General features: G+C 50.0%; 50 protein-coding genes and 1 pseudogene (1 of these 51 running past the window's edge). 47 read left to right on the forward strand and 4 right to left on the reverse strand.

The features are described 5' to 3' along the window. Positions 1-1,035 precede the first annotated feature (1,035 nt). The 3 genes and pseudogenes from ACTQ3A_RS00005 (at position 1,036) to ACTQ3A_RS00015 (ending at position 4,458) form a co-directional block, all read left to right on the forward strand. Positions 1,036-2,373: an InlB B-repeat-containing protein gene (locus tag ACTQ3A_RS00005; protein WP_441495222.1), complete on the forward strand. Its 1,338-nt coding sequence runs from the start codon at positions 1,036-1,038 to the stop codon at positions 2,371-2,373. Beyond that, positions 2,343-3,074: pseudogene (locus tag ACTQ3A_RS00010) on the forward strand (site-specific integrase); the annotation flags it as partial. The gene ACTQ3A_RS00005 and the pseudogene ACTQ3A_RS00010, both read left to right, overlap by 31 nt. 151 nt (positions 3,075-3,225) lie before the next feature. Continuing rightward, the gene (locus tag ACTQ3A_RS00015; RefSeq protein ID WP_441495178.1) at positions 3,226-4,458 is read left to right on the forward strand and encodes a tyrosine-type recombinase/integrase; all 1,233 of its coding nucleotides are present in this window, start codon (positions 3,226-3,228) and stop codon (positions 4,456-4,458) included. A 606-nt stretch (positions 4,459-5,064) separates the two neighbouring features. Here ACTQ3A_RS00015 and ACTQ3A_RS00020 read toward each other — a convergent pair. Beyond that, on the reverse strand, positions 5,065-5,505 hold the full coding sequence (locus ACTQ3A_RS00020; RefSeq protein WP_441494257.1) for a MerR family transcriptional regulator: 441 nt from the start codon (positions 5,503-5,505) through the stop codon (positions 5,065-5,067). A 106-nt stretch (positions 5,506-5,611) separates the two neighbouring features. Between ACTQ3A_RS00020 and ACTQ3A_RS00025 the strand changes: the two genes are divergently transcribed. The 24 genes from ACTQ3A_RS00025 to ACTQ3A_RS00140 all read left to right on the forward strand — a co-directional run bounded on the left by ACTQ3A_RS00025 (position 5,612) and on the right by ACTQ3A_RS00140 (position 32,134). Continuing rightward, positions 5,612-6,151: a flavodoxin family protein gene (locus ACTQ3A_RS00025; protein ID WP_441494256.1), complete on the forward strand. Its 540-nt coding sequence runs from the start codon at positions 5,612-5,614 to the stop codon at positions 6,149-6,151. A gap of 3 nt (positions 6,152-6,154) precedes the next feature. Next, on the forward strand, positions 6,155-6,919 hold the full coding sequence (locus ACTQ3A_RS00030; protein WP_441494255.1) for a carboxymuconolactone decarboxylase family protein: 765 nt from the start codon (positions 6,155-6,157) through the stop codon (positions 6,917-6,919). 2 nt (positions 6,920-6,921) lie between these two features. Continuing rightward, positions 6,922-7,893 carry an alpha/beta hydrolase gene (locus ACTQ3A_RS00035; RefSeq protein ID WP_441494254.1) on the forward strand — a complete coding sequence of 324 codons (972 nt, stop codon included), beginning with the start codon at positions 6,922-6,924 and terminating at the stop codon, positions 7,891-7,893. 571 nt (positions 7,894-8,464) lie between these two features. After that, on the forward strand, positions 8,465-9,808 hold the full coding sequence (locus ACTQ3A_RS00040; RefSeq protein WP_441494260.1) for an MATE family efflux transporter: 1,344 nt from the start codon (positions 8,465-8,467) through the stop codon (positions 9,806-9,808). A gap of 407 nt (positions 9,809-10,215) precedes the next feature. Then, a complete protein-coding gene (locus ACTQ3A_RS00045; protein ID WP_441494253.1) occupies positions 10,216-11,886 on the forward strand; it encodes a histidine kinase N-terminal 7TM domain-containing protein in 1,671 nt (556 codons plus the stop codon). A 2-nt stretch (positions 11,887-11,888) separates the two neighbouring features. Then, positions 11,889-12,881 (forward strand): hypothetical protein, encoded by a 993-nt coding sequence (locus ACTQ3A_RS00050; protein WP_441494252.1) that lies wholly within the window; start codon positions 11,889-11,891, stop codon positions 12,879-12,881. 75 nt (positions 12,882-12,956) lie between these two features. Beyond that, positions 12,957-13,586, forward strand: a complete 630-nt coding sequence (locus ACTQ3A_RS00055) for a response regulator transcription factor (RefSeq protein WP_441100724.1) — start codon at positions 12,957-12,959, stop codon at positions 13,584-13,586. 316 nt (positions 13,587-13,902) lie between these two features. Then, positions 13,903-14,226 (forward strand): hypothetical protein, encoded by a 324-nt coding sequence (locus ACTQ3A_RS00060; RefSeq protein WP_441495205.1) that lies wholly within the window; start codon positions 13,903-13,905, stop codon positions 14,224-14,226. Between the two features lie 31 nt (positions 14,227-14,257). Next, positions 14,258-15,712 (forward strand): SPFH domain-containing protein, encoded by a 1,455-nt coding sequence (locus tag ACTQ3A_RS00065; protein ID WP_441494251.1) that lies wholly within the window; start codon positions 14,258-14,260, stop codon positions 15,710-15,712. Positions 15,713-15,736: 24 nt separating this feature from the next. Further along, entirely contained in the window at positions 15,737-16,150 is a 414-nt protein-coding gene (locus ACTQ3A_RS00070; protein ID WP_441494250.1) for a hypothetical protein, read from the forward strand. Between the two features lie 102 nt (positions 16,151-16,252). Further along, positions 16,253-17,347 (forward strand): hypothetical protein, encoded by a 1,095-nt coding sequence (locus tag ACTQ3A_RS00075; RefSeq protein ID WP_441494249.1) that lies wholly within the window; start codon positions 16,253-16,255, stop codon positions 17,345-17,347. Between the two features lie 13 nt (positions 17,348-17,360). Then, complete coding sequence (locus ACTQ3A_RS00080; protein WP_441494248.1) at positions 17,361-18,185, forward strand: TPM domain-containing protein; 825 nt, start codon at positions 17,361-17,363, stop codon at positions 18,183-18,185. A gap of 200 nt (positions 18,186-18,385) precedes the next feature. After that, a complete protein-coding gene (locus tag ACTQ3A_RS00085; RefSeq protein WP_441100718.1) occupies positions 18,386-19,876 on the forward strand; it encodes an amino acid adenylation domain-containing protein in 1,491 nt (496 codons plus the stop codon). A 9-nt stretch (positions 19,877-19,885) separates the two neighbouring features. Beyond that, on the forward strand, positions 19,886-21,124 hold the full coding sequence (locus ACTQ3A_RS00090) for a diaminopimelate decarboxylase family protein (RefSeq protein ID WP_441100717.1): 1,239 nt from the start codon (positions 19,886-19,888) through the stop codon (positions 21,122-21,124). Positions 21,125-21,146: 22 nt separating this feature from the next. Next, positions 21,147-21,383 (forward strand): acyl carrier protein, encoded by a 237-nt coding sequence (locus ACTQ3A_RS00095; RefSeq protein ID WP_441100716.1) that lies wholly within the window; start codon positions 21,147-21,149, stop codon positions 21,381-21,383. A 4-nt stretch (positions 21,384-21,387) separates the two neighbouring features. Beyond that, on the forward strand, positions 21,388-22,917 hold the full coding sequence (locus ACTQ3A_RS00100) for an MBOAT family O-acyltransferase (protein WP_441494247.1): 1,530 nt from the start codon (positions 21,388-21,390) through the stop codon (positions 22,915-22,917). 14 nt (positions 22,918-22,931) lie between these two features. Next, positions 22,932-23,960 carry an SGNH/GDSL hydrolase family protein gene (locus ACTQ3A_RS00105; protein ID WP_441494246.1) on the forward strand — a complete coding sequence of 343 codons (1,029 nt, stop codon included), beginning with the start codon at positions 22,932-22,934 and terminating at the stop codon, positions 23,958-23,960. 88 nt (positions 23,961-24,048) lie between these two features. After that, positions 24,049-24,765: a response regulator transcription factor gene (locus tag ACTQ3A_RS00110; RefSeq protein ID WP_441494245.1), complete on the forward strand. Its 717-nt coding sequence runs from the start codon at positions 24,049-24,051 to the stop codon at positions 24,763-24,765. A 28-nt stretch (positions 24,766-24,793) separates the two neighbouring features. Then, positions 24,794-26,386: a HAMP domain-containing sensor histidine kinase gene (locus ACTQ3A_RS00115; protein ID WP_441495206.1), complete on the forward strand. Its 1,593-nt coding sequence runs from the start codon at positions 24,794-24,796 to the stop codon at positions 26,384-26,386. Next, positions 26,367-26,534 carry a hypothetical protein gene (locus ACTQ3A_RS00120; RefSeq protein WP_441495207.1) on the forward strand — a complete coding sequence of 56 codons (168 nt, stop codon included), beginning with the start codon at positions 26,367-26,369 and terminating at the stop codon, positions 26,532-26,534. The genes ACTQ3A_RS00115 and ACTQ3A_RS00120 overlap by 20 nt, the downstream gene beginning before the upstream one ends. 55 nt (positions 26,535-26,589) lie before the next feature. Continuing rightward, positions 26,590-28,164, forward strand: a complete 1,575-nt coding sequence (locus tag ACTQ3A_RS00125) for a CapA family protein (protein WP_441495208.1) — start codon at positions 26,590-26,592, stop codon at positions 28,162-28,164. 432 nt (positions 28,165-28,596) lie between these two features. Beyond that, positions 28,597-30,006 (forward strand): radical SAM protein, encoded by a 1,410-nt coding sequence (locus ACTQ3A_RS00130; RefSeq protein WP_441100709.1) that lies wholly within the window; start codon positions 28,597-28,599, stop codon positions 30,004-30,006. Positions 30,007-30,140: 134 nt separating this feature from the next. Next, a complete protein-coding gene (locus tag ACTQ3A_RS00135) occupies positions 30,141-31,106 on the forward strand; it encodes a glycoside hydrolase family 25 protein (RefSeq protein ID WP_441494242.1) in 966 nt (321 codons plus the stop codon). A 17-nt stretch (positions 31,107-31,123) separates the two neighbouring features. Further along, the gene (locus ACTQ3A_RS00140) at positions 31,124-32,134 is read left to right on the forward strand and encodes an AraC family transcriptional regulator (RefSeq protein WP_441100707.1); all 1,011 of its coding nucleotides are present in this window, start codon (positions 31,124-31,126) and stop codon (positions 32,132-32,134) included. Between the two features lie 166 nt (positions 32,135-32,300). On the opposite strand, the gene ACTQ3A_RS00145 is transcribed toward ACTQ3A_RS00140, so the two are convergent. The 3 genes from ACTQ3A_RS00145 to ACTQ3A_RS00155 all read right to left on the reverse strand — a co-directional run bounded on the left by ACTQ3A_RS00145 (position 32,301) and on the right by ACTQ3A_RS00155 (position 34,261). After that, complete coding sequence (locus ACTQ3A_RS00145) at positions 32,301-32,732, reverse strand: Hsp20/alpha crystallin family protein (protein WP_441100706.1); 432 nt, start codon at positions 32,730-32,732, stop codon at positions 32,301-32,303. A gap of 324 nt (positions 32,733-33,056) precedes the next feature. Next, a complete protein-coding gene (locus ACTQ3A_RS00150; protein ID WP_441100705.1) occupies positions 33,057-33,314 on the reverse strand; it encodes a TIGR03905 family TSCPD domain-containing protein in 258 nt (85 codons plus the stop codon). A gap of 68 nt (positions 33,315-33,382) precedes the next feature. After that, positions 33,383-34,261 (reverse strand): HAD family hydrolase, encoded by an 879-nt coding sequence (locus ACTQ3A_RS00155; protein WP_441494241.1) that lies wholly within the window; start codon positions 34,259-34,261, stop codon positions 33,383-33,385. A gap of 386 nt (positions 34,262-34,647) precedes the next feature. On the opposite strand from ACTQ3A_RS00155, the gene mutY reads away from it, so the two are divergent. The 20 genes from mutY to ACTQ3A_RS00255 form a co-directional block, all read left to right on the forward strand. Continuing rightward, on the forward strand, positions 34,648-35,877 hold the full coding sequence (gene mutY / locus ACTQ3A_RS00160; protein ID WP_441100703.1) for an A/G-specific adenine glycosylase: 1,230 nt from the start codon (positions 34,648-34,650) through the stop codon (positions 35,875-35,877). 373 nt (positions 35,878-36,250) lie between these two features. Then, on the forward strand, positions 36,251-37,279 hold the full coding sequence (locus tag ACTQ3A_RS00165; RefSeq protein WP_441494240.1) for a glycosyltransferase family 2 protein: 1,029 nt from the start codon (positions 36,251-36,253) through the stop codon (positions 37,277-37,279). A gap of 33 nt (positions 37,280-37,312) precedes the next feature. Then, positions 37,313-37,882 (forward strand): 2-C-methyl-D-erythritol 2,4-cyclodiphosphate synthase, encoded by a 570-nt coding sequence (gene ispF / locus ACTQ3A_RS00170; protein ID WP_441100701.1) that lies wholly within the window; start codon positions 37,313-37,315, stop codon positions 37,880-37,882. 240 nt (positions 37,883-38,122) lie between these two features. After that, positions 38,123-39,607, forward strand: coding sequence for a cysteine--tRNA ligase (gene cysS / locus ACTQ3A_RS00175; protein WP_441100736.1), 1,485 nt, complete (start codon positions 38,123-38,125; stop codon positions 39,605-39,607). Positions 39,608-39,771: 164 nt separating this feature from the next. Next, entirely contained in the window at positions 39,772-40,302 is a 531-nt protein-coding gene (locus ACTQ3A_RS00180; protein WP_441100700.1) for a Mini-ribonuclease 3, read from the forward strand. Positions 40,303-40,818: 516 nt separating this feature from the next. Further along, a complete protein-coding gene (gene rlmB / locus ACTQ3A_RS00185; RefSeq protein WP_441100735.1) occupies positions 40,819-41,535 on the forward strand; it encodes a 23S rRNA (guanosine(2251)-2'-O)-methyltransferase RlmB in 717 nt (238 codons plus the stop codon). Positions 41,536-41,724: 189 nt separating this feature from the next. Then, positions 41,725-42,327: a sigma-70 family RNA polymerase sigma factor gene (locus tag ACTQ3A_RS00190; protein WP_441100699.1), complete on the forward strand. Its 603-nt coding sequence runs from the start codon at positions 41,725-41,727 to the stop codon at positions 42,325-42,327. Between the two features lie 186 nt (positions 42,328-42,513). Beyond that, entirely contained in the window at positions 42,514-43,902 is a 1,389-nt protein-coding gene (locus tag ACTQ3A_RS00195) for an exopolysaccharide biosynthesis polyprenyl glycosylphosphotransferase (RefSeq protein WP_441100698.1), read from the forward strand. A gap of 130 nt (positions 43,903-44,032) precedes the next feature. Continuing rightward, complete coding sequence (locus tag ACTQ3A_RS00200; protein ID WP_441494239.1) at positions 44,033-45,382, forward strand: hypothetical protein; 1,350 nt, start codon at positions 44,033-44,035, stop codon at positions 45,380-45,382. Between the two features lie 177 nt (positions 45,383-45,559). Further along, positions 45,560-46,462, forward strand: a complete 903-nt coding sequence (gene rfbA, locus ACTQ3A_RS00205; protein WP_441100696.1) for a glucose-1-phosphate thymidylyltransferase RfbA — start codon at positions 45,560-45,562, stop codon at positions 46,460-46,462. Positions 46,463-46,489: 27 nt separating this feature from the next. Next, entirely contained in the window at positions 46,490-47,521 is a 1,032-nt protein-coding gene (gene rfbB / locus ACTQ3A_RS00210; protein ID WP_441100695.1) for a dTDP-glucose 4,6-dehydratase, read from the forward strand. Next, the gene (rfbD, locus tag ACTQ3A_RS00215) at positions 47,521-48,441 is read left to right on the forward strand and encodes a dTDP-4-dehydrorhamnose reductase (RefSeq protein ID WP_441100694.1); all 921 of its coding nucleotides are present in this window, start codon (positions 47,521-47,523) and stop codon (positions 48,439-48,441) included. Before rfbB ends, rfbD begins: the two co-directional genes overlap by 1 nt. 257 nt (positions 48,442-48,698) lie before the next feature. Then, positions 48,699-49,619, forward strand: coding sequence for a glycosyltransferase family 2 protein (locus tag ACTQ3A_RS00220; RefSeq protein ID WP_441100693.1), 921 nt, complete (start codon positions 48,699-48,701; stop codon positions 49,617-49,619). Between the two features lie 77 nt (positions 49,620-49,696). After that, positions 49,697-50,794: a DUF6077 domain-containing protein gene (locus ACTQ3A_RS00225; protein WP_441100692.1), complete on the forward strand. Its 1,098-nt coding sequence runs from the start codon at positions 49,697-49,699 to the stop codon at positions 50,792-50,794. Next, positions 50,791-51,597 carry a hypothetical protein gene (locus ACTQ3A_RS00230; protein ID WP_441100691.1) on the forward strand — a complete coding sequence of 269 codons (807 nt, stop codon included), beginning with the start codon at positions 50,791-50,793 and terminating at the stop codon, positions 51,595-51,597. Before ACTQ3A_RS00225 ends, ACTQ3A_RS00230 begins: the two co-directional genes overlap by 4 nt. Before the next feature lie 148 nt (positions 51,598-51,745). After that, positions 51,746-53,845 carry a sugar transferase gene (locus ACTQ3A_RS00235; protein ID WP_441100690.1) on the forward strand — a complete coding sequence of 700 codons (2,100 nt, stop codon included), beginning with the start codon at positions 51,746-51,748 and terminating at the stop codon, positions 53,843-53,845. A 201-nt stretch (positions 53,846-54,046) separates the two neighbouring features. Beyond that, a complete protein-coding gene (locus ACTQ3A_RS00240) occupies positions 54,047-54,871 on the forward strand; it encodes a DUF4422 domain-containing protein (protein WP_441100689.1) in 825 nt (274 codons plus the stop codon). A 116-nt stretch (positions 54,872-54,987) separates the two neighbouring features. Then, positions 54,988-55,569 (forward strand): dTDP-4-dehydrorhamnose 3,5-epimerase, encoded by a 582-nt coding sequence (gene rfbC, locus ACTQ3A_RS00245; protein ID WP_441100688.1) that lies wholly within the window; start codon positions 54,988-54,990, stop codon positions 55,567-55,569. A 49-nt stretch (positions 55,570-55,618) separates the two neighbouring features. Next, positions 55,619-56,455, forward strand: coding sequence for an ABC transporter permease (locus ACTQ3A_RS00250; RefSeq protein ID WP_441100687.1), 837 nt, complete (start codon positions 55,619-55,621; stop codon positions 56,453-56,455). Between the two features lie 183 nt (positions 56,456-56,638). Further along, positions 56,639-57,671 carry the 5' portion of an ABC transporter ATP-binding protein gene (locus ACTQ3A_RS00255; protein WP_441494238.1) on the forward strand. Its footprint extends 386 nt past the window's final position, so the window shows 1,033 of its 1,419 coding nt (coding positions 1-1,033); it begins with the start codon at positions 56,639-56,641; the stop codon falls past the right edge of the window.

Consider the following 57,671-nt stretch of genomic DNA (forward strand, 5'->3'; position numbering starts at 1 on the left):
TCCGTAATTCGCTGGCAAAGGCGGGTTTAGCGGCATAAAGATCCTATCTGATTGCCTGTATTATTGAGTTTTCAAGGTGCGAAGCCCATTTTTGCTATGGGAAGTTTTAGTAAATATGACTTTAATTCCGAAGTCGATGCTCCCTTGACCCTTTATGCTAAATATGTGCCCAAGACAGATACCGGGTATTCAGTTCGTTATTGGATTGAGTATCAGACGGATGCTACCTCCAATGACGGAAGAGGGAGCTGGGGATATAAATTTGTCGGAAGGGAATCACGGACGGGGACAACCGGAAGCAACGCTGAGTATGACGGTGATTATATCTTCAAAGCGCCGGTTAATCTTGTTCAGTATGGATATAGACTGAATCCAGAAAAAACAAAGACGATTCCGATTGCAGCTGATGGAACAACTATATTGGATGTCTATTATGACTGCAAGGCATATAATATTGAATTTCATTTCCCTGGGCCTGATGGCGAACAGCATACAGTTTCAGACGAGAATGTCAAGTTCAGTGCAAGCCTGGCATACCTGTGGAAACAGATATATGACATTATGCCCAAAGATAAATTGTTCGATGGAAATCACAGATTTGCGGGTGGTCCCGATACTAGATTTGTTGATGATGATAGTGAGCTGTCAACTATGTTGGATAGAGGTAACAGCGTATATAACTATCAGGGTATGGGGACCGAAAATTCCTTCTATAATGTATTTTGTGAGACGCTCCATGGGAAGGCGCCTAATGGTCAAACAATTGTACGTAACGTATCGCGCAGAGGATCGGGTGATACCCGCAGCTATTATTTGCATCATTCAGGAGCATTTACTTCAGGTGGAAATGGAGCATTAGACAACGGAGATATTGGCGTAGAGGGCTTCACGCCGGCATTAGATCTATCTGATGGCCATTATTTGGTTTATAAGAATGGAAAAATTGTCGTTTGGTACAGGTATCACCAAGGCTGGGATGATGTTCACCAACTTGTGAATGAGAATGGAAAAGGAGTCAGCTATTGGGGAAAAGACATGCCGCTTAATATATATCTGACACGTAATATCTATACGATTACGTATCATACGGCAGGAGGCCCTTCAATAGATACTGCTTCTGTTCCTTACGAAGATGATGTCAGACAATATGAACCGAAAGAGTACATCGCCGGAAATACACAGATGACTGAGGGTAATCAGAAGCTTGTATTTGCGGGATGGTATAAAGATCCCAGATTAACGGAGCCGTTTGATTTTGACATCACAATGCCGGCATACAATCTGGAACTGTATGCAAAATGGGAGCCAATCAAGTATACTGTTACCTTCGACACAGCAGGCAGCTCAACGATCGCACCCATTAAAAATATTGCATATGGCAGCACAATTGAAAAACCGGCTGATCCGGTTTATGAAGGAAGAATTTTCCTTGGATGGACGCTGAACGGCGAACCTTACAATTTTGCCGACGGGGTCACAGATGACATCACATTAAAGGCTGAATGGAGAAGTATCAAGGCATATCAGGTAACCTATGACTTGAATGGCGGTTCGGGTACGACTCCTGTGGATGATACAGCCTATTATGAAAACGGCAGAGTTGTGGTCGCAGATGCAGGCAGCATCAAGGCACCGGACGGGAAGGTCTTCCTTGGCTGGAAGTGCAGCGGCGATGGAAAAATCTATTATCCGGGCGGCGTAGCACCCATGAAATTCGGTGGAATGACATTTACCGCACAGTGGGGTGATGCCGATACAGCAATTTCCATGAAATATGATTTTAACTTTAAGTCTTATGGAATTGCGGCGGAAGGCAATGAGAGTAAGACCGTTAACGGAATTACGAACAACCGGAGAATAACACTTGCTGATTTTGATACCATGGGGCAGACTCCGAAAGGATGGAGGTTTGACGGCTGGTATCTTGATGCTGATTGCACAGACGGTCCTTACACGGATGTTTTGGTGGATCGGAATGATGAAGAGAAAAATGTTGTATATGCAAAATGGACAAAGATCTCTTCGGATGTCACGCCGAAGCACCATCATCACCATCACCATGGCGACGGTGACAGTCAGAGCGATCGTGTGGAAAACAATGCATTGATTCCCAAGGCAGTTAATGCACAACCAGCCTCGAATCCTCCTGCAGACAGCACCGAGGCGACCGCAGTTGAAAGCGCAGTGAGGCCTGTAGAGACGGTGACCGCTGACAAAGATCAGAAGGTTTTAAGCGCTTCAAGAGGTGCAGGTGCACCTGCAGGACGTTCTGCCGTATCCACAGGTGATAACAGCCAGATAATTATTTTCGGGATTGTATTTCTGATTGCCGGTGCAGGCTTGGCAGTTCTGCTCATGAAAGGATTCCGCTGACCGATGAACAGTGCGAAAAGCTTCTGAGTGCCGTAAAGGATCGAGAGACAACGTATACATTTGTTATGCTGGGCTTATATGCGGGTCTGCGGAGAGAAGAGATTCTGGCGCTTCAATGGGACTGTGTTTTCCTGGATGCGGATGCACCGTATTTGTCCGTGCAGCGTGCATGGCATACGGAAAATAATCATCCGGTGATCACGGATGAATTGAAGACCACTTCTTCACGCAGAAATATTACGCTTCCGGATTGTCTGTTTGAATGTCTTTCGAAAGTGAAGGAGCATTCGACTTCGGACTTTGTGATTGCTAACGATAAAGGTGACCCGCTTACTTATGGGCAGTTTAAATTGCTTTGGAAATATATCGATACAAGAACAGCCGGTGAAAAGCATTACTTCAAGTATGAAAATGGCGTCCGGGTAAAGCATACGTTTGAGGCAAAACTGGGAGAGAAGGCTGGACATAACGGACATGTAGTTTACAGTCTGGATTTCAAGGTGACAGCACATCAGCTGCGTCATACGTATATCACGAATCTCATCCATGCAGGTGTGGATCCGAAGACAGTGCAGTATTTGGCAGGACATTCCCGCAGCAAGATAACGATGGATATCTATGCCAAGGTCAAGTATCACCAGCCGGATCAGGTCATCAATCAGCTTCAGGATGCATTTGACGAGTGGGAAGACGAGGATTGATTCCTACTAATATATTAGAAAGAAGGGCGAGGGGAAAATTGATGCCTTCGCTCTTTCTTTATGCCCTGAATCGACATCCTTAAGCGATCCGGTTTGTTCTGATACAAAGAAATTGTTGGAAAAAGCCAGAGCGAAAGGAGTGTGATCAGCAATGGCAGAGAGAGTTGAGAGAAAAAGGAGTGTTCCTAATTATGGGACGCATGTAATTCATGGACATTCATACTATCGGACAAGAATAAAGGATATCAACGGAAAGGTTCGCCCACTTTATGCAAGTACGCCTGAAGAACTATATAAGAAGGAGAAAGAGCTCCGGGATGAATTGTTCCGAAGAGAAAATCCGACAGTCAGAGAATACAGTGAAAAATGGCTGGAAATGCAGTCGCCCAGGTTGTCTTATGCAACGATGAAAGGCTATCAGAATGCGATTAAAAATTACATAGTCAAACCGCTTGGCGATATGTATATGTCAGATGTCCGGTTGGATGATCTGAGAGTTGCGATGGTGCCAATCTCACAGATGTCATCGAAGACTTATGATCATGTAAATATGCTGATCAAACAAATCTTCAAGTCAGCATTGAGAAGCGGATTCATTGACTATGATTCTTCTGAGGAGCTGCCGGCAAGAGGCGGCGTTCCAGTGAAGCCGAGACAGGCTCTGACAGATGAGCAGGTGAAGACACTACTTGCTTCAATCAAAGAAACGCCGGTCTACCTTTTTATCCTGATTGGTCTGTATGCAGGGCTTCGCCGGGAAGAGATCCTAGGGCTGCAATGGGATTGTGTATTTCTGGATGCAGAAACGCCGTATATTTCTGTGCGGCGGGCGTGGCGCTCAGTCCACAACCGTCCGGAAGTAACAGAAAAGCTGAAATCCAAAGCTGCCAGGAGAGATATCCCGATACCGAAAATATTGCAGAAAGCTCTGCAGAAGGAAAAAGAACTTGGAAAGGGTAATTATGTCATTACACCGAAGGAAGGAGATGGTCCAATATCTTATTCGCAGTACACCCGGATCTGGGATTACGTAAAAGTGAGATCGACCCTGGAAAGAAGATGTTACAAATACGTCAATGGCCAGGCAATCAGGACGACAATCCAGCATAAAAAAGGGGAGCCTGTCCGCAACAATCACAGCATTCACTGCGACATTGATTTTTACGTATCACCGCATATGCTGAGACATACCTACATCACGAATCTCATCTATGCAGGTGTGGATCCGAAGACGGTGCAGTATCTGGCAGGGCATGATAACAGCAAAACAATGATGGATATTTATGCCAAGGTCAAGTATAATGACCCAAGAAAGCTTTCTTCCGTTGTGAAGGAAGCACTTGATAGAAAACCGTCAAATAATACGGACAGCCAGAAAAAATAAAAAATTTAGGCCATTTTCCCAGTTACGTAAGTGGATAATTCCAAGCAGAAATGGCTTAAAATAAGGAAAATTGAGCATTTCATCAATGAGTACGGTCTCAAGAAGGCTCGTCGCGCTCCGCAGTTCTCAAAGAGATAATCAAACAGACTCCCCGCGGAATCTGTTATCAAGGCTCTCTGCTGTCAAGGCGGGGAGTCTTTTTGATTACCGCAGCTGCGCTGCGGCCTGCTCGTCACTGCGGACTCGCAGGTACTCGCGGAAGATGTGCCACAGGCACATCTTCTGATCGCTCGTACAGTTCTCAAAGAGATCATCAAACAGACTCCCCGCGGAATCTGTTATCAAGGCTCTCTGCTGTCAAGGCGGGGAGTCTTTTTGATTACCGCAGCTGCGCTGCGGCCTGCTCGTCACTGCGGACTCGCAGGTACTCGCGGAAGATGTGCCACAGGCACATCTTCTGATCGCTCGTACAGTTCTCAAAGAGATCATCAAACAGACTCCCCGCGGAATCTGTTATCAAGGCTCTCTGCTGTCAAGGCGGGGAGTCTTTTTGATTACCGCAGCTGCGCTGCGGCCTGCTCGTCACTGCGGACTCGCTTTTTTGTTCTAACAGCTATGCGCGTTTTCATATACTTTTTGGATTTCCTCCGGCAAGTGGTCGGGAATCAGTGCCTTTAGTCTGTCCTCACTGCCGTCCTGGATCGCCTGCTCATAATACCAGCACTTGAATTTCAGCATATCCAATACCCGGTTCATGTGCGCAATCTCTGCGTCCATGTGGGCTTTCCGCTCCTCAAACATGGCCTTGCGCTGTGGATAGGTGGACGGCCCTTCTACACACCAATCCATGAATTGCCGGATGTCCTTGATCTCCATGCCGGCCTTTTTCAGACATTCAATGACCCGGAGTGCTTCAATCTCCGTGTCACCGAATTTGCGGATGCCGGATACTCGTTCCATGTTCGGAAAAAGTCCCTGCTTGTCATAATAGCGCAGCGTTGAGATAGGCAATCCGAACATCTCTGCCACCTGTCCAATTGAATACATAAATTTTCCTCCGAAAATTTTCAAAAAATATCTTGACCTAAAGTTAGGTTTAGGCGCTACCATGAGAATACTACAGAGAATATCAAAATGCAAGGAGTGTTCTACGATGAATAAAAAGGTACTAATCATTTCCTCAAGTCCCCGTAAGGGCGGCAACTCCGAAACGCTGGCAGCAGCATTTGCCAAGGGCGCACGGGAGGCAGGTAATCAGGTAGAAACTGTATATCTGCGGGAAAAGCAGGTTGGCTTCTGCAAGGGATGCCTCGCCTGCCTGAAGTTGGGGCACTGCGTCATCCAAGACGATGCCGTGGAAATTGCCGCCAAAATGCACGATGCAAATGTGCTGGTGTTCGCAACGCCTGTCTACTATTACTGCGTCAGCGGTCAGCTCAAGACTATGCTGGATCGTGCCAACCCGCTGTTTGATACGGACTACGCCTTTACGAAAGCCTATCTGCTTGCAGCGGCGGCAGAGGACGCACCGGAAACCTTTGCGGGTACAGAGAAAGCCGTGCAGGGCTGGGTGGACTGTTTCCCCCGCTGTGCGCTGGCGGGCACAGTGTTTGCGGGCGGCGTAAATAGCGCGGGAGAGATCGCAGGTCATGCCGCACTGGAGCAAGCTTATCAGATGGGCAGGGAGGTGTGAGCCATGGCAGTTAAACAAACGGCAGGCAGAGAGGCTTTGGGGGAATTTGCTCCCAAATTTGCGGAATTGAATGATGATGTACTGTTCGGGCAGGTGTGGAGCCGGGAAGACAAGCTTTCCCTGCGAGACCGCAGCATTGTAACAGTGGTGGCGCTGATGGCGCAAGGGCTGACGGATTCGTCTTTTCAGTACCATCTGACAACTGCAAAGAACAACGGCGTGACGAAAACGGAAATTGCGGAGATCCTGACCCACGCGGCATTTTATGCGGGCTGGCCCAAGGCGTGGGCGGCCTTCCGTATGGCAAAGGAGGTATGGGCGGAGGACGATGCTGCCGACGCAAAAGCCAAGCATCAGAATGAAATGGTCTTTCCCATCGGCGCACCCAATGACGCCTTTGCGAAATATTTTATCGGGCAAAGCTATCTCGCACCGCTTTCTACGCAGCAGGTTGGCATTTACAATGTGACCTTTGAACCGGGCTGCCGCAACAACTGGCACATTCATCACGCCAAAAGCGGCGGCGGACAGATTCTTGTCTGCGTAGCCGGGCATGGTTACTATCAGGAATGGGGCAAACCGGCACAGGAGCTGCGCCCCGGCGATGTAGTAAATATCCCTGTGGGCGTCAAGCACTGGCACGGTGCTGCGCCGGATAGCTGGTTCTCTCATCTGGCGGTAGAGGTTCCGGGGGACGAAACATCCAATGAATGGTTGGAAGCCGTGGACAACACAGTATATTTTAAGGCAACAGGCAAGGAGGTCTGAATATGGAAAAACTGAATTTAACACAGGAATGGGATAAGGTGTTCCCGAAAAGTGACAAGGTGGATCACAAGAAAGTAACCTTTCACAACCGCTATGGCATCACACTGGCGGCGGATATGTATACGCCAAAGAGTGTGGTGGACAAGTTGCCCGCTATTGCCGTCAGCGGTCCGTTCGGCGCGGTAAAGGAGCAGTCCTCCGGTCTGTATGCGCAGAAAATGGCAGAGCTTGGCTTCTTGACGATTGCCTTCGATCCGTCCTACACCGGCGAGAGCAGCGGTACACCCCGCTATGTCGCTTCGCCGGACATCAACACCGAGGATTTCTGCGCAGCGGTAGACTTCCTTTCCGTGCAGGAGAATGTTGACCCGGAGCGCATCGGTATCATCGGTATCTGCGGCTGGGGCGGCATGGCGCTCAATGCCGCAGCCATTGACACCCGCATCAAAGCTACTGCGGCTATGACCATGTACGACATGACCCGTGTAACGGCCAACGGATATTTTGATGCTGAGGATTCTGAGCAGGCACGCTTTGAGAAGAAAAAAGCCATGAATGCACAGCGCACCGAGGACTATAAAAACGGCAGCTATGCGCTGACGGGTGGTGTGGTTGATCCGCTGCCGGAGGACGCACCGCAGTTTGTAAAGGACTATTATGCCTACTATAAGACGCCACGTGGCTATCACTCCCGCAGCCTGAACTCCAACGGCGGTTGGAATGTGACCTCCTCGCTGTCGTTCCTGAATATGCCGATCTTGCAATACAGCAACGAAATCCGCTCTGCCGTGCTGCTGGTACACGGGGAAAAGGCGCACTCCCGCTATTTCAGCGAAACAGCGTACAGCAAGCTGACCGGCGATAACAAGGAATTGCTCATTATCCCCGGTGCAAACCACACTGACCTTTACGATCAGATGGATATTATTCCGTTTGAAAAGCTCAACGCATTCTTTACGGAGTATTTGAGATGAAGCGGCATATTATGTGTTTTTGCGTAAGCATCTGAAGGAAGGCGTATATCAAGTTTCTGCTGTTCTGCATCGGATGTACTGAAACGAAATATTTAAGCCATTGAAGAATCGGAATTTGTCTACGATACGTGTAGGTTTGTCAATGATGTGTTACCCATAAAGAAAAGCATTTAGGAAGTAGTCCGGAGATTTCCGGTTAAGTGGCCATGACTTTTTGCTGTACTGAGATCCATTGACATTTGCACACACCAATGCTATGATTTTAAATATTCACTCGGAGGGTGAGCTGTTCGTGGAAACAACAGCCGGATAAGGCGCAGATTGAGATGTCTGTCCCTTGTTCGGCTTTTTTGCGTTCAGAGGCGGATTTTAATGGATTTTCTTTACGAAAATATCAAACAAATTTATTTTGGGTATATTGCTGTGGCCTTTGGCAGTACACGGATCTCATCTGTTTACTCGATTGTGGATATGGCGATGATGGGGCAGTATCCGGGACCGGATGGTACAGCTGCTCTTACTGTGGCCGCGCTTTGGGGTAAATAGCAGGAAGTTGTGGGGGAATATGGTTATGTCAAAAGATGAGTATTTGATTACCGATACGCCGCTGAAAGCGCTGACGGTTTTTGTAATGCCGATGATTCTCGGCAGCTTTTTTCAGCAGGTATACAATATGGCTGATTCCATTATCGTCGGTCAGTTTGTTGGCTCCTCCGCACTGGCGGCGGTTGGTGCCTGTGCAGCCCTGACGAATGTTTTCATTTGTGTGGCACTGGGGGCCGGTGTTGGTGCAGGTGTGCTTGTGAGCCGCTATTTCGGTGCCAAAGAATATGGCAAAATGAAAACCATTGTTTCTACATCATTGATCAGCTTTTTGCTTCTGAGCATCATCCTTGGTGTCTTTGGATTTTGCTTTTCTCATGCGATGATGAGCGGATTACAGACCCCTGCCGATATTCTGAAGGAAGCGGTACTATATTTACGGGTCTATTTTGTGGGTTTCCCGTTTTTGTTCATGTACAATATTCTTTCTACCATGTTCACATCCATCGGTGAATCAAAAATTCCGCTGGGGCTGCTGATCTTTTCATCGATCTTGAATATTGTGATGGATCTTTGGATGGTAGCCGGTCTGGGGCTTGGCGTGTTCGGCGCGGCACTGGCAACCCTGATTGCCCAAGGAATTTCCGCTGTGTTCTCGCTATTGATTTTCCTATATCGGATGCGGCGGTATAAGAGCGCCTTTGTCTGGTTTGACAGGTGGGAGCTGCGCTCGATGCTTCGAATTGCCGTGCCGTCAGTTCTCCAGCAGTCTACCGTGTCTATCGGTATGATGATCGTACAGGCAGTGGTCAATCCCTTCGGCACACAGGCGCTGGCAGGATATGCGGCAACGATGCGGGTGGAGAATGTCTTTTCTCTGATTTTTGTGTCCATCGGCAATGCGGTTTCTCCATATGTTTCCCAGAACCTTGGCGCAAACAAAACGCAGCGTATCAAAAAAGGCTACCACGCAGCATTGGTGCTGGATGTGTGCTTTGCAGCCATTGCCTTCCTTGTCATTGAAACGCTGCACACGCAGATTTCCTCGCTGTTCCTTGGAAAAGACGGAACAGCTCTGGCTTATCAGGTGTCTGGGGATTATATGAGGTGGATCGGTTACTTCTTTATCTTTATGGGAATTAAAATGGCGACCGATGGAGTTCTTCGCGGACTTGGAATCATGCGCCCATTCCTTATTGCCAACATGGTAAACCTTGCGATCCGCCTGTCCGTGGCTTTGATCTGTGCGCCGCGTTTTGGCATTGAATTTGTTTGGCTTGCTGTGCCTGCAGGCTGGCTTGCCAACTTTTTGGTTTCCTATGCGGCACTCAGAAAATCCTGGCCAATGGATAAAGCGGCGAGCGCTCTCTAATACCCGGTGTATAATAAGATTACAAGAAAATAAAAATTTCGCGATTTCGTGGGTTTACCTATGGGCTTACTGAGAGAGAAAAGCCCGAAAAACCGCATGAATACTGGACTTTTTGGATCAAGGTCAGGTGAGTACGGCCTGTTCGTCACTGCGGACTCGCTTTTTTTGTTCGGATATGACAGCTGGAAGCTCGGGAGGTTTTGGTTGAAACAGAAATTAGATTTTGGAACAGAAAAGTATATCCAAAAAAAATCCTGAAGTTCTTGTGGGGATTGCGATAATAGAATAAAATATATACATAGGGTAAACTAACACGAAACAAATATGCAATACATGATAGTATAACTGGTTTATGACACGGCTGGCTCCGTGCCGGGCACTCCCTGAAGGGAAGGAGGAAATGCGCGGTGACAAAATCTTCTCTGAAAAAGCTTCGCGTTTTTCTGTATGTGCTTCTTTCCGTCCTGGCGGCGATGGCGCTGCGGCAGGCTGCTTACCGGACCGATGGCGTATTGTACCGGATCAGCGGCATACTTCGTCCGGGCATTTATCTGGTTTTGTTTCTCGTTTGGGGGATTTCGATCCACATACGGATCATTCAGATTCAGGTGCGCCGTTATCTCATCGTTATTTCTGCTCTCATCATATTCTGGATTGCCGTCAGAACCATCCGGTATTCGCTGGAGAAAGGTGTATGGCTGATCCGGTTCCTGTGGCACCTGTACTATGTTCCCCTGCTGATGATTCCGCTGCTGGCAGTGTTTATCGCGCTGTCGCTGGGAAAAGGAGAAAATTTCCGACTGCCGAAGTGGACAGCATTGTTTTATATACCAACGGTGCTGCTCCTGATGCTGGTTCTGACCAACGATTTGCATCAGATCGTATTCATTTTTCCTGCCGACGCTGTGGTGTGGATGGATGATTATAATTATGGCATTGGTTACTTTCTGATTGTCGTCTGGATGATGTTATGCAGTGTAACTGCTCTTGTGATCATGCTGATTAAATGCCGGATTTCGCACAGCCGCAAAGTCCTGATATTGCCCTTTCTTCCGGTCATCCTTGCAATGATCTACGGCACGCTGTGGGTTTTAGATTCGTTCGGTATTGTTCAGCTGTTATGGCTGAGGATGCTTGCCGGTGATATTACCATTGTATATTGCCTGCTGTTCTCGGCAACGCTTGAAAGCTGTATCCAATGTGGCCTGATCCAGAGCAATACCGGTTACGACGAACTGTTTCCGGTCAGCAGGCTCGGAGCGCAGATAACGGATGCTGAGAATAATGTCTGTCTTGCAAGCCTCAACGCAGTCACGCTGACGGAGGAACAGAGGAGAAAGGCAGGGGACGAGGCCATCCTGGCAGATAAGAATACGCTTGTCAGGAGTCAGCCGATCGGATTCGGTCATGTTCTCTGGCAGGAGGATGTTTCTGAACTGACCGAAGCCATCGATCAGATTGAGGATAACTGCTCGGAGCTTGCGGAACGTAACCGTATCCGGCGGAAGAATCTGGAAATGAAGAAAAGGATTCTTGCCCTTCAGGAGAAAAACAGGGTAAATGATCTGCTCCAGAGCGAAACAGAGCGGCAGATGGATCTGATCGAACGGATTCTGGAAAATTACGAGACAGAAACGGATGGCAGCAGATGCGGCCGGCTTCTGGCGGGCGCGGCGGTAATCGGCGCCTATATCAAACGATACGGCAATCTGCTGCTTATCCGCGAGCGCAGTTCATCCGCGGATATCCAGGACCTGTCCAGGTGCTTTGAGGAATCCTTTATGAATCTGGAGCTTCTCGGTGTGAACTGTCTCTATACACTGCCATCGGGGGTTCCGCTTGCAACCTCGGATATGCTTCGGGTGTATCGGAGCTTCGAGACGATAACGGAGTCCTGTTTGTATGACCTCACCAATGTCTGGATTCATCTGCGGAACGATGCGGGCGGTTATCTGCTGCATATGGAATTTGTCTGCGAGACGGATCTGACGCAGTTTGCGCAGATCGCTGATTTTTTTTCGGCCGAAGACAAGGGAACGTATCGCTTTTCGTTCCGAATGCGGAAAGGCGGGGTGTGATCATGTGGATTGGAAAAGCGGCAGAACGGATCCGGCATCAATATGCACTGCGTACTGCCGTAAAAGAAGCACTCGACACACTTCCGGCAGCAGTTTGCTATTTTAACTCCTCCGGATCAGTGAAATTGTGCAACCCGGTCATGTACAGGCTGTTTCGAAAAATGGCACAGAGTGATCTTCAAAGCTACCAGGAGCTGAAAAGTGCACTGGACGAGTGCGATTCATCGACTGGTATTGTACGGGACGGAAATGTCTTTCTCTTCCCCGATGGAAGCGTATGGAAGTATTCGGAAGCTCCGGTCAAAACGAAATATGGAAAGATCTATATAGAGACGGTGTTCATCGATGTGACTGAATTGTATGAAAGGCGGCAGGAATTAAAACGTCAGTCAAAAGAGCTGAAAAAGATGTATGAGGAATTGAAAAATCTGTCGGATCATATGAAGGAAGCAGCCAGGGAACAGGAAATTTTGAACATGAAATCACGGCTGCATGACCAAATGAACCTCGGAGTCACCGCGATACGGCAGATGTTGCGCAGCGGTACTACTTCTTCGGAAAATTCTGCAGCAGTCGTGCAGTTTCGCCGCGCCATTCAGGTGCTGCAGGAGGAAAACAGCTGCCCGCAGGACGGCCTGACGGAGTTTATCCATGATGCAGCGGTATCCGGTATTCATGTAAAAATAACAGGGCAAATGCCGAAAGAAAGGGAGACACTGGAGCTGTTTTTGAAGATTATGCGGGAAGCATGTGTCAATGCAGCTCGACATGCGGATGCCACAATACTTTTTGTGGAAGTAGAGCGTGGGCAGGGTTGGCACATGCTTCGCGTGACCAATGACGGAAGGCCGCCGGAAGAGGCGGCTGCGCCGCGGGGCGGTCTGGCGGATCTGGAGAGACTCGTTGTGAAAGAGGACGGAAGGATGGAAATCTGTTGGCATCCGTCGTTTGTTCTGACCGTGAGGCTGCCGGATAGTGACGCCGTCGGGTCGTGACAGGGCTGGGCGCTGAGGCTGCCGGACTGTGATGGCGTCAGATTGTGAGATCGGGAGAGAACAGGAGGGGGCAGTATGACGAAGGTTTTGGTCATTGATGACCAGCGGATTGCCAGGGAATATATGGAGAATATCGTGAAAAATGGCGGAGACTACGAACTGGTGGGCAGTCTGTCGAAAGCGGACCTTGCAGAAACCGTCTGCCGCAGGAGCAGGGTCGATCTGGTGCTCATGGATGTCTGTACCCATAGTACGAAAGACGGTATCGACACAGCTTCCGAGCTACGCAGACAGTTTCCGGAATTGAAAATCATTGTTGTCACCTCGATGGTTGAGGAGAGCTTTATCAAGCGTGCGCGAGAAGCAGGGGCGGATAGCTTCTGGTATAAAGACGTCAGTCCGGAGGACCTGCTGACCGTCATGGATGCGACTATGCAGGGCAGACAGATCTGGCCTGCGGAGACACCGGCGGTAAAGATCGGCATTACGACCAGCAATGATTTGACGGAGACTGAAATCAAGGTGCTGCGCCTGGTCTGTGAAGGGCTGGAGTACAGCGAAATCGCAGAACGGCTGCACTACACGAAAGACAATGTAAAGTATCATATTCGAAACATTCTGCAGAAAACAGGCTATGCAAACAAGACACAGCTCGCCATTGCCGTTACAGGAAAACAATATATTATACCGAAGCTGTTTGATTGAAAGGATGTCTGATTTATTAAGTCCCCGGTTTATTTTGATGTGTACCCGGAATTCCGGATACATATCAGAGTAAGCCGGGGATTTTTGTATGTAACTTCAGGCGGTTTCGCTTTTGTAAAAGGTACAGATTCGATAACTTTACCCTTATGGGTAGGGAAGGAAAAATTCGCTGCTCTTATAATGAGGATGTACAGAAAAAACGCATTGTCTCATGTCCGGGGTCGGATATGAATCAGAACATTTGGAGGTAAGGATATTGCGTCGGGTCGTGATTGATATGCAGAATATGCTGTTTGCGGATGCGATAGCGGAAGCATTGCGTAAATTTGATTCTGATTTTGATCCGGTCATGAGTGAAAGTCCGGACAAGACTCTGGAATTATGCAATGCCATACTGGCGAACATTCTGGTTATGGAGGTTACCGCTTATGCGCCATGGATGCTGGAGGGAAGAATGCGAATTCGTGATGCGCTGAAGAACAGCAATCCGGATTGCAAGGTGGTGCTGGTAGTTGATGAGAACACGGAGAAAAAACTGGCGGACCGGGTCAGACAGGCCAAAAAAGATGGTCTGATTGACAACTTTATCTATGGATCGGTTTCTTCCAGTTATCTGTCGGCAGTCATTGACGCACTGTGACAGAACAAAAATCGAGACGGGAGGTAATGGTATGGGACTTATCAAAGCAGGAATCGGGGCGCTTGGATCTACATTGGCAGACCAGTGGAAGGAATTTTTCTATTGTGATGCGCTCCCCAATGATGTTCTAATGAGACGCGGGCAGAAACGGATCACCGGGCGTTCTTCCAATACCAGGGGAAATGACAATGTGATCTCAAGCGGCTCCGGCATCGCCGTGGCGGATGGTCAGTGCATGATCATTGTGGATCAGGGTGAAATTGTCGAGGTCTGTGCCGAGCCGGGAGAGTTTACCTATGATACATCCTCGGAGCCCAGTATCTTCAGCGGGAGGTTCGGGGAGAGCCTGAAGGAAAGCTTCCGCACGCTTGGGAGGCGTTTCACCTACGGCGGCGACACGGGCAGGGATCAGCGTGTCTACTATTTTAATACAAAGGAGATCCTGGACAATAAGTTCGGAACGGCAAATCCGATCATTTTTGAAGTCGTGAATAAGCGGATCGGCATGAGCCGAACGGTTCAGCTGCGGTGCAATGGAGTATATACCTATGTGATCTCTGATCCGCTGGTTTTTTATAAGCGGCTCTGCGGGAATGTCGCGGACGAATATACCCGTGACCAGATTGACGCGCAGCTCAAGACGGAATTCATTGACGCGCTTCAGCCGGCCTTCGGAGCGCTCGCCGAGCAGGAGCTCAGGCCTGCACAGATTCCGGCCAAATCCGGAGAATTGAAAGCCGCGATGAACGAGGCATTGCGGCAGGAATGGATCGACAACCGCGGCATTTCCGTCGGGAAGATTGCACTGAATCCGATTACGCTGACCGAAGCCGATATGAAGAAGATCAACGAGATGGAGGATGCGGCTACGGTGGGAACCAATCCGTTTATGATGGCAGGCCGGGTGACAAATGCGACAGCGGATGCCATGGAGACTGCCGCAGGAAATTCTGCCGGGGCCATGACCGGTTTCCTTGGTATGGGAATGGCCGGCATCGGAAGTCAGGGCGGATTCGGTGCGGCGCAGAACCTGTACAGCATGGGACAGCAGATGCAGGCACAACAGGCGCAGTCTCAGCAGATGCAGTCCGGGCAATCCCGGCAGCCGCAGACCGCAGCGCCTGAACAGAACAGCTGGAAATGCAGCTGCGGAGCAGTGGTGACCGGGAAGTTCTGTCCGGAGTGCGGCGCGAAGAGACCGGAGCCGGTACCGGCAGGGGCATGGAAGTGCAAATGCGGGGCCACGGCGACCGGAAAGTTCTGCCCGGAATGCGGCTCACCGAGGCCGTCGGAGGAGGTTGGCTGGACCTGTTCCTGCGGAACGGTAAATAAAGGCAGGTTCTGCTCAAATTGTGGCGCCCCAAAACCTGCAGGCGCACCGGTGTACCGGTGTGACAAGTGCGGATGGGAGCCGGAGGATCCGGCGCACCCACCGAAGTTTTGCCCGGAATGCGGGGATCCTTTTGACGACAGCGACCGGAAGTAAATCTTGATGAGGGGAGGGAAAGCTATGAAGAACCAGGGACAGACATTTTTGAAGGTCACATCGATTTTAATGGTCATCGGTGGAATTATCGCCTTGCTCGCAGGAGTATTTGCAATTCTGGGAGTCAGCGCACTGGCGGCACTGATGGGGAGTGCGGAAGGAACCGGACTTCTCTATGCCGGCTCCGTTCTTGCAGTGGTCACCTCGGCAGTTGAGATTCTTGCAGGCGCAAAGGGCCTCAAAGCGTGCAGGCTGCCGGAAAAAGCCGGCGAGTGCGTGATCCTTGGTATTGCGATAGTGGCCCTCAGCATGATTTCTATGGTGGTCAGTGTGAAAGGCGGAGGGGAGTTTAAAATCATTAACCTTGTGGTCAATCTTCTGGTACCCGTCTTATATATCCTTGGAGCGGTAAAAACAAAACCGGCTGCAAGGGCGTGACAGGGAGCATAAAAGGACGTTTATAAACAAGAGGACTGCTGTTTCGCGGAAGCCCTCTTGCATGGGCGGCAGATATAGAAAGCATGTAGGGAGGAAGCGCATATGAGTGCTTTACAGGAATATAAATGTCCGTGCTGCGGAGGCGCAATTGTCTTTGACAGCGGGACGCAGAAAATGAAATGTCCGTTTTGCGATACGGAATTTGAAGTAGAAACCCTAGAAGCCTATGCCGGGGAACAGGCCTCCGGCCGGGAAGATGAGATGAACTGGGAAACAGCCGCAGGAGGAGCGTGGCAGGAAGGAGAAGCGGAGGGACTTCGCACTTATGTGTGCCAGTCGTGCGGCGGTGAGATCGTAGGCGATGAGAATACCGCGGCGGCATCCTGTCCGTTCTGCGGGAATCCGGTGGTTATGACGGGGCAGTTTTCCGGCGCGCTGAAGCCGGATTATATCATTCCGTTCAAGATGGACAAGAAGGCTGCGAAGGAAGCGCTTCAAAAGCATTACGGTGGAAAGCGGCTTCTTCCCAAGGTGTTCAAGGATCAGAATCACATTGATGAGATCAAGGGCATATACGTGCCGTTCTGGCTTTTTGACGCGGAGGCGGAGGCGAACATCCGATATAAGGCGACAAGCGTCCGGACCTGGAGCGACAGCAACTATCAATACAAGGAGACCAGCTACTATTTAGTCACCCGGGGCGGGGAGATTGGCTTTGAGAGGGTTCCTGTGGACGGCTCTTCCAAAATGCCGGACGATCTGATGGAGTCGATTGAGCCGTTCCTGTTTTCCGATGCGGTAGATTTCAAAACAGCTTATCTGGCGGGATATCTGGCAGATAAATATGATGTAGATGAAGAACAGAGCATAGAACGGGCCAATGCCAGGATCAAACAGAGCACGGAGAAAGCCTTTGCGGATACGGTCAGGAACTATACGAGTGTGGTTCCGGAAGCAGGCAGCGTAAAGCTTCGGGGCGGAAAGGCAGCCTATGCGCTCTATCCGGTGTGGATGCTCAACACCACCTGGAATGGAAAAAACTACACCTTCGCGATGAACGGTCAGACCGGAAAACTGGTGGGTGATCTCCCGGTAGATAAAGGCGCAGCCCGTAAATGGACATTAGGGCTGACAGCTCTGTGCAGTGCCGCGGCCTACGGGATTATCTGGCTTCTGCATCTGGCGAGAATTTTATAGGGAGGGCAGACTGATGAAAAAGCGTATTTTTTCGATTTTTCTTCTGCTCGCACTTTGTCTTGGCATGGCAGTGCCGGCTTTTGCAGCGGACAGTGGAGAAGAAACAGGCGGATTCGCAGACGCATATCACCGTCTGCAGGATCAGGCCGCTGTTATAACAGAAGAAGAGGACAGCGAGATTCAGCAGCTTCTTGATCAAGACAGCACAGAGCTGAAATTTGATCTGTGCATTGTGATTGTAGAGAGTCTGGAGGGCCGGACCGCCAGAGATTATGCGGATGACTGGTATAATTCCTGCCAGTACGGCTATGGAAGCGATAAGGATGGAGCTCTGCTTCTGATCAGCACAGAGGACAGGGACTGGGCAGTTTCCACGCACGGATATGGAATTACGGCTTTTACAGACGAGGGCATTCAATATCTCGGAGAGCAGATGAAAGGAGATCTGTCTGCCGGGAACTATACGGAAGCCTTTCGTACGTTTGCCCGTCTGGGCAGTTCGTATGTGACGCAGGCAAGAGAGGGCAATCCGTTCGATAAGTCTGATATTCCCCGGAAGCCGTTGTCTGCGGTCTGGTTTTTGGTCTCCGTGGCAATCGGCTTTGTGACAGCTCTGCTTATCGTAGGCTCCATGAAACAGCAGCTGAAGACGGTCCGTGCCCAGGCTGCAGCGGGCAGCTATGTGAAGGAAGGAAGTATGATCGTGACGGAAAGCAAAGATCTGTTCCTGTATCACAAGATTGAACGCACGGAAAAAGCAAAAAATAATGGTTCTGAAAGCAGCACGCACACATCGTCTTCCGGGACAATACACGGGGGAGGCGGTGGAAAATTCTAGGAGGAAACGAAAGGCAAGACGATCCTGTCGGCGTTTTTAGAAGAGCTTATACAGCACACCTTAAGAAATCTTAATGTTTTATAAAGGGCTCCTTTAGGGAGCCCTTTTATAGTGTATGCATAGATTGATACATTTCAAGAGCTTCACATGGCTGTCTGCAGGATAGGCTATGTGTGAAGAACGATGAAAAGGAAAGAAATATGCATACAATTTTGGAAAAATTTGAGGAAACCGTGAATGCGTTTCCGGATCAGATCGCGGTAGAAGATGCCGACAGGCATTACAGCTGGAAGAAGCTGCGGGATGCGGCGCAGAGGGCCGGAACAGTTCTTTCGTCAATCGGATGCCAGCGAAAACCGGTGGTCCTGATGATGGAAAAATCCTGTGAAGCGCTTGCGCTTCTGTACGGTGTGCTGTACAGCGGCGGGTTTTATGTTTTTGTAGATACGGCGCAGCCGGATGAACGGATCCGGAAGATCATAAAGAAGCTGAATGCGCGGGTTGTGGCTGCAGAAGAGGAGCAGAAGCAGCGGCTGCTTGCGATGGGCTATGACGGAGAGGTCCTGGAACCGGAAAGCATGTTCAAAGGAGAGATCAGGAGGCGGGAACTGGATAGGATTCGGGAGGAGGCGAAAGCGGAGGATACGCTTTATGCGGTCTTCACATCCGGATCGACCGGAGAACCGAAGGGAATCGCCGTGAGCCATGACGCGGTGGCAAGGTTTATCGGACATTTCACAGAGACGTTCAATATCTGCAGGGAAGACATTCTTGGAAATCAGGCGCCTTTTGACTTTGACGTTTCGGTGAAGGATATTTTTTCCTCCTGTCTGACCGGAGCCAGACTGGTTCTGGTGCCGAGAACGTATTTCGCAATGCCGCGGCAGCTCATCGATTATCTGTGTGAGAAAAGGGTGACCATATTGATCTGGGCGGTTTCGGCTCTGTGCATGATTTCTCAGTTCGGAGGCTTTGACTACCGGGTGCCGGTGAATCTCGGGAAGGTGATGTTCAGCGGCGAGGTCATGCCGATGGCGCAGCTGAGGATCTGGCAGGACGCTCTTCCGAAAACACAGTTTGTGAATCTTTACGGGCCTTCCGAAATCACCTGCAACTGTACCTACTATCCGGTCCCCAGGTATTTCTCAGGGAGTGTTCTCCCGATCGGGACAGCTTTTCCGGGGAGGAAGGTTTTTCTGACAGACAAGGATCAGGAGGAGGTTCATAGCGCAAATGTCTCCGGTGAAATCTGTGTGAGCGGAGAATCACTGGCGGACGGGTACTATCACGATCCGGAGAAGACAGAACAGACCTTCGTGGTCAGAAACGGCGAGAGAATCTACAGAACCGGTGATATCGGGTATTTTGGAAATGATGGGCTTCTGTATTTTGTGGGGCGCAAGGATTTCCAGATCAAGCATATGGGCCACCGCATCGAGCTCGGGGAAGTGGAAAATGCCATCGCGCAGATTGCAGGTGTGCAGCGCGCCTGCTGCATCTTCGACAAAAATCACAACTGCGTCTACGGGTTTTATCAGGGAGCACCTTCCGCCAGTGAGGTGAGAAAGGAACTGAAACAGAAGGTGCCTTCGTATATGGTTCCGAATAAGTGGAGGAAGGTGGAGGCCTTTGCACTCAGTGCACATGGAAAGATTGACCGCAATGCCCTGAGGCTGTCAGTCGGAATATGAGGTGAGTATATGGACAACAAGATCATCAAGATATTGAAAGATCAGGCGGCAGTCACAGACAGTCCCTTTTATCTCTTTGACCTGGACACCTTCCGCGAGAATATCAGACGGATCCGGAGAGAAACAGGAAATGCGGCGAAGCTCTGCTTTGCCATGAAATGCAATCCGTTTCTGATGCCGCTTGCGGCACTGGAGGTCGACCGGATCGAGGTGTGCTCGTATGGGGAGTACTGCATTTGCCGAAAGGATGGTATCGATCCGGGAAAGCTTCTGATTTCCGGTGTTCTGAAGAAGCCGGTGGAACTGAAACGTATTGTGGAAGAATGTGGGAGCAAGGCAGGATATACGGTGGAGTCGATGGGGCAGTTTGCGATGTTAGCCGAACTTGCCAGGAAACGCCGGGAGAAGCTCAGGGTTTATATCCGGCTTACGAGCGGCAATCAGTTCGGACTGGACAGGGAGAGCGCGAACACAGTTTTTAAGCTGGCAGGAATGACTCCATATCTGGAAATTGCAGGTATCCATTATTATTCCGGCTCGCAGAAGAGAAAGGCAGCAAAGCCGGTGAGGGAACTGGAAAAGCTGGACCGGCTGCTTCTGGAGCTGCAGGACAGATTTCACGTCACGATTCCGGAACTGGAATACGGTCCCGGGATTCCTGCCCGTTATTTTGAGGATCAGCCGGAGAAGCTGGACGAGTCGTTTTTCAAAGAAATTCGAAAAGCGATTGCGGATATGACATGGAAGGGCCGCGTGACGATGGAAATGGGACGGATCTTTGCGGCATCCTGCGGGTACTATGTGACGAGAGTCTGCGACATCAAGTACAGCGGAGAAACCGGTTATGCCATCACAGACGGTGGAATGCATCAGATGAACTACGACGGTCAGATACGTGGAATGTATCATCCATTCGTCACCGTGCTGAAAGAGAATGACAGGAGGCGGGAGAACGGCAGAGGGAGGGATGGGGAGAAGCACAATCCGTCCGCCAATGGCAACTGGACCGTCTGCGGCTGCCTGTGCACGGCAAACGATGTTCTCTGTGCAGAACAGGATCTCGGCCCGCTGAAGGTCGGCGACATACTGGCGTTTGGAAATGTGGGGGCCTATTCCATGGTCGAGGGCATGGCCCTGTTCCTCAGTCATGAGCTTCCGGCAATCTTCTCCTATTCAAAGGGTGAGGGGAGCAGATGTCTGCGGCAGCCGAGGGAGTGCTGGGAATGGAACAGCGGAAGAACAGAATAAGTGAAGAAAAGAGGAAAATATCATGAGTGAAATCGAGTCAAAAATCAATGAAATCTTAATGGAGCAGGACGACAGTATTAATTATGAGGAAGAAAAGCATCTGATCGACGACAGGATCCTGGATTCCTTTGCGATTATCTCCCTGATCTCAGATCTGGAGGAAGAATTCGATGTCCGGATCAATGCCGTAGAGATGATGCCTGAAAACTTCAATTCCATCAAGGCAATGGCGGCGATGATCCGGAGACTGCAGGGCTGACGGCATGGGATACAACACCTTACCTTATCTCGTGCCGTTTCTTCCGCTCTCCCTGATCGTGTATCAGGTGAGCGGAAGGAAATTCCGTAAATATGTGCTGCTGATTGCTTCATGGATCTACTTCTTCCTCTGCAGCAGAGAGCTGATTCTTTATCTGCTTCTGACATCCGCCGGCGTCTGGCTGGCAGGTCTGGCCATGGACCGGGCCGGGAGCCGGAAGCATCTGAAAACCTTTCTTGTTGTGGTCAGCGCAGGCGGCCTCTTCGGAATTCTCCTTTATCTCAAATACATCAACTTCTTTATCAATACCGTGAATCTAGCCATGGCCGGGAAGAGCGGCTGGACGGCGATCCCGTTCAGACATATGCTGATTCCCATCGGAATCTCGTTCTATACGCTGGAGGCGGTGGGATATTTGCTGGAGGTGTACTGGGGACGGCTTGAGGCGGACCGGAGGTTTGACAGAGTCGCACTGTTTCTGGGATTCTTTCCGCAGACGATGGAAGGACCCATTGCCAGGTATCAGGATACAGCACTGCAGCTGACAGCGGGAAATCCGGTGACGGAGCAGTGGGTGTTCGACGGAGTGACTCGTATCCTCTGGGGCATGTTCAAAAAGATTGTGATCGCGGACCGTCTGTCTGTGATCGTTACCGAGCTGTACCACAATCATTTGGCTTATGACGGGGTGATGATTCCGGTGGCGGCGGTGTCTTACGCGCTGCAGCTTTATATGGAGTTTTCCGGTGTCATGGATATCGTCATCGGTTCCGCCGGTATGTTCGGCGTAAAGCTGCCCGAAAATTTCCGGCAGCCGTTTTTCTCACAGAGCGCTTCGGAGTTCTGGAGAAGATGGCATATCTCGCTTGGTATCTGGCTGAAGACCTATGTCTTTTATCCGGTGACGACCTCGGATCTCACGATGAAGTGGAACCGGTTTGCCAGAAAAAAATTCGGAAAATACATTGCAAAGATCGGCACGTCCTTCCTTGCGCTCACGCCGGTATGGCTGTTAAACGGACTCTGGCACGGGGCAAGCTGGAATTACATCTTCTATGGCATCTATTATCTGGTGCTGCTGATGATGGAAGTGATTCTGGAGCCGGTGAAGAAGGTCTTTTACAGGCAAACAGGCTTTCAAAAGAACGGACGCTTCTGGACCTGTTTCCGGATCCTGCGCACCTGGCTGATCATTTTTACCGGAGAGCTGTTCTTCCGCGCGGAGGGTCTGCGGGCGGGCGTATCGATGTTCCGCAGCGGGTTCCGCAACTTTGGAATACAGCGTCTGTGGGACGGCACCCTGCTGAAGATGGGACTCGATAAGGCAGACTGGATCGTGATCCTTGCAGGGATTGCGGTTGTATTTGTGGCAGATCTGTTAAAAGAGAAGCAGATAGACGTGAAGGCGGTGCTCGCGAAGAGAAGCCTTCCGGTGCGCTGGGCTGCCTTTTATGCCCTGATTTTTGCGGTGCTGATATTTGGCGCCTACGGATCTGGGTACCGGCAGGTAGATTTGATCTATGCGGGATTCTAAGGCGGAGACAAAAAATGGACATCAAAAAAATATCAATCAAAGAAAAAGCAGGGTTTGTGATCGGACTGCTTCTGCTCCTGGCTCTTGGATCGTTTCTGCTGAATTCGTATGCCATGAACGTGCTGGGAATGAGCTCGCTCAAGCGGCATGCGGCCGTTGTCAAACTTCAGGAAGAGAAGGCTGACACAATCGATGTTCTGGTCATCGGAGACAGTGAGAGCTATACTTCGATTTCACCCCTTCAGATCTGGAGGAATACCGGTTACACGGCCTTCGTGGGTGGTCAGTCCGGTCAGACAATGAATGAGACGCTTACCATGCTGGAGACCGGATTGCATACCCAGAAGCCCAAGGTGGTGCTGATGGAGACCAATGTGCTTTTCCGGTCGGGCAAGGATCTGGATCAGCTTCAGGATCTGGTAGCGGCCAGGACGGCCTCCTTTCTTCCGATTTTTCAATATCACAATCTGTGGAAAAATGTTATCATAAAGCCGAGGATAGAGCCTGTTCACATGAACAACAAGGGATTTGAAATCAGAACCGCGATCCGACCGTATCAGGGGACAGCTGACTACATGCAGGGGGATTCGAAGGAAACGTCCATCTCCTGGCTGAATGGGAGAGTATTTGACAGAATCGTGGAGCTGTGCAGGGAAAATGGAATCCGTCTGGTGCTGTACAGCGCCCCGTCCCCGGTCAATTATACATTGGGAAAGCATAACCGTCTGGAGAAGCTTGCATCTGAAAAGAAGCTCCTCTATATCGATATGAATATGAAGAGTAAGGAGATCGGGATCGATTGGAGCAGAGATACTCTGGATGGAGGGGATCATCTGAACATTTCCGGAGCACAGAAGACAACGGCGTATATGGAATCCATCCTAAAAGCCTTCGACCTGACAGACCACAGAATGGACGCTTCCTATCACGACTGGGAAGAACTGTCCCGGACTTATCAGGAGCAGGCTTCCAAATACACGAAACAGATCCGGGAGAAAAATACTGCCGTCGCATTGACCGCTGAGCAGAGTGTGAATCTGTAAAATGCTCACACGATACGTTGTTCCACATCCTGTATTAGCTGTGGATTGCCTTGTGATAATTTTTAAAAGGGAAAGGGATTCATAGAGTATGGAGGAAAAACAATATACGATATTAATTGCGGAGGATGACGCAGATATCATTGAGGTGCTGAAGCTTTATCTCGAAAACCAGGGATATCGGATTCTTTCAGCGGAGGATGGGGCGGCTGCCTTTCGCCTGATAGAAAAAGAGAAGGTCGATCTGGGAATTTTCGACATCATGATGCCGAAGATGAATGGCTTTGAGCTGATCCGGAAGGTGAGGGAAAAGTATAATCTTCCGATCATTGTGCTGTCCGCGAAGAAAGAGGACAGTGACAAGATTCTCGGACTCGATCTCGGTGCGGATGATTATCTGGTCAAGCCATTTAATCCTCTGGAGGTTGTGGCGAGGGTAAAGGCAGCCTTCCGAAGATTTTATGATCTGAACACGGGGACCGATGAAGTGAGGGATCAGGAGGCTCTCCGGTATAAGGGGCTGGAGATCAATATGCAGACGCTCCAGCTCTTTAAGGATGGAGAAGAAATCAAGGTCACACCTACAGAGATCCGGATTCTGATGCTGCTGATGAAGAATCCGGGACGGGTCTATACAAAGGTACAGATCTATGAGTACCTTCGCGGGGCATACTTTGAGAATGATGAAAATACGATCATGGTCCATATCTCAAATCTTCGGGATAAGATCGAGGAAGATCCGAAAAAACCGGAGTATCTTCTGACGGTTCGCGGACTGGGATATAAGCTGGGTGTGGCAAGACAATAGGAAACAGCCTATGCGAAAAAAAATCAATTTGTTTATAGCAAGAGAAAAGGGGAGCATCTATACGCTGGTGCTTCACAATTCCATCAGGCTGGCAGGAATCGTACTGATACTGGCAGTTATTTTCTGGGGAGTGGGATGGATTTTCATGCCGCAGAAGGTAGAACCCGCGGGAATCAAAAAACTGATCCGGAGAGTGGATTCGCTGGAGAATGACGATTATTCTTCTATTAACGTAGGAAAGACGCTGGGGAGAAGCGGCTATTTTGAAATCACGGATAATAAAGCTACGGTGCTGTATACGAGTGATTCCCGGCACAGAAATACTTACAACAGGGATATTCTGCAATATCTTCCCGTTGTTGACACGGATGTGGTATATGATCTGCTTCCTTTGGAAAACGGAGAACAGAAAGGCTCTCTTCTGATTCAGTATAATGATGATCAGCTTACCGGAATTGCGATGCTGGATGAAAACGGGAAGATTATTTACAGCGATCTGGATTTGAAGAACAGTCAGATTTCATCGGAAACGATGAATTATCTTTTCTATAAGGCGGACAGCAATAATCTTTTTATTCAGAAATACGAATTTACAAACGCGAAAGGAGAACAGCGATATCTTCTGATACACAGCAATTCAGATTCTGCCGGGACCGTGAATGCCCAGAGAGTGACCTTTGTCTTTTTCTTCGGCCTTTATATTATCCTTCTGGTGGTTCTGATTATTCTGACAGGGAGGAGGCTTTCCGCCAGGGTGGTGGCACCGATCCGAAAGCTGACAAGGGCCATTGATGAAACCGCCGGAGGAAACTGGATTCAGATCCATGAAGGCGAAGAGCCAAGGGAAATGCTTGAGGTAATCCGGTCCTTTAATCGTATGGAGGAGGCTCTGAGAAAAAGTGAAGAAGAGCAGAGGAAGCTTCAGGATCAGCGAAGACAGATGATCGCGGATATCTCTCATGATCTGAAGACGCCGATCACCGTGATTTCGGGGTATGTCAACGCCTTGCGGGACGGGTTGATTCCTGCGAAGGAACAGGGGAAATATCTGGAGATCATACAGAACAAGACAGAGCTTCTCACAGGTCTGATCAACAGCTTCAGTGATTACAGCCGGCTTGACCATCCGGGATTTCAGTTAAATATGGAACAGGGAGATCTTTGCGAATATATTCGGGAATATATTGCCGGGAGATATTCGGAGCTGGAGGTAGGGGGATTCGATCTGGAAGCAGATCTTCCGGAGGAAAGAATGGATGCCAGCTTTGACCGGATGCAGTTAAGGCGGGTGTTTGATAATATTCTGGGTAATGCGATAAAGTATTGCGGACCCGGAACAAGGCTTCGCATAGAGGCAGGCCTCGTCGTGAAAGATGACCGGAATTATCTGCGTGTCCTCATCGGAGACAACGGTCCGGGAATTCCGGAGAAATACAGGGCATCCATCTTTGACCCGTTTGTGGTCGGCAATGAGTCGAGAACCAGCGGAAAGGGAACGGGCCTTGGTTTATCCATCGCAAGGCAGATTGTGGAGCTTCACGGAGGCAGCATTTCTCTGACAGACCGGCCGGGATGCGTATATGAAATTTTACTTCCGGTGAATGAGAAAGGACGGACTTGATATCAACAATGGCAAAAGCTGGATTGAGCGGCTAAATGCCAATAACATCAGCTTCTGCTGTTCTTTACGCAACAAGGAGGAGAAAGCCCCATCTCAGGAGGAAGCATACACGATGTCTGCATCGGGCTTAGAGAAAACCATGGCTTGAGAGAAATGAGTAAAAAGGAAAAAAACGGGTGGAAAATAAGGAAAACCATCATAGAATGAGAGATTCCGCAGATTCTGCGAACGGGAAGAATCAGGTCAGACGGCTCACCGCCTCTGAACAGGTGGATCTTGAGGAAGAGATCCGTGAAATAGAGCAGGATGAGCAGGAAGGACTGGAGGAGCTGCAGAGGAGACGAAAACAGAGAGAGCGGCGCCGCCGCGAGGAGGAAGAGAGGCGCATCAGGTTCCGGAAAATAACCGTCCGGATTGTTGCCGGTGCAGCTGTGGCTTTCGCTATGATCGGAATCGTGAGCGGAGTCCGAATGTCTGCAAAGAGGTCCTCGTCGAATTACGGAAAAGATTCGTCGGCTGGTGTAACAGATACTTCAAGCACCGGACAGGAAAAAGTGACTGCAGGGTCCGAGTCAGTGAACTCAGGATCCGGAGGGAGAGCATATGACAGAAAAGACAGCATGGAGGTCCGTTTTTCTGCTGTGGGTGATAACCTGATATCGGAGCGGATGCTCACGCAGGCTGAGGAACGAGGCAGCGGAGGCTCGTATGATTTCAGCTATTTGTATGACGGCGTTTCCTCTTTTATTCAGGAGCACGAGGTGAACTGGATCGATGTGGAAACAGATATCAACAATGAAATCACGCCGTCGGGTTATCCGGAGTTTTCAACACCGGGCCAGGACGGGATTGATTTGTACAAAGCCGGTTTCAATATCTTCAGTCTCGCGAACAACCATATTTATGATCTTGGAACGGAAGGAATCAATGCGGCCGTGAAGTTCTGGCAGAACGACATGCCTTCGGGCGCGAAGTTCCTGACAACCGGTCTCTGGGAAAAAGACACGGACGGCAGCACGAGTTATACTGCGGGCTACAGCGATGCGGGCTTCAGCCCTCAGTTTGAAGTGAAGTACGATGATATTCCGATATACACCTGTTCAAATGGTAAGACCATAGCGTTTCTGACGTATACACAGATGACGAATGAGCTGGATGGAAGAGGAATATATGATGCGCCGTCAGATACGGACCAGAGGGTGATCTATCTGTATGAGACCTCGCTTATTGAAGCACAGATTGAGAAGGCGGATGAAAAAGCGGACGCTGTGGTTGTTGCGTGTCACTGGGGTGATGAGGACAGTCATGAGGTGACGGATTTTCAAAAGGAAATGGCCCAGAACCTTGCAGACTGGGGCGCCGACCTGATTATCGGTGATCATGCGCATGTCGTGCAGCCGGCCGAAATGCTGACAGCTTCCGACGGGCGTAAGGTTTTCTGCGCATACTGTCTGGGAAATTTTGTATCAACGCAGGAACAGCCTGACGAGCTGATCGGGACGGCGCTTGACTGTACGTTTCGTTTTCGCAAAGATGGCGCAAATGCATCAGAACCGGAGGTTACCGTCATTGATCCGGGTCTGGTGCCGATTATTACGGACTACGGGGAGAACGGAGCGGACGCGCATGTGGTTCTCCTGAAGGATTACACCGACGAACAGGCGAAAGCAAGCGGGATAAATGGTTACATCACGGATGGAACAGTATTTGATCTGGCTTACATAAAGCGTGTTCTGACAGACTCCATTGACAGCCGTTATCTTGATTTTTCAGACTGATGGGAATGATTGGAGAAGACAGGTTGCGGTATGGTCTGGCGAATGCGTCCTTGTCAGATTGCGTGTAGGATTCTGGAGGCGATAAGGCGGCTGCAGGGTGGACAGAGTGCTGCAGCTGCCTTCTGAAACATAGGGGAAGCTCCTGGAGGAGGGGGATACATCTGAGCCTGCGTGTAAATATTACACGCAAATTTTGACCAGTTCTGACAACGTGACTCGTCTTAAAAGACAAGCTTGTTAATGAATCTGTACAACAAATGGCGCCGGTACGGCTGAAAATGACCATTTGACGTTTTCGGCTAGCTGTCCACTAATTGGACAGGTGTCTCATTTTGTCCCACTGATTTGAAGGAATTGTTCTCGACATTTTTTTAGCGAAATTTTATAATTGTTGCAGTGTCAGATAAATGTTTCATCAGGAGGTTAATGAAGATGCCAAACGCAATCGTGCATGCTGCCGAGAGGAAAGCATTCGAGCTTGTATTAAATCAGGTAATCAAAACAGCAAATAAGGAAGATGGCTATATCAAGGTTATTGATACGGCGCAGAAATTCCTTGGAGATACATGGAAACCGGAAGCTTTTGACAATTTAAGAAAGACATTTACCAAGGGCGAAAAGTACGCAAACTTTTTTGATCGTATTCTTCGCGACGTTGACCCGGAGGTTGTAAAGGGTCTGTTCATGGCATTTGGATTCGAGGCCGGCTATGTTGGATACCATGAGACCAGAAAGAATGCGGAGAAATACAATATCAATGTGCCGTGGGTCATCCTTTTTGATCCGACTTCGGCATGCAACCTGCATTGTGTAGGATGCTGGGCATCTGAGTACAGCCGTGCGCTGAACCTCTCCTATGAGGATATGGACCGTATTGTCACCGAGGGAAAGGCACTGGGAACCCGCGGTTATGTTCTGACCGGCGGAGAGCCGATGGTCCGCAAGAAAGATATTGTGAAGCTCGCAAAGGCTCATAAGGACTGCGGATTTATGATCTTCACGAATGGAACTCTGGTAGATCAGCAGTTCTGTGATGACATGAAGGAATGCAAGAACATCGTGCTTTCCATGTCGATCGAGGGCCTTGAGGATGCAACAGATAACCGTCGTGGCGCAGGCGTATTTGACAAGGTTATGAAGACGATGGATCTTCTTCGCGAGAACAGACTTCCGTATGGTACTTCCATCTGCTATACCAGCGCAAACTATAAGGCGGTTACGAGCGATGAGTTCCTTGATTTCCTGATCGACAAGGGCGTTCTGTTCAGCTGGTACTTCCATTTCATGCCGACCGGAAATGATACAACAATGGAGCTTGTTCCGACACCGGAGCAGCGTGAGTATATGTATCACAGAATCCGTGAGGTCCGCGGATACCACGGAGGCAAGGAAATCTTCCTTATGGATTTCCAGAATGACGGTGAGTGGGTATCCGGATGTATCGCCGGTGGTAAGGCTTACTTCCACATCAATCCGAACGGTGACGCTGAGCCCTGCGTATTCATTCATTATTCCGGGGCGAATATTCACCAGAACAGTATTCTCGAGTGCCTGCAGCAGCCGCTGTTCAAGGCATATCATGACGGACAGCCGTTCAGCGACAACCTGCTTCGTCCGTGTCCGATGCTTGAGAATCCGGCAAAGCTTCGCGCAATGGTTCATGCGACCGGAGCTAAGTCAACCGATATGTCAGATCCGGAGAATGTAGACCATCTGACACATAAGGTTGAGGAATACGCGAAGAACTGGGCACCGGTTGCCGAGAAACTGTGGGCATCCGATCATCCGGATTATGTTCCGAAGACAGAGGATCAGATTCAGGGTATCAGCGACGAGGGCTGACAGAATCTGTCTGCGGCAGAAGAGAGATATTGAAAAGGAGTGTGTCAAGATTGACACACTCCTTTTTTGTGTGTAAGGTATGTGAGAGAAGATTTTAGGAAGGAACGGGCGGCATCGCGTCTGCCTGATCGCATATGGCAGCAAACAGGAAAAGAAGGGGAAGAAGCGGTGCACGTCACCGGGTGACGAGAGCGGAGAGGAGGAAGATTCTCCGAAACCGTATACTTGCGGGCATAGTGGTTGCCTTTACGGCAGCGTTTGTGGCGATTGCAGCATTCGGCAGCCACGCCGCAGAGGATAATCAGGTGTCAGAGCGCCTTTTTTCCACCTCATATTCAATGAGTGATATGTATAACGACTACAATTCAGCGGATTTTGCATTGGATGGGCAGAAGATGACGTATACGGACAGTGATCATTATTCCAGCCGTATCGGAATCGATGTTTCCGAGCATAATGGGGAGGTTGACTGGGAAGCTGTCCGAAATGCCGGCTATGAATTCGCGTATCTCAGAATCGGATATCGTGGATATGGCAGCGACGGTTCTCTTGTGGAAGACGCTATGTTTGAGACAAATTATGAGGGAGCCAGAAAGGCAGGACTGGATGTCGGCGTTTATTTTTATTCACAGGCGATTGATGAAGCAGAGGCGGAAGAAGAGGCAAAATTTGTGACGGATACACTGAACGGACGCCATCTGGATCTTCCGGCTGCGATCGACATGGAAACGGTGGAAGAGGGCGCTGCGCGGACCGATGGTGTCAGCGGTGACCAGTTCACGCAAAATATCAAGGCCTTTAGCCTCGCAATCGTGGATGCTGGCTATGAACCGATGCTCTATACGAATCTGCACTGGGAGTCGTTTACTCTGGATATGACAAAGCTCTATGATCTTCCGGTCTGGTTTTCCAATTACAGTGCGACGCCGGGCACTCCGTATAAATTCAGGGTATGGCAGTACTCGAATACGGGGACGGTTGATGGAGTCAGCGGAAGCGTGGATCTCGACATCGAAATGACGCCGACGGATGGTTCGGAAGCCTCTGCAGGTGCGGCCGTGGCCTCTTCGGGTTCTGCAGCTCTTTTCCGGGCCAAATGAAGAAAAAGGTAAGATAGATGAATCAGGAACTTCTGGACCGGCTTGGCAGAGTGACAGAGGAGGAACAGCGCATTCTGGACGGTACAGCCGGAATTGAAAAAAAGTTATATGCCTCCGGGGAGGAATTCACCATTGATTATGCGAAGCTGCTGGAGACCGGTCAGCTGATTACGGTGCGGACACATACAAGGTTTGCGCATTTCCCCATGCACAGGCATAATTATGTGGAAGTGATGTACATCTGCCAGGGCTCTGTGACGCATATCATCAACCACAAAAAGATCCGGGTAAGCCGGGGCGAGCTTCTCTTCCTGAATCAGTATACAAGGCATGAGATTCTTCCGGCAGGCAGGAATGATATCGCGATCAACTTTGTGATTCTTCCTGAATTTTTCGATGTTGCCTCTGAGATGATCGGAAGAAACAACGTTCTGGCTGATTTCATCGTCAATACGCTGAGACAGGATGAGAGACGGGGAGAGTATCTTTATTTCAAGGTCGCAGATGTGCTTCAGATACAAAATCTGATCGAAAACATGATCTATTCGCTGATTTCTCAGAAGGAGAATGGCGGAGAGCCCTTCCTGCTGCAGAGGATGAATCGGATCAATCAGACCACGATGGGACTGATTTTCCTGTATCTGCTGGAGGCGGTTCCGAAGGCAGGAACGATGGAACCGGATTCATATGAGAATATGATACTCATGACCTCGCTGCAATATATTGAGCAGAACTATCGGACCGCGACTCTGACCGAGCTTTGCGCTGGACTTTGCCTGCCTTCGCATACGCTGAGCCGTATGATTAAGAAGGCATCCGGAGTGAACTTTAAGGAACTGCTTCAGCGGAAACGCCTGAACAAGGCGGTAGGTCTGCTCTGCGACACGGACCTTCCGGTGAATGATATCATTGATGCGGTGGGGTATGAGAATCACAGCTATTTTCATAGGATTTTTCGCGAGAGATATCAGATGACGCCGAAGGAATTCCGGAGCCGGCACAGGAAAGACTCACGGATACGGCTTTAATACGATACTTATTAAGATGCGATACTTATTAAAGAGAGGAGCCATCCGTGACCGGAATGCCGGTTCGGATGGCTCTGCCGTTTTACTCTATATGATTCTGTGAGAAAGTTAGGAAGGAACAGAATAGTCTTATCCATCGAGGAAGTGAAGAAGAACCAGGATGGTTTTATCCTTCGATGGCAATGGTCTTTTTTGTTTCTTCCTTCTTCGGTACTTCTTTTGGAATACTGAGAGTCAGAATTCCATTTTCAAATTTTGCGTGTATGTCTTCCGGTTCGATGTTTTCACCGACATAGAAGGATCTGGTTACGGTGCCGGTATAGCGCTCACGGCGTACATATCTGCCGTTTTCATCCTTCTTGTCGTTATTCTCGTTTCTTGCTGCGGTGACCGTCAGATAACCGTCTTTAAGCTCGGCGTGTACCTCATCTTTTCCGTATCCCGGAAGTTCCATCTCCAACTGATAGCTGTCCTTTGTTTCCTTAATATCTGTATTCATGCGGTGAGCGGAAGCAGAAGGTGCGTTGAACCAACGTCCATTCCATGCCTGATCCATAAAGTCATCAAAAGTATCTCCAAAAAGTTCCGGCAGTAACATAAGTCATTCCTCCTTTATGTTTTTGATTTTCTGTAATACGAGGCGGCGATTCAGGAAGCCTGTTCCATAGAAGCGATCTTTCTGTGCTGCTTCTGTTTTGTGCCGTTTTATTGCTGTTGTTTTATTGGTACTATTTTATTGGCACTGTTTTATTGTTTCTTTATTGTTGTTTTATGAGTTCCTTCTTTTTGGAACAATTTTGTTATAACACTTGTTACTAGCACTGTCAAGTGGCGAGTGCTAATTTTTCTTAAAAAATAAAACATGATCGCGTGAAAAATCGCGCCGGCTGCAGGAACCGGCGCGAAACAGACTTCTTTTCGGTTATTTCGAGGCGTTTTCAACAGCCTCGAGGAGAGCCCTGGAAAGCTGGTCCGGACAGGAGGTGTTTTTAAATCCGCAGGTTGTACCCTTTAAGATGTCTGCGACTTCAGTTGCCTTGCGGCCCTCGACCAGACGGCTGATGCCGGAGAGATTTCCGTTGCAGCCTCCGGTAAAGCGTACATTTGTGAGAATGCCGTCATTGATGTCGAAATCAATGAGCTGGGAACAGGTTCCTTTTGTTTTGTACTGGTAATGCATAAAAATCCTTCTTTCTGTGCTTATGTGTAATGTTTATGTTATCTCTTTCGCGTGCCTCACACGCGCTCTTATATGTGACCTGCCTTCGTTTTTGAGGAGATGATCAGATCAGGAAGGTCACAGATTCGCCGGACGATTCCATCAGGATCTGTTACACTTCCGAATCCGTAGGATGCCCAGAGGAAGCGTATGGAGGGATCGGGGACTTTGCAATCATTGCGCGATGAATCAAAACATCCGTTTTCCTGTTTCTGCCGGGCCTCTTTCTTCAGGAGACGGTCCGCCTCCCTTGTCGCGTCAAAGTCCGCCTGAATATCGCCGATGTAAAGAGCGTTCTGAAGATGATATTCAGAAGCAATGCGATAGATATTATACGCCTTAAGTCTGTCTGTGTCTCCGGGACAGAGATGATCCGTGATATAGCAGCCAAGACCGGTCAGCCGGAGAAACTGCTCAATATAACCGCTCTGGCAATTACTGACGATGAAGCAGGGAATACCTGGTGGCAGCTGATGCGAGGCTTTTGTGCGGGGCAGACCGGCTTCCGATTCTCCGGATTTCCGGGGGTCGATTCCCGTGAGAGTCTGAAGAGTTCGTTCCAGTCCGTCATAAGGCTCGGGAGGGTTGCGGTCGATTGCAATTTCCTCGGCATCATACCATTGACGAAGGAGATCAGCCTTTTCTGCATCGGGAAGATCCGGAAGCAGATCCTTGGCGATAGTCTCGAGCGGCTTTCCGAATTCACGTCGCAGATCTTCGCTTACAATCCGCGAGCCTGAACCTCCGCCCTCCGGGTGAATCAGATGAAGGGGAGGGAGATGACGGGAGCGGTAGTCCCGGTTCATAGAATCCAGCACGGTATTCCATGCCTCGGCAACAATCGGCGTGGTATCCCAAAGCGTGCCGTCAACATCGAAGATGATTCCGTCTGTCTGCAGTTTGTTCATATAACCTCTTTTCTGTTTGACTCTTGTCTTCTGCTGCAGCTTCCGGATATCTGTGTCACCGGTATTCAGGCAGAAGCGGATGGCCGCGCCTGACGGGAAGTGGAGCTGCTTTTCCTATTGTATATAGGTTATGCGACAGGTGTCAATCTTTATTGCCGTCCAGATTGGGGATTAGGGATATAGCTTATGCGGCAGGTGCCAATCTTTATTGCTGTCCAGACTGGTGTATCGCCCTGAGTGGTTCGGAGTATCTGTTCGATTTACATTGAGTCTGTTATAATGACTCGAAGATGCCTCGGAGAATATCGTGTATAACTGCCAGGTAAAACAATGTGGATAATCAGAGGGTAGAAAATCAGAAGACAGCAGAATCGGAGGAATTTTCAGTGGACAGGAACTCAGAGAATGTGATTCCGGAGGAACTGAGTTTGAAGAAAAAAGTCTCGGAGGACAGGTTCGGGGAGATGCGGCGGATTATACTTCCTCTGGGCAGATGGTATCAGAAGAACAGGAGAGATCTTCCCTGGAGAAGGGAGAAAAATCCGTATCACACATGGATATCGGAGATTATGCTTCAGCAGACCCGGGTGGAGGCAGTGAAGGAGTATTACACTAAATTTCTGCTTGCGCTTCCCACGGTCAGAGACCTTGCGTGCTGCCCAGAGGACCGCCTCATGAAGCTGTGGGAGGGCCTCGGGTATTACAGCAGAGTCCGGAATATGCAGAAAGCCGCAATCCAGATCATGAATGATTTCGGAGGAAAGATTCCGGACGACGTGAAGACACTGAAAACCCTTAAAGGGGTCGGAGACTACACAGCCGGAGCAATCGCTTCGATTGCATTCGGAAAGCCGCAGGCGGCAGTAGATGGGAATGTACTCCGGGTAATAACCCGGGTACTGGCAGATTCCTCTGACATCACAAGGCAGAAATACCGCAAAGAGATTGAAGACAGTCTGACAGGGGTGATGAAGCTGGAGTTATCTGGCAGCACAGCAGAGAATCCGATTACACCCGGGGACTTCAACCAGGGCATGATGGACCTGGGAGCGACAATTTGTCTGCCGAAGGGGGTGCCGAAATGCGCAGAGTGTCCGCTTGTAAAGTGGTGCAAAGCGCATGAACAGGGGCGGGAGATGGATTTTCCCGTAAAGTCTGAAAAAAAGCCTCGCCGGATGGAGAACCGGACGATCCTTGTGGTGCGGGACGGAGACAGGGTACTTCTGAACCGAAGGCCGGAGAAGGGGCTGCTTGCAGGATTGTATGAGTTTCCGAACCTTGAGGGGAGCCTTAGCGAAGAGGAGGCGCTGAACAAGGTGAAGGAGCTGGGACTGCCGGCTCTTTATATTAGGAGACTGGCAGACAGCAGACATATTTTTTCGCATATTGAGTGGCAGATGAGAGGATATGAGATCCGGGTCGGCTCTTTTCCGGATCGCCTGTCCGTGGGGGCAGACGAGACTTCTGACAAGAAAGCGGGAGCCGGTCTGTTTTTTGCGGAGATTGATGAAATAAGAAGAAAGTATGCTGTTCCCTCCGCCTACAAGGCCTATGCGGACGCACTGAATCTGAACAGAGCAGAGAATGCCGGGAGCGCCGGATTGCAAAAGAGATAAATCCATGGGAATCAGCCCGTCAGGTCTTCTGTCAGGAAAAAACTGCATCTGCATAGTGGCATTTATATATTATCTGTCTCTGCTCACGAAACCGTGCCGGAAACAGGCGACCACCGAAACGGAGCCTCAAAGATCCGATACCATCTGCTCACGCAAGCGTGCCGGAAACAGACGGGAAGACGGCGTGAGCGGATGTTTGCGTAAAATGGAATGGCCGGAGGGGCAGGCGAAAACAGCAGACGGCGTGAAGGATGATGTGCGGAGAACAGCCTGTGTGATCGGGCAAGGATATGCGAGATTGCAATTTGACAGGTCTTGTGGCATTATAGAAACGGTATATTCTGCCGAATTGAAAGAAAGGTTTAACGGGAAGATGAAGTTACTCAGCGTTACTGTACCATGTTACAATTCCGAAAGCTACATGAGAAAGTGCATTGAATCTCTCCTTACCGGAGGTGAGGATGTTGAGATTCTGATCGTTGATGACGGATCGACGAAGGATCGGACAGCCGAGATCGCGGATGAATATCAGGAAAAATATCCGACGATTGTCCGGGCTATTCATCAGGAGAATAAAGGTCACGGCGGGGCTGTCAATACCGGAATCGATCATGCGACCGGACTTTATTTCAAGGTTGTGGACAGCGATGACTGGCTGGACAGAAGCGCTTTTGAAAAGGTGCTCGACGCTTTGCGGGGCCTTGCAAAGTCCGGCAATATCGTCGACGCTTTTTTTGCGAATTATGTGTATGAGAAGCAGAATCGGAAATATAGAAAATATGTGATGCGATACAGGATGTATTTTCCAGAAGGAAGAATCTTCGGATGGGATCAGGTAAAACGGATGAATGTGTTCCACTATGTGCTGATGCATTCGCTGATTTACCGGACAGAGCTGCTCAGGGAGGTGAAACTGAGACTTCCGGAGCATACATTCTATGTTGATAATATCTATGCGTTTGTGCCTTTTTCCAGGGTAAAGACCATGTATTATCTGAATGTCAACCTGTACCGCTACTTTATCGGCCGTTCGGATCAGAGCGTGAACGAGAAGGTCATGATGACGAGATTTCCGCAGCAGCTCCGGGTTGCCTATCTCATGCTGGATTACTTTGAACAGTTCCATAAACTTCGCCTTCATCCGAAGCAGAGAGAATTTTTGATCCATGATGTATTGATCATCATGATGATAACGACTTCCATGATGATGCGTTCCGAAGACCCGGAGATGCTGAAGGAAAAGGCTCCGCTGTGGAATCGTCTGAAGAAGGTCGATTATATGGCGTTTCTGAAAATTCGTGCCAGCGCGTCCGGTGTGGCGCTGAATCTTCCCGGGGAGGGTGGACGAAAAGTAGTAAAGAAAGGGTATCATGTTCTGGAGAAGGTCTTCGGCTTTGACTGATTCGGGAATGGTGCGACAGGTGCTTATCACAGAATGAGAATAGGAACAGGATATGATGTACACAAGCTGACAGAGGGGCGGAAGCTGATCCTCTGCGGCGTTGAAATACCTTATGAGAAAGGGCTTCTGGGGCATTCTGACGCCGACGTTGCTCTGCATGCCATCATGGATGCGCTTCTCGGTGCTGCTGCGATGAAGGACATCGGCTATCATTTTCCGGATACAGATCCTGCATATGAGGGCGCATCCAGTATGGATCTGCTCCGAAAAGTCGGCGGGATGCTTGAAGACGGCATGTACATTATTTCGAATATTGACTGCACGATCATCTGCCAGAGGCCTAAGCTGAGGCCGTATCTGGATGAGATGGCCGGAAACGTCGCGGAAGCGCTTGGCCTGCTTGAGGATCAGGTGAATATCAAGGCAACTACGGAGGAAGGCCTCGGCTTCACAGGGAGCGGAGAAGGAATTTCCGCGCAGGCGGTGTGCCTGATTGAACGAGCGCTGGAGCAGATGCCGGATGACCGTATGGAAGGCTCCGGACATGGATGCGCTTCCTGTCCGATGCGTACGCTTGCCAAGACCGAAGCGGATGTCCGGTAATTGTCAGACAGTTCCCGGACGCGGATCCGGATACAGGTCCGTGTGATCGGATACAGATTAAATCGGATGCAGATTAAATCGGATAGAGATAAAATCGGATGCAGATTAAAAATCGTATACATATTAAAAAGCGGATACAGATTAAACCGGATGCAGATTAAGCCGGATACAGATTAAAAGAGAAGAATCCGGTCACAGCGTGACCGTTATGATATTTTACAGGAGGCATACCAGATGTCAATCAGATTTTATAATACACTGACAAAGACGAAACAGGAGTTTAAACCGATCACACCGGGTAAGGTCACGATGTATGTATGCGGACCGACCGTTTACAACCTGATTCACATCGGCAACGCGAGACCCATGATCGTGTTTGATACGCTTCGGCGCTACCTGACTTACAAGGGCTATGATGTGAACTATGTGTCGAACTTTACCGATGTCGATGACAAGATCATTCAGAGAGCGAATGAGGAGGGAGTAACGGCGGCGGAGCTTTCGCAGAAGTATATCCGGGAGACGAAGAAGGATATGGCAGACATGAATGTTCTTCCGGCCACGACGCATCCTCTCGCGACGCAGGAGATCGATGGTATGATCCGCCTAATCCGGGATCTTGAGGAAAAAGGATTTGCCTACAATGTGAACGGGACCGTTTATTTCCGCACCAGAAAGGATCCGGGATATGGCAAGCTCTCCCATAAGAATCTTGATGATCTGCGTTCGGGATTCCGGGATCTTAAAGTAACGGGTGAGGCTGAGAAGGAAGACCCGCTCGATTTTGTACTGTGGAAACCCAAAAAGGAGGGGGAACCCTTCTGGAAAAGCCCCTGGGGAGATGGAAGGCCGGGCTGGCACACCGAGTGCTGCGTGATGTCCCGAAAGTATCTGCACGCGACCACTATCGACATTCATGCAGGCGGAGAGGATCTGATCTTCCCGCATCACGAGAATGAGATTGCCCAGGTGGAATGCGCAACCGGTCAGGAGTTTGCTCACTACTGGCTCCACAATGCGTTCCTGAATATCGATAACGTGAAGATGTCGAAATCACTTGGAAATTTCAAGACAGTGCGTGAGGTCGGTGAGCATTATGACCTTCAGGTTCTCCGTTTCTTCATGCTCTCGGCGCATTACCGAAGGGTTCTGAACTTCAGTGCCGATATCATGGAGGCCGCAAAGGCTTCCCTTGGCAGAATCCGAACCGCGGTGAGCACCCTGAACGATCATATTGCCGGGGCAAAGAGCGTGTCCCTGACGGAGGATGAGAAGAGAAAGCTCGGCATCGATGAAGAGGGAAGAAGAATCCCGTTTGAGCTCAAAAAGGACCCGATGACCGGAGCAGAGATCTGGCCGGAGGATATGCGGCGTTTCCGCCTTGAATTTGAGAAAGCGATGGACGATGACCTGAATACGGCGGACGCCGAGACAGCGATTTTTAATCTCGTGAAATTCGCGAATGTAGAGGTCACCGCGGACAGTTCCCGGGAGTTCGCTGAGGCGGTGAAGAAGGAAATTGTCGAACTGTCCGATATTCTCGGACTGATCGTCGATGTCAGAGAGGAAGCTCTGGACGAAGAGATCGAACAGAAGATTGCTGAACGGAACGCGGCCCGCAAGGCGAAGGATTTTGCAAAGGCAGATGCCATCCGTGATGAGCTTCTCGCAAAAGGCATCATATTGAAGGACACCCGGGATGGCGTGAAGTGGGAGAGAAAGTGATCTTTCCGGAAGATTGATGTGAGCGGGAAGAATCGGAAGAAACAGCAGAGGTGAAACAGGAGAGGACGTGATTTTTCCGGAAGGATTGCCTGTGACGGAAGAAAAGCAGAAAAAACCAGAAGAAAAGCAGAAGAAAAGCAGAAGAAAAGCAGAGGGAAAACAGATTGGATGAGAGAGAAAATCTGGCGGCGGAGCTCGTCCGCAATCTGGAGGAAAAATATGCGCTTCCGGATTTTGACGCGAAACAGTATTCACCGCTGACGCTTGCGTATATCGGAGACTGCATCTATGAGCTGATCATACGGACGCTGCTTGTGCGGGAATCAAATGCTCCTGTGAATAAGCTTCATCGAACGGCCAGCAGCCTTGTCAAGGCGGAGACACAGTCGGAGATGATCGGTGTGTTCGAGGAGAGAGATCTCCTGACAGAGGATGAGAAGCGTGTATTTCATCGGGGCAGGAATGCCAAGGCATATACGCACGCAAAGAATGCGAGTATTCAGGAGTACCGGAGAGCTACAGGCTTTGAGGCTGTCTGCGGATACCTGTATCTGAAGGGAGATGTCGGAAGACTGGTGGAACTCGTCAGTACAGGGATATCAGAACATTACCGGAATCTCGGAGAATCTCCCTTCCGTATTGCGGAAAAGGAAACAGATCCGGACAACCACACAGGGAAGACGGCAAAGTCATAACCGGATCTGCACACGCTTTGTGGCAGGTGGCCTGTCTGCGCTTTCGGAGATTTCGGAGAGGTAGAACAGTAAACTCCTAAGCCCCGCAGGCGGGGTACCACATACTGTATAGGCTGCGGCTTGCTCCGTGCTGCGTACTTTCGCAATTCCAGACGGACAGACACACAGGAGGAGGATGTGATGAGAAATTCGTATAATAACAGTGGATCTTCGAGAGAACAGAGGCCGGGTGCCGGAAGGCATGGCGGCGGTTTTGACAGATATCGAGAGGAAGGATCTGGGAGAAGCGGAGCTTATAAGAGCAATTTGAGGGATGAACCCGGAAGAAGTGGCGGTTATAGAGGTGTATCCCGGAAAAATGACGGATACAAAGGAATGTACGGGAAAAACGGAGGCAATGAATCGTCTGGGAAAAACGGAAGTTATAAGGATCTAAGAAGAAGGGAAAGAACGGAGAAAACAGCAGCGCGGCGTCAGACGGAGGCGGACCGGGAGTTCGAGGAGAATCCGAACCGTCTGGAGGGCAAAAATGCGGTACTTGAGGCCTTCCGTTCCGGCCGGAGCGTAGACAAGGTCTATCTGCAGGAAAACCTTCATGATGGGATGATCATGACAATTGCGAGAGAGGCCAGAAAAGCCGGGACAATCATCAGCTACGTTCCGAAGGAAAGGCTGAACATGATGTCTGAGACCGGAAGCCACCAGGGGGTGATTGCGATTGTCGCCTCTTATCCTTATGCTGAGGTTTCCGACATGCTGAAGGCGGCAAAGGAAAAGGGAGAGAAACCTTTCCTCTTTCTTCTGGATGGTATTGAGGATCCGCACAATCTCGGAGCCATCATCCGTACCGCGAATCTTGCGGGGGCGCATGGCGTAATTATCACGAAACACCGCGCGGTAGGGCTGACTGCGACCGTCGCAAAAGCCTCTGCCGGCGCGATTAACTACACGCCGGTCGCGAAGGTCACGAATCTTGCGGCTGTCATCGACGAACTGAAGAAAGAAGGCATCTGGTTTGTCTGCGCGGATATGGGCGGAACCCCGATGTATGACCTGGATCTCACCGGCCCCATCGGACTTGTCATCGGAAATGAGGGAGAGGGTGTGAGCCGGCTGGTCAGGGAAAAGTGCGATTTTGTCGCTTCGGTTCCAATGAAGGGAGATATCGATTCCCTTAATGCATCCGTGGCGGCTGGTGTGCTGGCCTATGAAATTGTTCGTCAGAGACGCTGAAGTATCCGGCAATCGTAGAATTATCCGTTAGATACAGAGGCTCGCGGCAGCCACAGAATGCTATTACGTCTGCACGCGAGGCGGTTGATTCAGGTTAGATACGCAGAGGCTCGCGGCAACCACAGAATGGCCTGGCAGAAACCGTGAGGCTTCAGACAGCAAATTGTTCTTCAATAAATATACAGGATTATGAAAAACAGTGAGTACGAGGGAGTTCCGGACGAGGAACTGATTCGCCGGCTTCGCAGCGGCGAGACCGGGATCGAGGATTTTCTGCTTGAAAAGTACAAGAAAACGGTCCGTTCTCTGGCGAGGGAGCTTTACCTGGCCGGCGGAGACAGGGAGGACCTGCTGCAGGAGGGAATGCTCGGGTTGTTCAAGGCAATCCGGGATTATAACCCGGACGAAAATGCATCGTTCCGGACCTATGCCGGACTTCTGATTTCCAGGCAGATGTATACGGCTGTGCTATCCGCAAGCCGGCAAAAGCACAGGCCGCTAAACAGCTCGATTTCCATCAGCGAGCTTCAGGATAACCGCAAGGACGCGGAGTTGGGTGCCGCGGACAGTCCGGAGAATATTTTGATTGATTTTGAAAATGCCAGAAATCTCCGGGATGAGATCAATCAGGCACTGAGCCGGATGGAGAGAGAGGTTCTCGAATTATATCTGGACGGGTTGGATTATCATGAGATTGCCGGGAGAATGAACCGAACCCCGAAATCCATAGACAATGCTCTCCAGAGAATCCGCGGGAAGGTGCAGCAGATTGTCGTTCGAAAGGGTCTATGAGCAGGCAGAAGGAATTCAGCCCCGGTGTCAGAATCCGGCTTTCGGATCCGGTCAGTTTGTCAGAATCCGGTTTCCGGATCCGGTCAGGCCAGCAGATTCCGGATTCTTTACAAGGAACTTCGCGTATGCTAAAATTAATCTAACTATGTCATCATCCTTTCCTGACGAAAGGTAACGAGGATAAATATGGAGAACAAAAAGGTTACCCACTCCGCCAGGCTGGTACTCCGTCTATGGAATGTCGGCCTGTTTGCACTTGTATGGGCATTCTTTTATAACGACTACGCGTTTGATACCTACAAGATACCCGGCATGATCGCCAGTATCCTGATCTTTTATATCATTTACAATCTCCTTTGCAGTGTGTACAAGGCGTTCCGTATCGCGTCCACAAATATGGGAGAGATCGTCTTTTCGCAGTTTATTTCCTTTGCCATTACGGATTTTATCCTGTATGTGGAGTGTTGTCTGATCTACAACCAGGTGGTCAATATTCTGCCGGGAGCTTTTATTGTTTTGCTTCAGCTGGTCGGAACGATAAACATTGTCGTTTTCACGAAGCGGTACTTCATGAAGCATGTCGCACCGCAGAAGACGCTGGTACTTTACGGGAAAAAGATCAGTCCGGAGGAGGTGCTTGCATTTGAACAGAGACTTCTGAAGAAATACAAGCATCTGTTTTCCGTTATTTATACCGAGAGAGAGGAGATCGGGGAAGAAATACTGCTGCAGCACATGCAGGGCTGCTGCACCGTCATCATGTATGGCGTTACCTTTGAGACAAGGGCGGCTGTTAGCGAGATGTGCATTGAGCACAAGAAGAATTTCTACTACACCCCTGAGCTTCTGGATATCTTTGGCCTAGGCTGTGAGCCGAAGCATCTTCTGGATACTCCGCTGATGAAGTATGAGTATAACTATAATAACAAGAAATATCAGGGGATAAAGCGTGCGCTGGATATTATTTTTTCTCTGTTTCTTATCATCGTCACGTCTCCTGTCATGCTGGTTGTCGCCATCTGCATCAAGGCAGAGGATCACGGGCCGGTATTCTTCCGCCAGAAGCGCTATACCAAGGACGCGAGGGTTTTTGAGATCCTGAAGTTCCGGAGTATGGTTGTCGATGCGGATAAGTACGGAGTCCTTCCGACAACGGACAGGGATCCCAGAATTACAAGGACCGGACGGGTGATCCGGAAGTTTCGGCTGGATGAGTTCCCCCAGTTTTTCAACATCCTCAAAGGGGATATGAGCTTTGTCGGCCCAAGACCGGAGCGGGTGGAGCACGTGGACGAGTACGTCAGGGAAATACCGGAATTTCGTTACCGGCTTTCGGTCAAGGGCGGACTTACCGGCTACGCTCAGGTATTCGGCAAGTATAATACCTCCGCGCATGATAAGCTTCTTCTTGATCTGATGTATATCGAGAATCAGTCCATTCTGATGGATGTCAAGCTGGTGCTTTTGACTGCGAGAACCGTATTTCAGCCGGAAAGCACGGAGGGCTTTGATCAGGAAGCCCAGCAGAAGATGAACGAAAAAACCAGGCAGAATGAGGAACAGCACGGCAGCTGAGAGACGTGATTTGTGTATGGCGCGGAGAACAGACAGCGAGAAGAACAGGACAGTCTCTGTGGGGAAGCAGCGGCTTCTGCCGTCGGATTTTTGCCAGGTATTATCCTGATATTTTTGGAAAGGGATCTTTATGAAGGTTGCGATCGTAACGCATTCCTCAACATTTGAAGACAGAGCAGAAGCGGTAGCCCAGTTTTTCGAGGAAAAAGGGCATACCGCTGTTCGCGTTTTTTCAGATTTCGATCATCATGGCAAACGAACGGTTCAAAGAGAAGCGGAAAATCATGTCTACATCCACCTCAGACCATATACCAGGAATCTTTCGCTTACGCGTCTCATGGCAATCCGCCGATTTGCGCTCGACGCAGGGGCATATCTGGAATCTGGGGGCTTCGATCTGATTTATTTTATGATTCCTGCCAATTCCTTTGCTGCGGAAGCAGAACGGATTCGCAGGAAAACAGGCGTTCGTGTGATTTTTGACCTGATTGATCTCTGGCCGGAATCGCTCCCGCTGAGGGCGGCAGCTCACCTGACGCCGATCCGGAGATGGAGAAATCTTCGGGATCATCATCTGGGATGTGCTGACGTGATCTTCACGGAATGTGGTTTTTATCGGGAACAGCTTGATTTACCAGAGAACAGAACATATACTCTTTACTGGTGCAAACTTTCCGGTGATAATAAATATAGAGCGTCAGGCGAAAGGATTCGGACAGATCCCGGAGGAGCGCCAAATCCAGAGAAGACAGCTGTCCATGATAACGCAACCCGTGATAATGTAGCTCGTGACAATATAGCCCATGATAACGTAGCTCATGATAACATAGCCCATGATGTCATAGCCCATGATGCTGTGGTTGATGATGCCGTGGTCAGAAAATCGTCGTGTCCGGAGCAGAGTCTCCGCATTGCGTACATCGGCGCAATCAACAATATCATTGATATTCCGAGGATTGCGTATCTTCTGGGGGCGTTGAACCGCCGAAGGAAGGTTATTGCGGATATCATCGGAGAGGGAGAGCACAGAGACGATTTTATCCGGGAGCTCCGGAACAGCGGTGCCGAGACTGTCTGCCGCGGAGCGGTCTATGAGGAAGACCGGAAGGCAGAGATTCTTTCCCGCTGCTGTCTTGGCATCAATGTGATGCGGACGGATGTGCATGTCGGATTGTCAATGAAATCCATTGACTATCTGTCATATGGGGTTCCGCTGATCAACAGCATCAAGGGAGATTTATGGGAATTTGCGTCGACATGCGGTATTGGTGTAAATATTCCCGACAACCTGATGACGATGACGGAGGAAGATCTGAATCTGATCCTGGACAGACTGATTGCAGTTGCGGAAGATCCGCAGGCGCGCAGGAAATGCGTGGATTTGTACCGCAGGAATTTTACACAGGAGGCGTTTAACCGGACGCTCGAACGGGCGCTGGAGGAGCAGAAGCTTTTGCCGCGGTCTTCCATAATTGCGTAACAGGGGGAACAGGCAGCACACGAATACTTCGCATTCGGCTGCGGCTCACTGTTCGCGTAAATAAAACCGGTTAACAGAGACATTGGTCAAGAAATAACTCGGTTAACAGAGAAAATGGTCAACAGCGAAACAGGTAACAAAAGAAAAAAGATAAACAGAGTACAGAAAGGCATTGATATGAAAGGAATCATTCTGGCAGGCGGATCCGGAACCAGGTTATATCCGCTGACTAAGGTGACATCGAAGCAGCTTCTCCCGATTTATGACAAACCCATGATCTACTATCCGCTCTCCGTTCTGATGAACGCGGGGATTCGTGATATACTGATCATTTCAACGCCGGCGGACACGCCGCGCTTTGAGGAGCTTCTCGGAGACGGGCATCAGTTCGGCATCTCGCTGCAGTATAAGGTGCAGCCGTCTCCGGATGGTCTCGCTCAGGCTTTTATCATCGGAGCGGACTTTATCGGGGATGAGCCGGTTGCCATGATCCTCGGAGATAATATTTTCGCCGGCCATGGGCTGAAGAAACGCCTGAGAGCTGCCGTGGAAAATGCGGAAACCGGAAAGGGAGCTACGGTGTTCGGCTATTATGTCGATGATCCGGAGAGATTTGGCATCGTGGAGTTTGACAGGGACGGAAGAGCAGTTTCCATCGAAGAAAAGCCGGCGAAGCCCAAGAGCAATTACTGTGTGACCGGACTGTATTTCTACGACAACCGCGTGGTGGAGTATGCTCAGAAGTTAAAACCGTCGGCAAGAGGAGAGCTCGAGATCACGGACCTGAACAAGATCTATCTGCAGAATGGGGAACTGAATGTCGAGCTTCTGGGACAGGGATTTACCTGGCTGGACACCGGTACACATGAGAGTCTTGTGGATGCCACAAACTTTGTAAAGATCACAGAGCAGCATCAGCACCGCAAGATCGCCTGCCTCGAGGAAATTGCCTATCTGAACGGCTGGATCACAAGAGAACAGGTACTCCGGGAGTATGAGGAGCTGAAGAAGAATCAGTACGGCCAGTATCTGATGGACGTTCTGAACAACAAATATGTCGATATCCTTCACAATGACTGAAGTGTGACGGGAGTAAAGGAGAAAATCATGAATATTATCGTTACCGGCGGTGCCGGATTTATCGGAAGCAATTTTATTTTCTATGAGCTGGAGCAGCATCCGGAGGACAGGATCATCTGCCTGGACAAGCTGACCTATGCCGGCAACCTGTCTACGCTGGCGCCGGTTCTGGAAAAGCCGAATTTCCGCTTTGTCAAACTTGATATCTGTGACAGAGAGGGAGTTTACAGACTGTTTGAGGAGGAAAAACCGGACATCGTCGTGAATTTTGCCGCGGAGTCTCATGTGGACCGTTCGATCGAGAATCCGACGATCTTCCTCGAGACGAATATCATCGGAACCTCGGTGCTGATGGACGCCTGCCGCAAGTATGGCATTCACAGGTATCATCAGGTTTCTACGGATGAGGTTTACGGAGATCTTCCGCTGGACCGCCCGGATCTGTTTTTCCATGAGGATACACCGATTCATACCTCCAGTCCTTACAGCACATCCAAGGCATCCGCGGATCTTCTGGTTAACGCATACCACAGAACCTATGGGCTTCCGGTAACGATCAGCCGCTGCTCAAACAACTACGGCCCCTATCAGTTTCCGGAAAAGCTGATTCCTCTGATGATCGCGAATGCACTGGCGGACAAAAAACTCCCGGTTTATGGAGAGGGCCTGAATGTACGTGACTGGCTTTATGTGGAGGATCACTGCAAGGCCATCGACCTCATCATGCGGAAGGGAACAGTTGGAGAGGTCTACAACATCGGCGGTCACAATGAGATGCACAACATCGACATCGTAAAGCTGATCCTGGATTATCTGGGTAAGCCATATTCTCTGATCGAGCATGTCACCGACCGAAAAGGCCACGATCAGAGATACGCCATTGATCCGACCAAGATCCACAATGAGCTCGGCTGGTTGCCGGAGACGATGTTCAAGGATGGAATCAAGAAGACCATTCAGTGGTATCTGGATCACAAGGAATGGTGGGAGAACATTATTCGTGGCGATTACCAGAACTATTATAATGAGATGTACGGGAAGAAAGAGGTTATCGGCTGATGAAGGTATTTGTGACAGGCGTGGCCGGGCAGCTCGGACACGATGTAATGAATGAGCTGGCGGCAAGAGGCCTGGAAGGGGTAGGAACGGATCTTGCTCCTTCCTACAGCGGTATCAATGAAGGATCAGCGGTAACCAGGATGCCGTATGTATCCCTCAATATAACGGACGAGGATGCGGTGGATCGCGTCATTTCCGAGGTGAAGCCGGATGTCATTGTGCACTGTGCGGCATGGACTGCGGTTGACGCTGCCGAGGATGAGGAAAACAGGCCGAAGGTTATGGCGATCAATGTGGACGGAACGAGGAATATCGCCCGCGCAGCGCGAAAAGCGGATGCAAAGATGGTCTACATCAGCACGGATTACGTGTTTGACGGACAGGGAACAGAGCCATGGAAGCCGGACTGCAGGGACTACGCTCCGCTCAATGTGTATGGAAAGTCAAAGCTGGGAGGGGAGCTCGCCGTCTCTGAGATCCTTGAGAAGTACTTCATCGTGCGGATTGCCTGGGTATTCGGACTGAACGGTAAGAATTTCATCCGGACGATGCTGAATGTAGGCAGGACGCATTCGGAAGTACGCGTGGTAAATGATCAGATCGGAACGCCGACCTATACGCTGGATCTGGCGCGGCTTCTGGTGGATATGATCGAAACCGATAAGTACGGATATTATCATGCCACGAATGAGGGCGGATATATTTCGTGGTATGACTTTACAAAAGAGATATACAGACAGGCCGGCATGCAGACCAGAGTCACCCCGGTTACTACCGCGGAGTACGGACTGTCGAAGGCGGCGCGGCCCTTTAACAGCCGCCTGGATAAATCGAAGCTTGTTGAGAATGGCTTTCAGCCGCTTCCGGACTGGAAGGATGCTTTGCATCGTTTTCTGGTTGAGATCGGTGAGATCCGCTGATATCGGCGAATGTGGCGGACAGATATAAACACCATTGAATCCGCTGTGACAGTAAAGCCGGCGGATGTGAGCGGGCATTGAAAGCCGGATCAAAGAGAAAAGGAACAGTCGCATAAAACCTGGGATTCCGAGAGGAAAGAAACCGTTTTACTGCGGTCGTTCCTTTTTGCGTTCGCGCGTGCATTCGATCACAGACCAGTGCTGACGCAATGTATACAGGCAGTGATCCGCAACAGACATTTTATCAGGATAAATATATGGTAGAAATTTTGCTTGCAACCTATAATGGAGAGAGATATCTGGCCGAGCAGCTGGAGTCTCTTCTCTCGCAATCGGAGAAGAATATCCGGATTCTGATCCGTGACGATGGTTCCACTGATGGCACACAGGGGATTCTGGAGGATTATGCGCAGAAATATCCGGAGAAGATTCGCGTGATCTGTGATCAGATCCGCTGCGGAGGGCCGACGCCAAATTTCATGGAGCTCGTGAAGCATGCGGCCGGGGAATACATTATGTTCTGCGATCAGGACGATGTCTGGAAAAAGGAGAAGGTCAGGAGGACGCTGCAGGTCATGGCAGAAAAGGAGAAGGCAAGAGGCGCGGATTGCCCGCTTCTGGTTTTTTCTGACTATATTGTGGCAGACGCGGCGCTGAATCCCGTCCCGGTCCGCGAGAAGCAGCTGCAGGTCTACGGACACCGCACAGATTTCCGACATCTTCTGGTGCAGAATTATGTGACGGGATGCACGGTCATGATGAACCGGGCAGCTTACCGGCTTATGGGAGATTATGATCCGAGGATCCGTATGCATGACTGGTGGGCCGCGCAGTATGTCAGCGCCCTCGGCGAGGTCGTTCATCTTCCGGAAAAGCTGATGTACTACCGGCAGCACGGCGATAATGTGGTGAGTGCGGTGAATGTCAGAAGCTTTTCCTATCGTATCGGTAAGCTGATGGACAGGAATACCAGATATAATCTGAAGCTGAATTTTGCGGAGGCAAGGTTGCTGTATGAGAGATTCGGCAGTATAATGCCTGAAGACTCGAAGAACGCACTCGAGGAGTTTCTGCGTATTCCGGACTTTTCAAAGCCGAGAAGGATGGCTGCCCTGCTTAAGGGACGTTTTCTGAAAGGCGATCTGGTCAGGATCCTGGGACAGCTGTTCTATATCTGACGATTTTACAATCCGGAAGCAACATGGTAAAATAACAGACTGCAATATCTGAAAACAAGACAGAGAAAGTGTTTTATATGCTGATTAAAAGTATTCCGGGACTGCTGCTTGTATTTCTGGTGATTCCCGGCATCTGCGGATATATCCTTACGGATCTTCTGCACCTATATGAGAATAATATTGTCAGACGGTCCGTCCTGAATCTTGTCGCCGGAAATCTGCTGATGTGGGCGGTCTTTGAGGCGGTGGCAGTTCCCATGATTTTCCTTCGACAGGACTTTCGGCATGTGATCCTGCTGTGGCTTCTGATTCTGGCGGCGCTTGTGATTATCTTCGTCTCTATTCGCAGAAAGGTTCCGTTTATCCGGTTCGATGCAAGGCACCGGAAGCAGCCGGGGCTTTTCCGTGACAGGACTGCTCTGGTTCTGCTGCTGCTTCTGCTTGTGATCGTGGGTTTCCAATGTGCGGTATATCTGTTTGGAATGCATCTGGATGAGGATGATTCCCGGTTTATCGCTCATGCGGTATACACATGGAAGACCAACCGGATGCTCACGGAGAATGCCGCGACGGGTGAACTGAATCTCCAGAACTGGGGCGGAGACTATCTGAAGGATGCCGTCTCTCCGTGGATGATCTACATCGCAATGCTGGCGAGACTCACTGCAATGCATCCGGCGGTGCTTGCGCACACGGTACTTCCGGTGATTCTTCTGCTCCTCGGCTATGGGATCTACTGCCTGGCGGGTATGGAACTGTTCGGGGATGACAGACGGAAGGCAATTTTATTCTGTCTGATTGTCGCTTTTCTCCAGCTCTTTTTTGCGGGATCTACTCGCACACAGTCGGAGTTTGCGCTTCTGCGGATCTGGCAGGGGAAGGCCGTGGTCGCGGGAGTGGGAATACCGATGATCCTGTACTGCTTTATCTATCTGTACAGACACGCCGCGGAAGAGAGGGCCATCTGGATGCTTCTGATTACAGACCTGGCATGCTGTCTCCTATCCGGGATGGGCATTATCATTGCGGCGTCCATGATCGGGATCTGCTCGATCTGGTACATTCTTGGATGCCGCAGGTGGAGGGCGATCTGGAAGGTTCCTGTGGTACTTCTGCCTTCTGTCGTGTTCGGCGGGCTCTACTATATGTGTAAAATCGGGAGGATCGTTCTATGACAGATGCATGGAGGCAGGTTCTGGACAAGGTGCGGGAATCCTTTGCGGGCAACTGGTTTCTGCTTTTATGGATCGTTGCCTTGATCTATCTGTTTTTCGCGGAGAAGGAAAAACGAAAGCTTCTCGTTTATCCATCCATTCTGCTCGGCGTTCTGATATTCAATCCGCTTCTTTACCGGTATTGCTGGAGAAAGCTGTTTGACTACGCGTACTGGAGGGCGTTCTGGATGGTGCCGGTTCTGCCTGTGATCGCGGCAGCAATGGTGAGCCTTGTATGCAGGATGCGGAAAAACTTCATGAAGGCTGCCGTGATCGTTCTTGCTTTGGCAGTTTCAGCCGCGACCGGAACGTTCATATACAAGGATCGTTTCGTGAGAGCACAGAACCGTTACAAGCTGCCGCAGGCATCGGTGGATGTGGCTGATGCGCTTCTCTCCCTTGACAGCGAGCCGCGCGCGGCAGTGGATTCCTCGCTGTTCTGTTACATCCGTCAGTATTCACCGGACGTACATCTGATGTATGGGCGGAATGCGTGGGGCTATATCGATTATATCGGGGGTGATCAGTACTCTGTTTATCAGCAGATGACGCAGCCGCAGCCGGACCTGAACCTTGTCCGCGGCAGCATGCTGAACATGGATTATGATTACCTGGTGATGCTCCCCTCCCAGGCACCGGGCTACCGGCAGGAGGACGCGGAGAGCTATGACGGCACCTTCTATTCAGACGCCATGAGCAGCGTAGGATTTGAATATATGGATACGGTGGACGGCTATCTGATCTGCAGGGTACTGCCGGGCTGAGAAGAAAGCTGTTTAGACAGATTTCGGCAGAATACTCAGAAAGTGACGTTTTTCGTTCTTAGGAGAACGTCGAAGCATAGAAGGCGGCCGCCAAAAGGCAGGCCTTGGGCTTCGTGACAGGCGGAGCAGACGTGACGACAGGAGAAGTATGAGTAATCGTAAGAGAGTATCGCTTTATATTATGAATATGGTGGATATCGTTTCGCTGCTGATCGCATTCGTGATATCCTATGAAATTCGTAAGATCCTTCCGATGTGGAGAGTGTTCACGAGGGAGAGCATAATTGCCGGATACCGGTTTCAGCAGTTCCCCTATATGCCTCTGCTTTTTGCCACGATCATCTCCTATATACTGGTAAATTTTCTGTTTCTGTATTCGGAGGAGTATCTCTCAAGAAATGTTTCCTCCGAGCTGCTTGCCACGCTGAGAATGATCGTTATGGTAATCGTCGTGGATGTGGTGATTCTGTTCATCACGAAGACCAGTGAACGATACTCCAGAATTTTCATGGTGATTTTCTTCATCATTGCATATTTTACCTGTTTTATTCTGAGGGAAGCGGTCAAAAAAATCTACATTCCGCGTTATAAAAACGGAAAGGCGTCGGAAAAAATGGTGTTGGTCTGCCGTGAGCGGGATACGGACCGGGTTCTCGAACAGCTGAACGCGATTATCGACTGGAGATTTCATATATCAGGTCTTGTGATCATTGATGCGGATCTGGCGGGTGAATATATAAGCGGCATCCGGGTTATCAGCAATTATTCCGACGCAATGGCAAATATTCAGAAGGAGGAGGTGGATTCCATCCTTCTTGTATCGGGGGATCCGGAAGAGGAGAGAGCGTGGGTGCGTCATTTCCAGCCGCTGGGGAAGACGGTTCATGTCAGTCTTCCGGAATTTGAACTCAGTGATACAAAGCGCATGCAGGATATGCTCGGACAGTGCGCGGTAGTCAGCTATCTCCCTGAGATTCCGATCCGGGGGCGCAATGTCGTCATAAAGAGAAGCCTGGATATCATTGTTTCTATTCTTCTGCTTCCTTTTGTTCTTGCAGTGATGCTGATCGTCACATTGCTGACGAAGATTTTCCTGAAGGGGCCTGTTTTTGTTACCAGAGTAAGAGTGGGCATGAATGGACGCCGTTTTAACCAGTATCATTTCCGGGTATACCGGATGGATTCAGATCAGAGGAAGACGGAGGGCAGGAGCTGCTTTACCTGGCTTGGCCGTTTTCTGGATCTGACGCATCTGGACGGGCTGCCGCAAGTTCTGAATGTTCTCGTGGGAGATATGAGCTTCGTCGGACCGAGAGCCCCGTCTCTTCCCTATTTTATTGAAAATCCGGGAGAACTCCGGTATCTGTGCGCAAAGCCCGGACTGGTGGGTACATGGTGCACCGACCGTCGCAGCGGACGCGCGGAAAAGGACCGATATCTGAATAACTGGAGCCTTGGACTGGATGCCGAAATTATTTTCATCATGATCATTCGGTATCTGACGTTCCGCTCCGCAAGGAGCCGACAGACCATGTGGGAGCCGGAGGAGTGCGCTTTCATCCGGGAGTATATGGACTTCCGCAAGCCGCTGGAATACGACCGCTCCGCTTACACCTGCCGGATGACAGCGGGAAAACGCGTCTACTATTTCATCAAGAGGCTGTTCGACATTGTGGGATCGCTCCTGGGGATCATTCTGCTCTCGCCGCTGCTTCTGATCCTGATGTTCGCGGTAATGGCGGATGACGGCGGCAACCCGTTCTACGGACACAGCCGGATCGGAAAGAACGGAAAGAAAATCACGGTTTATAAATTCCGGAGCATGCGCCGGGACGCCGGAGATCTGGAGAAGATTCTGACTCCGGAGCAGCTTGAGCAGTATCGCACGGAGTTTAAGATTGACAACGATCCGCGTATCACTAAGGTAGGAAACTTCATTCGGCGCACGAGCCTGGACGAGCTGCCACAGCTGTTCAACATTCTGTCCGGCGACCTGTCGATTGTCGGTCCGAGACCGATCGTGGAGAAAGAAACCACAATCTATGGAAGAGATGTCGCCAAGCTTCTGAGCGTGAAACCGGGTCTTACGGGATACTGGCAGGCCTATGCGAGGAACAATGCTACCTATGAGAGCGGCGAAAGACAGAAGATGGAAATGTATTACGTGGATCATCAGAGTCTCGGTCTTGATGTGAAGATTCTGTTCCGGACCGTGAAATCGGTCACAAAGGAGGAAGGCGCCCAGTAGACCGCCATGCGATGCATCATTCATTCTGTCTACGGTATGAGTCTTTGCGTCAATTTGCAGCGCGCGTGCGCACAGTTTTGGTGCGTGCACGTTTGCGGTTATGTTTGGAGTGTATGAGCTTGCAGCGCGCGTGCGCGCAGAGCGCATATTTGAGCCCCCGCAATTCTGCGGTAATGGAAACGAGAGATCAAGGAGAATAGAATGACATCTGTGAATGAGAAGAAAATCAGACTGATCATAGCCTGTCACAAGAAGTGTGAGGTGCCGGAGGATTCTGTCTATCTTCCGCTTCACGTAGGAGCAGAGGGAAAGGAGCCCTTTGGCTTCACCGGCGACAATACCGGCGACAATATCAGCTCCAAAAACCCCGTCTACTGTGAATTGACAGGACTCTACTGGGCATGGAAAAATCTGGACTGTGATTACCTGGGACTGGTGCATTACCGGAGATATTTTACACTGAAGAGCAGGCACGAGCAGAAGAAAAACGGCCTTCTTGCATCGGTGCTGACAGAGGCCGAGCTCAGGAAACTTCTGTCCCGGTACCGCGTTCTGGTTCCGAAGAAGCGGCATTATTACATTGAAAGTGTCTATTCCCACTACGCTCATACCTTCGACGGTACGCAGCTCGACAAGGCCAGGGAGATTCTTGCCCGGAAATATCCGGATTATGTGGATGAGTTCGACCGCTTCATGAAGCAGACCGGGGCATACATTTTCAATATGTTTGTCATGCCGAAGAATCTCGCGGATGAGTATTTTGCGTGGCTGTTCGACATTCTTGGTGATCTTGAGAAAATGGTTGATACCAGCGGCATGTCAGCTTTTGACGCGAGATATGCCGGACGGGTCAGCGAGAGGCTCTTTAATGTGTGGCTGATGCATCAGGTGGACACGGGCAGGCTGAAGAAAAGCGAGATTGGTGAGGTGCCATACCTTTATCTCGGAGAGATTGACTGGAGAAGAAAGATTACCGGTTTTCTCCGTGCGAAATTCTTTCACAAAAAGTATGAGAAGAGCTTCTGAAAATCCGCGGAGACAGAAGTCCGGACAGGCTTCACAGAGAGATCGCTGAGGCCGGATTTGTTTTGCAATATGGTAATGTTCAGAGGGCGTCAGGACGCCCGGAAAGGAAAAAAATTATGGGAAAGATCAAGGTTACAGAAAATGCAGGCGGTATCAAGGGACTTTATGTGGTAGAGCCAACGGTTTTCGGAGACAACCGGGGATATTTCATGGAGACCTACAACTACAATGACTTTGCGGCTGCCGGAATTGACTGCGATTTTGTGCAGGACAACCAGTCCGCATCGAAGAAAGGGGTACTTCGCGGCCTTCATTTCCAGATTCATTATCCTCAGGACAAGCTGGTCCGCGTAATCCGCGGTGAGGTTTTTGATGTCGCGGTTGATCTGCGGGAGGGAAGCGAGACCTACGGAAAATGGTTCGGAGTGCTCCTGACAGAGGAGAACAAGAAGCAGTTCTTTATTCCGAAGAATTTCGCGCACGGTTTTATTGTTCTCTCTGATTACGCGGAGTTCTGCTACAAGGTGACTGATTTTTATCATCCCAATGATGAGGGCGGACTGATGTGGAACGATCCGGATATTGCCGTGAAGTGGCCGATGCCGGAGGGAATGGGACCGGAGGATCTTGTATTGTCGGACAAGGATAAGGTGAACTGGAGTTATCAGGAATTCCTTGAGAAGAAAAAGAACTTCTGATTTTTTCAAAGGACTTTCAAAAGACGATAACAATGATTAGGAGATCGAGATGTCAAAGTCAAGAAAGCCGGCGCTGTTTCAGATTCTGGGAGAGCTGTCAGGAAGCAGAAAACTGATCGGGAGTCTCGCAAAAAATGATTTCAAGACAAAATTTGCGGGCTCTTACCTTGGAAGAGTCTGGGCGTTTGTACAGCCGGTTGTCACTGTCTTTGTGTACTGGTTTGTATTCGAGAAGGCGCTGAACGCGGGAACGCAGTCCACGAAGCAGGGGATTTCCGTCCCTTATGTGCTCTGGCTTGTCGCCGGCCTGGTTCCCTGGTTTTATTTCTCTGACGCGATGGCGGCAGGGACGAACGCACTTCTTGAATACGACTACCTGGTCAAGAAGGTGGTGTTCCGGATCAGCGCGCTTCCGGTGGTGAAGGCAGTCTCGAGTCTGTTCGTACATGTCTTTTTTGTCTGCTTCATGCTCGGCATGTATGTGGTGTACGGACTGTTCCCCGGCGTCTATGCCGTTCAGCTTGTATATTACTCGTTCTGCATGTTTGTCTTCGTCCTTGCGGTGTCCTATCTGACAAGTGCGCTGGCCGTTTTTTTCCGGGATCTGGTACAGATCATCAATATTATTCTGCAGGTTCAGATCTGGGCGACTCCGATCATGTGGAATATGGATGCGGTGAGCTTTCCGCCGGCAGTCATTGCAATTCTGAAATTTAATCCGATGTATTACATCGTCTGCGGGTACAGAGATTCTCTGATCAATCACATATGGTTCTTCCAGCGGCCGCAGCTGACGCTGTATTTCTGGTGCCTGACGGTATTTTTGCTGTTTGCCGGAACTCATGTGTTCCGGAAGCTTCAGCCTCATTTTGCCGATGTACTGTAAGAGGGTTATTTCAGCAGCTGAGAAGGTACGCCGCAGAGAACGCAGTCAAGGCAGCGGAGAATCTGATGTGTCAGTTTACGGGAATCCCGGAGGGTTCCATATTGCTGAAGTTCTGAATGCTGAATTCTGCGGATACAGGGAGTATACCGCGGCATCAATCCCGGGAAAGGAAATCCAACCAGTATGAGTGAAGAATACGCCATCCAGGTAAAGGATGTCAGCAAGCTTTATAAATTATATGACAAACCGTCATACAGAATCCGTGATGCGCTGGGCCTTACACGGAAGAAGCTGTACCGGGAGCATTACGCGCTTCATCACATGAGCTTCAATGTGAAAAAGGGAGAGACCGTAGGACTGATTGGAACCAACGGCGCCGGAAAATCAACGATTCTCAAGGTCATTACCGGTGTACTGAACCCATCGGAGGGTGAAGTGGTCATAAATGGCAGAATTTCCGCCCTGCTTGAGCTTGGCGCGGGCTTCAATATGGAGTACACGGGTATCGAAAATATCTACCTGAACGGTACCATGATCGGTTTCTCAAAGGAAGAAATCGACCGGAGGATGGACAGCATCCTGAAATTCGCGGACATCGGAGACTTTGTCTATCAGCCGGTGAAGACGTATTCCAGCGGAATGTTTGTCCGTCTGGCGTTTGCCGTCGCCATCAATATTGATCCGGAAATCCTGATCGTGGATGAAGCACTGTCTGTGGGAGATGTTTTTTTTCAGGCAAAATGCTACAAGAAATTCGAGGACTTCAAGAAAGAGGGAAAGACGATCCTATTCGTCAGTCACGATCTCGGAAGCATCTCCCGGTACTGTGACAGAGTCATCCTTCTGAATAAGGGGGTCAAGCTTTCCGAAGGCAAACCGAAGGATATGATCGATCTCTACAAAAAAGTCCTGGTTCATCAGGTTGACGAGGCCGCCGTACAGAACGGTGACGCTGACATTCACAGCACGACCGGAAAACGTTCTCTCACTGGAGAGGACCATATCGGAGACAGCGCAGAGGATGGAGTGCGGGAAGGCAGAGCAGCGGAGTCAGACGCGGACGGGTCACCTGCCGATCGTTCGTCAGCCCATGACGGTGGAAAATGGATGGATCACTTCCAGATCAATCCGAATGTCAACGAGTACGGTGACGGACGGGCAAATATCATTGACTATGGTATTGTGGACGATCAGGGGCAGCTGACCTCAACGATCA

Origin of the sequence: Bilifractor sp. LCP21S3_F8 (assembly GCF_052117805.1) — a bacterium.
Taxonomy (GTDB): Bacteria; Bacillota; Clostridia; order Lachnospirales; family Lachnospiraceae; genus Bilifractor.

Excerpts from the sequence above, each read along its gene's own strand:
- ACTQ3A_RS00005 (WP_441495222.1), top strand. The coding sequence starts at position 1,036 with ATGCCGCTTAATATATATCTGACACGTAATATCTATACGATTACGTAT.
- ACTQ3A_RS00015 (WP_441495178.1), top strand. The coding sequence starts at position 3,226 with ATGGCAGAGAGAGTTGAGAGAAAAAGGAGTGTTCCTAATTATGGGACG.
- ACTQ3A_RS00020 (WP_441494257.1), bottom strand. The coding sequence starts at position 5,505 with ATGTATTCAATTGGACAGGTGGCAGAGATGTTCGGATTGCCTATCTCA.
- ACTQ3A_RS00025 (WP_441494256.1), top strand. The coding sequence starts at position 5,612 with ATGAATAAAAAGGTACTAATCATTTCCTCAAGTCCCCGTAAGGGCGGC.
- ACTQ3A_RS00030 (WP_441494255.1), top strand. The coding sequence starts at position 6,155 with ATGGCAGTTAAACAAACGGCAGGCAGAGAGGCTTTGGGGGAATTTGCT.
- ACTQ3A_RS00035 (WP_441494254.1), top strand. The coding sequence starts at position 6,922 with ATGGAAAAACTGAATTTAACACAGGAATGGGATAAGGTGTTCCCGAAA.
- ACTQ3A_RS00040 (WP_441494260.1), top strand. The coding sequence starts at position 8,465 with ATGTCAAAAGATGAGTATTTGATTACCGATACGCCGCTGAAAGCGCTG.
- ACTQ3A_RS00050 (WP_441494252.1), top strand. The coding sequence starts at position 11,889 with ATGTGGATTGGAAAAGCGGCAGAACGGATCCGGCATCAATATGCACTG.
- ACTQ3A_RS00055 (WP_441100724.1), top strand. The coding sequence starts at position 12,957 with ATGACGAAGGTTTTGGTCATTGATGACCAGCGGATTGCCAGGGAATAT.
- ACTQ3A_RS00065 (WP_441494251.1), top strand. The coding sequence starts at position 14,258 with ATGGGACTTATCAAAGCAGGAATCGGGGCGCTTGGATCTACATTGGCA.
- ACTQ3A_RS00070 (WP_441494250.1), top strand. The coding sequence starts at position 15,737 with ATGAAGAACCAGGGACAGACATTTTTGAAGGTCACATCGATTTTAATG.
- ACTQ3A_RS00075 (WP_441494249.1), top strand. The coding sequence starts at position 16,253 with ATGAGTGCTTTACAGGAATATAAATGTCCGTGCTGCGGAGGCGCAATT.
- ACTQ3A_RS00080 (WP_441494248.1), top strand. The coding sequence starts at position 17,361 with ATGAAAAAGCGTATTTTTTCGATTTTTCTTCTGCTCGCACTTTGTCTT.
- ACTQ3A_RS00085 (WP_441100718.1), top strand. The coding sequence starts at position 18,386 with ATGCATACAATTTTGGAAAAATTTGAGGAAACCGTGAATGCGTTTCCG.
- ACTQ3A_RS00090 (WP_441100717.1), top strand. The coding sequence starts at position 19,886 with ATGGACAACAAGATCATCAAGATATTGAAAGATCAGGCGGCAGTCACA.
- ACTQ3A_RS00095 (WP_441100716.1), top strand. The coding sequence starts at position 21,147 with ATGAGTGAAATCGAGTCAAAAATCAATGAAATCTTAATGGAGCAGGAC.
- ACTQ3A_RS00100 (WP_441494247.1), top strand. The coding sequence starts at position 21,388 with ATGGGATACAACACCTTACCTTATCTCGTGCCGTTTCTTCCGCTCTCC.
- ACTQ3A_RS00105 (WP_441494246.1), top strand. The coding sequence starts at position 22,932 with ATGGACATCAAAAAAATATCAATCAAAGAAAAAGCAGGGTTTGTGATC.
- ACTQ3A_RS00110 (WP_441494245.1), top strand. The coding sequence starts at position 24,049 with ATGGAGGAAAAACAATATACGATATTAATTGCGGAGGATGACGCAGAT.
- ACTQ3A_RS00120 (WP_441495207.1), top strand. The coding sequence starts at position 26,367 with ATGAGAAAGGACGGACTTGATATCAACAATGGCAAAAGCTGGATTGAG.
- ACTQ3A_RS00125 (WP_441495208.1), top strand. The coding sequence starts at position 26,590 with ATGAGAGATTCCGCAGATTCTGCGAACGGGAAGAATCAGGTCAGACGG.
- ACTQ3A_RS00130 (WP_441100709.1), top strand. The coding sequence starts at position 28,597 with ATGCCAAACGCAATCGTGCATGCTGCCGAGAGGAAAGCATTCGAGCTT.
- ACTQ3A_RS00135 (WP_441494242.1), top strand. The coding sequence starts at position 30,141 with ATGGCAGCAAACAGGAAAAGAAGGGGAAGAAGCGGTGCACGTCACCGG.
- ACTQ3A_RS00140 (WP_441100707.1), top strand. The coding sequence starts at position 31,124 with ATGAATCAGGAACTTCTGGACCGGCTTGGCAGAGTGACAGAGGAGGAA.
- ACTQ3A_RS00145 (WP_441100706.1), bottom strand. The coding sequence starts at position 32,732 with ATGTTACTGCCGGAACTTTTTGGAGATACTTTTGATGACTTTATGGAT.
- ACTQ3A_RS00150 (WP_441100705.1), bottom strand. The coding sequence starts at position 33,314 with ATGCATTACCAGTACAAAACAAAAGGAACCTGTTCCCAGCTCATTGAT.
- ACTQ3A_RS00155 (WP_441494241.1), bottom strand. The coding sequence starts at position 34,261 with ATGAACAAACTGCAGACAGACGGAATCATCTTCGATGTTGACGGCACG.
- ACTQ3A_RS00165 (WP_441494240.1), top strand. The coding sequence starts at position 36,251 with ATGAAGTTACTCAGCGTTACTGTACCATGTTACAATTCCGAAAGCTAC.
- ispF (WP_441100701.1), top strand. The coding sequence starts at position 37,313 with ATGAGAATAGGAACAGGATATGATGTACACAAGCTGACAGAGGGGCGG.
- ACTQ3A_RS00190 (WP_441100699.1), top strand. The coding sequence starts at position 41,725 with ATGAAAAACAGTGAGTACGAGGGAGTTCCGGACGAGGAACTGATTCGC.
- ACTQ3A_RS00195 (WP_441100698.1), top strand. The coding sequence starts at position 42,514 with ATGGAGAACAAAAAGGTTACCCACTCCGCCAGGCTGGTACTCCGTCTA.
- ACTQ3A_RS00200 (WP_441494239.1), top strand. The coding sequence starts at position 44,033 with ATGAAGGTTGCGATCGTAACGCATTCCTCAACATTTGAAGACAGAGCA.
- rfbA (WP_441100696.1), top strand. The coding sequence starts at position 45,560 with ATGAAAGGAATCATTCTGGCAGGCGGATCCGGAACCAGGTTATATCCG.
- rfbB (WP_441100695.1), top strand. The coding sequence starts at position 46,490 with ATGAATATTATCGTTACCGGCGGTGCCGGATTTATCGGAAGCAATTTT.
- rfbD (WP_441100694.1), top strand. The coding sequence starts at position 47,521 with ATGAAGGTATTTGTGACAGGCGTGGCCGGGCAGCTCGGACACGATGTA.
- ACTQ3A_RS00220 (WP_441100693.1), top strand. The coding sequence starts at position 48,699 with ATGGTAGAAATTTTGCTTGCAACCTATAATGGAGAGAGATATCTGGCC.
- ACTQ3A_RS00225 (WP_441100692.1), top strand. The coding sequence starts at position 49,697 with ATGCTGATTAAAAGTATTCCGGGACTGCTGCTTGTATTTCTGGTGATT.
- ACTQ3A_RS00230 (WP_441100691.1), top strand. The coding sequence starts at position 50,791 with ATGACAGATGCATGGAGGCAGGTTCTGGACAAGGTGCGGGAATCCTTT.
- ACTQ3A_RS00235 (WP_441100690.1), top strand. The coding sequence starts at position 51,746 with ATGAGTAATCGTAAGAGAGTATCGCTTTATATTATGAATATGGTGGAT.
- ACTQ3A_RS00240 (WP_441100689.1), top strand. The coding sequence starts at position 54,047 with ATGACATCTGTGAATGAGAAGAAAATCAGACTGATCATAGCCTGTCAC.
- rfbC (WP_441100688.1), top strand. The coding sequence starts at position 54,988 with ATGGGAAAGATCAAGGTTACAGAAAATGCAGGCGGTATCAAGGGACTT.
- ACTQ3A_RS00250 (WP_441100687.1), top strand. The coding sequence starts at position 55,619 with ATGTCAAAGTCAAGAAAGCCGGCGCTGTTTCAGATTCTGGGAGAGCTG.